This is a genomic window from Roseomonas sp. SRI_022, assembly GCF_057586215.1.
Genome location: NZ_JBYCZL010000031.1, coordinates 1 through 55,524 on the forward strand (window position 1 = coordinate 1; position 55,524 = coordinate 55,524).

Annotated in this window: 55 protein-coding genes (1 of these 55 only partly in view); 34 read left to right on the forward strand and 21 right to left on the reverse strand. The window is 70.3% G+C overall.

The window, feature by feature from the left end; all coding sequences use genetic code 11:
* Positions 1-728 (forward strand): hypothetical protein (locus AC2YHJ_RS23425; protein ID WP_487398598.1); only part of this gene is annotated, 728 nt, incomplete at its 5' end.
* Between the two features lie 133 nt (positions 729-861).
* On the opposite strand, the gene AC2YHJ_RS23430 is transcribed toward AC2YHJ_RS23425, so the two are convergent.
* Together AC2YHJ_RS23430 and aroB are read right to left on the reverse strand one after the other, a co-directional pair.
* Positions 862-1,428: a DUF2889 domain-containing protein gene (locus AC2YHJ_RS23430; RefSeq protein WP_487398599.1), complete on the reverse strand. Its 567-nt coding sequence runs from the start codon at positions 1,426-1,428 to the stop codon at positions 862-864.
* A 104-nt stretch (positions 1,429-1,532) separates the two neighbouring features.
* A complete protein-coding gene (gene aroB / locus AC2YHJ_RS23435) occupies positions 1,533-3,230 on the reverse strand; it encodes a 3-dehydroquinate synthase (RefSeq protein ID WP_487398600.1) in 1,698 nt (565 codons plus the stop codon).
* 141 nt (positions 3,231-3,371) lie between these two features.
* Between aroB and AC2YHJ_RS23440 the strand changes: the two genes are divergently transcribed.
* Positions 3,372-3,521, forward strand: coding sequence for a hypothetical protein (locus AC2YHJ_RS23440; RefSeq protein ID WP_487398601.1), 150 nt, complete (start codon positions 3,372-3,374; stop codon positions 3,519-3,521).
* On the forward strand, positions 3,518-4,420 hold the full coding sequence (locus AC2YHJ_RS23445; RefSeq protein WP_487398602.1) for a site-specific tyrosine recombinase XerD: 903 nt from the start codon (positions 3,518-3,520) through the stop codon (positions 4,418-4,420). Before AC2YHJ_RS23440 ends, AC2YHJ_RS23445 begins: the two co-directional genes overlap by 4 nt.
* 53 nt (positions 4,421-4,473) lie before the next feature.
* On the opposite strand, the gene AC2YHJ_RS23450 is transcribed toward AC2YHJ_RS23445, so the two are convergent.
* Complete coding sequence (locus AC2YHJ_RS23450) at positions 4,474-5,034, reverse strand: DUF3455 domain-containing protein (RefSeq protein WP_487398603.1); 561 nt, start codon at positions 5,032-5,034, stop codon at positions 4,474-4,476.
* A 444-nt stretch (positions 5,035-5,478) separates the two neighbouring features.
* Between AC2YHJ_RS23450 and AC2YHJ_RS23455 the strand changes: the two genes are divergently transcribed.
* From AC2YHJ_RS23455 to AC2YHJ_RS23475, 5 genes are all read left to right on the forward strand, one after another.
* Entirely contained in the window at positions 5,479-6,435 is a 957-nt protein-coding gene (locus AC2YHJ_RS23455; RefSeq protein WP_487398604.1) for an acetyl-CoA carboxylase carboxyltransferase subunit alpha, read from the forward strand.
* A 223-nt stretch (positions 6,436-6,658) separates the two neighbouring features.
* Positions 6,659-8,137, forward strand: a complete 1,479-nt coding sequence (locus AC2YHJ_RS23460; protein ID WP_487398605.1) for an MFS transporter — start codon at positions 6,659-6,661, stop codon at positions 8,135-8,137.
* Positions 8,138-8,169: 32 nt separating this feature from the next.
* Complete coding sequence (gene proC / locus AC2YHJ_RS23465) at positions 8,170-8,982, forward strand: pyrroline-5-carboxylate reductase (protein ID WP_487398606.1); 813 nt, start codon at positions 8,170-8,172, stop codon at positions 8,980-8,982.
* 25 nt (positions 8,983-9,007) lie between these two features.
* The gene (locus tag AC2YHJ_RS23470; RefSeq protein ID WP_487398607.1) at positions 9,008-9,616 is read left to right on the forward strand and encodes a TetR family transcriptional regulator; all 609 of its coding nucleotides are present in this window, start codon (positions 9,008-9,010) and stop codon (positions 9,614-9,616) included.
* Positions 9,617-9,707: 91 nt separating this feature from the next.
* Positions 9,708-10,136, forward strand: coding sequence for a phasin family protein (locus AC2YHJ_RS23475; protein ID WP_487398608.1), 429 nt, complete (start codon positions 9,708-9,710; stop codon positions 10,134-10,136).
* A gap of 8 nt (positions 10,137-10,144) precedes the next feature.
* On the opposite strand, the gene AC2YHJ_RS23480 is transcribed toward AC2YHJ_RS23475, so the two are convergent.
* Entirely contained in the window at positions 10,145-10,645 is a 501-nt protein-coding gene (locus AC2YHJ_RS23480; protein ID WP_487398609.1) for a hypothetical protein, read from the reverse strand.
* 86 nt (positions 10,646-10,731) lie between these two features.
* On the opposite strand from AC2YHJ_RS23480, the gene AC2YHJ_RS23485 reads away from it, so the two are divergent.
* From AC2YHJ_RS23485 to AC2YHJ_RS23510, 6 genes are all read left to right on the forward strand, one after another.
* Positions 10,732-11,664, forward strand: a complete 933-nt coding sequence (locus AC2YHJ_RS23485; protein ID WP_487398610.1) for a ribose-phosphate pyrophosphokinase — start codon at positions 10,732-10,734, stop codon at positions 11,662-11,664.
* 147 nt (positions 11,665-11,811) lie between these two features.
* Entirely contained in the window at positions 11,812-12,414 is a 603-nt protein-coding gene (locus AC2YHJ_RS23490; protein WP_487398611.1) for a class I SAM-dependent methyltransferase, read from the forward strand.
* 79 nt (positions 12,415-12,493) lie between these two features.
* Entirely contained in the window at positions 12,494-13,111 is a 618-nt protein-coding gene (locus AC2YHJ_RS23495; RefSeq protein WP_487398612.1) for a glutathione S-transferase family protein, read from the forward strand.
* Positions 13,108-13,503: a RidA family protein gene (locus AC2YHJ_RS23500; RefSeq protein WP_487398613.1), complete on the forward strand. Its 396-nt coding sequence runs from the start codon at positions 13,108-13,110 to the stop codon at positions 13,501-13,503. The genes AC2YHJ_RS23495 and AC2YHJ_RS23500 overlap by 4 nt, the downstream gene beginning before the upstream one ends.
* On the forward strand, positions 13,503-14,150 hold the full coding sequence (locus AC2YHJ_RS23505; protein WP_487398614.1) for a glutathione S-transferase family protein: 648 nt from the start codon (positions 13,503-13,505) through the stop codon (positions 14,148-14,150). Before AC2YHJ_RS23500 ends, AC2YHJ_RS23505 begins: the two co-directional genes overlap by 1 nt.
* Positions 14,147-14,728 (forward strand): histidine phosphatase family protein, encoded by a 582-nt coding sequence (locus tag AC2YHJ_RS23510; RefSeq protein WP_487398615.1) that lies wholly within the window; start codon positions 14,147-14,149, stop codon positions 14,726-14,728. The genes AC2YHJ_RS23505 and AC2YHJ_RS23510 overlap by 4 nt, the downstream gene beginning before the upstream one ends.
* On the opposite strand, the gene AC2YHJ_RS23515 is transcribed toward AC2YHJ_RS23510, so the two are convergent.
* Entirely contained in the window at positions 14,694-17,417 is a 2,724-nt protein-coding gene (locus tag AC2YHJ_RS23515; protein WP_487398616.1) for a DUF2339 domain-containing protein, read from the reverse strand. The two genes, AC2YHJ_RS23510 and AC2YHJ_RS23515, sit on opposite strands and share 35 nt — an antisense overlap.
* 174 nt (positions 17,418-17,591) lie before the next feature.
* On the opposite strand from AC2YHJ_RS23515, the gene AC2YHJ_RS23520 reads away from it, so the two are divergent.
* From AC2YHJ_RS23520 to AC2YHJ_RS23540, 5 genes are all read left to right on the forward strand, one after another.
* Positions 17,592-18,272, forward strand: coding sequence for a 50S ribosomal protein L25/general stress protein Ctc (locus AC2YHJ_RS23520; protein ID WP_487398617.1), 681 nt, complete (start codon positions 17,592-17,594; stop codon positions 18,270-18,272).
* A gap of 138 nt (positions 18,273-18,410) precedes the next feature.
* Positions 18,411-19,004: an aminoacyl-tRNA hydrolase gene (pth, locus tag AC2YHJ_RS23525; protein WP_487398618.1), complete on the forward strand. Its 594-nt coding sequence runs from the start codon at positions 18,411-18,413 to the stop codon at positions 19,002-19,004.
* The gene (locus tag AC2YHJ_RS23530; RefSeq protein ID WP_487398619.1) at positions 19,004-19,498 is read left to right on the forward strand and encodes a hypothetical protein; all 495 of its coding nucleotides are present in this window, start codon (positions 19,004-19,006) and stop codon (positions 19,496-19,498) included. Before pth ends, AC2YHJ_RS23530 begins: the two co-directional genes overlap by 1 nt.
* A gap of 1 nt (position 19,499) precedes the next feature.
* Positions 19,500-20,594, forward strand: coding sequence for a redox-regulated ATPase YchF (ychF, locus tag AC2YHJ_RS23535; protein WP_487398620.1), 1,095 nt, complete (start codon positions 19,500-19,502; stop codon positions 20,592-20,594).
* Positions 20,591-21,076 (forward strand): MgtC/SapB family protein, encoded by a 486-nt coding sequence (locus AC2YHJ_RS23540; protein WP_487398621.1) that lies wholly within the window; start codon positions 20,591-20,593, stop codon positions 21,074-21,076. Before ychF ends, AC2YHJ_RS23540 begins: the two co-directional genes overlap by 4 nt.
* Here the strand turns inward: AC2YHJ_RS23540 and AC2YHJ_RS23545 are convergent, their stop codons facing one another.
* Positions 21,077-21,253 carry a hypothetical protein gene (locus AC2YHJ_RS23545; protein ID WP_487398622.1) on the reverse strand — a complete coding sequence of 59 codons (177 nt, stop codon included), beginning with the start codon at positions 21,251-21,253 and terminating at the stop codon, positions 21,077-21,079.
* 67 nt (positions 21,254-21,320) lie between these two features.
* On the opposite strand from AC2YHJ_RS23545, the gene AC2YHJ_RS23550 reads away from it, so the two are divergent.
* Positions 21,321-22,199 (forward strand): S-methyl-5'-thioadenosine phosphorylase, encoded by an 879-nt coding sequence (locus tag AC2YHJ_RS23550; RefSeq protein ID WP_487398623.1) that lies wholly within the window; start codon positions 21,321-21,323, stop codon positions 22,197-22,199.
* A 100-nt stretch (positions 22,200-22,299) separates the two neighbouring features.
* Here AC2YHJ_RS23550 and AC2YHJ_RS23555 read toward each other — a convergent pair whose 3' ends face one another.
* The 3 genes from AC2YHJ_RS23555 to AC2YHJ_RS23565 are packed head-to-tail and all read right to left on the reverse strand — an operon-like array spanning position 22,300 to position 25,156.
* Positions 22,300-23,892, reverse strand: coding sequence for a GMC family oxidoreductase (locus AC2YHJ_RS23555; protein ID WP_487398624.1), 1,593 nt, complete (start codon positions 23,890-23,892; stop codon positions 22,300-22,302).
* Positions 23,893-23,924: 32 nt separating this feature from the next.
* Positions 23,925-24,395, reverse strand: a complete 471-nt coding sequence (locus AC2YHJ_RS23560; protein ID WP_487398625.1) for an acyl-CoA thioesterase — start codon at positions 24,393-24,395, stop codon at positions 23,925-23,927.
* Positions 24,396-24,397: 2 nt separating this feature from the next.
* Positions 24,398-25,156, reverse strand: coding sequence for an HpcH/HpaI aldolase family protein (locus AC2YHJ_RS23565; RefSeq protein WP_487398626.1), 759 nt, complete (start codon positions 25,154-25,156; stop codon positions 24,398-24,400).
* 113 nt (positions 25,157-25,269) lie between these two features.
* Between AC2YHJ_RS23565 and AC2YHJ_RS23570 the strand changes: the two genes are divergently transcribed.
* The 10 genes from AC2YHJ_RS23570 (at position 25,270) to AC2YHJ_RS23615 (ending at position 39,068) form a co-directional block, all read left to right on the forward strand.
* Entirely contained in the window at positions 25,270-26,118 is an 849-nt protein-coding gene (locus AC2YHJ_RS23570; RefSeq protein ID WP_487398627.1) for a dimethylarginine dimethylaminohydrolase family protein, read from the forward strand.
* 4 nt (positions 26,119-26,122) lie between these two features.
* A complete protein-coding gene (locus AC2YHJ_RS23575; protein ID WP_487398628.1) occupies positions 26,123-27,514 on the forward strand; it encodes an FAD-binding oxidoreductase in 1,392 nt (463 codons plus the stop codon).
* 58 nt (positions 27,515-27,572) lie between these two features.
* Entirely contained in the window at positions 27,573-28,754 is a 1,182-nt protein-coding gene (locus AC2YHJ_RS23580) for an MFS transporter (RefSeq protein WP_487398629.1), read from the forward strand.
* Positions 28,755-28,878: 124 nt separating this feature from the next.
* A complete protein-coding gene (phnD, locus tag AC2YHJ_RS23585) occupies positions 28,879-29,790 on the forward strand; it encodes a phosphate/phosphite/phosphonate ABC transporter substrate-binding protein (RefSeq protein WP_487398630.1) in 912 nt (303 codons plus the stop codon).
* Positions 29,791-29,792: 2 nt separating this feature from the next.
* Positions 29,793-30,650 carry a phosphonate ABC transporter, permease protein PhnE gene (gene phnE / locus AC2YHJ_RS23590; RefSeq protein WP_487398631.1) on the forward strand — a complete coding sequence of 286 codons (858 nt, stop codon included), beginning with the start codon at positions 29,793-29,795 and terminating at the stop codon, positions 30,648-30,650.
* Entirely contained in the window at positions 30,647-31,411 is a 765-nt protein-coding gene (gene phnE / locus AC2YHJ_RS23595) for a phosphonate ABC transporter, permease protein PhnE (RefSeq protein ID WP_487398632.1), read from the forward strand. Before phnE (AC2YHJ_RS23590) ends, phnE (AC2YHJ_RS23595) begins: the two co-directional genes overlap by 4 nt.
* Positions 31,412-31,462: 51 nt before the next feature.
* Complete coding sequence (locus AC2YHJ_RS23600) at positions 31,463-32,296, forward strand: universal stress protein (RefSeq protein WP_487398633.1); 834 nt, start codon at positions 31,463-31,465, stop codon at positions 32,294-32,296.
* 67 nt (positions 32,297-32,363) lie between these two features.
* Positions 32,364-33,533, forward strand: a complete 1,170-nt coding sequence (locus tag AC2YHJ_RS23605) for an efflux RND transporter periplasmic adaptor subunit (RefSeq protein WP_487398634.1) — start codon at positions 32,364-32,366, stop codon at positions 33,531-33,533.
* Between the two features lie 6 nt (positions 33,534-33,539).
* The gene (locus AC2YHJ_RS23610) at positions 33,540-36,689 is read left to right on the forward strand and encodes an efflux RND transporter permease subunit (RefSeq protein WP_487398635.1); all 3,150 of its coding nucleotides are present in this window, start codon (positions 33,540-33,542) and stop codon (positions 36,687-36,689) included.
* A gap of 63 nt (positions 36,690-36,752) precedes the next feature.
* Entirely contained in the window at positions 36,753-39,068 is a 2,316-nt protein-coding gene (locus tag AC2YHJ_RS23615) for a xanthine dehydrogenase family protein molybdopterin-binding subunit (RefSeq protein WP_487398636.1), read from the forward strand.
* 72 nt (positions 39,069-39,140) lie between these two features.
* Here the strand turns inward: AC2YHJ_RS23615 and AC2YHJ_RS23620 are convergent, their stop codons facing one another.
* From AC2YHJ_RS23620 to AC2YHJ_RS23655, 8 genes are all read right to left on the reverse strand, one after another.
* Entirely contained in the window at positions 39,141-39,815 is a 675-nt protein-coding gene (locus AC2YHJ_RS23620) for a hypothetical protein (protein ID WP_487398637.1), read from the reverse strand.
* Positions 39,816-39,921: 106 nt separating this feature from the next.
* Positions 39,922-40,527 (reverse strand): hypothetical protein, encoded by a 606-nt coding sequence (locus tag AC2YHJ_RS23625; protein ID WP_487398638.1) that lies wholly within the window; start codon positions 40,525-40,527, stop codon positions 39,922-39,924.
* The gene (locus AC2YHJ_RS23630) at positions 40,528-41,574 is read right to left on the reverse strand and encodes an MlaD family protein (RefSeq protein ID WP_487398639.1); all 1,047 of its coding nucleotides are present in this window, start codon (positions 41,572-41,574) and stop codon (positions 40,528-40,530) included.
* A complete protein-coding gene (locus tag AC2YHJ_RS23635; RefSeq protein ID WP_487398640.1) occupies positions 41,575-42,327 on the reverse strand; it encodes an ABC transporter ATP-binding protein in 753 nt (250 codons plus the stop codon). It abuts the gene before it with no gap.
* Positions 42,328-42,329: 2 nt separating this feature from the next.
* The gene (locus tag AC2YHJ_RS23640; protein WP_487398641.1) at positions 42,330-43,442 is read right to left on the reverse strand and encodes an ABC transporter permease; all 1,113 of its coding nucleotides are present in this window, start codon (positions 43,440-43,442) and stop codon (positions 42,330-42,332) included.
* A gap of 247 nt (positions 43,443-43,689) precedes the next feature.
* Positions 43,690-44,427 carry a TrmH family RNA methyltransferase gene (locus AC2YHJ_RS23645; protein ID WP_487398642.1) on the reverse strand — a complete coding sequence of 246 codons (738 nt, stop codon included), beginning with the start codon at positions 44,425-44,427 and terminating at the stop codon, positions 43,690-43,692.
* Positions 44,424-45,425, reverse strand: a complete 1,002-nt coding sequence (locus AC2YHJ_RS23650; RefSeq protein ID WP_487398643.1) for an Ldh family oxidoreductase — start codon at positions 45,423-45,425, stop codon at positions 44,424-44,426. The genes AC2YHJ_RS23645 and AC2YHJ_RS23650 overlap by 4 nt, the downstream gene beginning before the upstream one ends.
* Positions 45,425-46,399, reverse strand: coding sequence for a Bug family tripartite tricarboxylate transporter substrate binding protein (locus tag AC2YHJ_RS23655; RefSeq protein WP_487398644.1), 975 nt, complete (start codon positions 46,397-46,399; stop codon positions 45,425-45,427). Before AC2YHJ_RS23655 ends, AC2YHJ_RS23650 begins: the two co-directional genes overlap by 1 nt.
* A 101-nt stretch (positions 46,400-46,500) precedes the next feature.
* On the opposite strand from AC2YHJ_RS23655, the gene AC2YHJ_RS23660 reads away from it, so the two are divergent.
* A complete protein-coding gene (locus AC2YHJ_RS23660; RefSeq protein WP_487398645.1) occupies positions 46,501-47,679 on the forward strand; it encodes a M20 aminoacylase family protein in 1,179 nt (392 codons plus the stop codon).
* A gap of 30 nt (positions 47,680-47,709) precedes the next feature.
* Here the strand turns inward: AC2YHJ_RS23660 and AC2YHJ_RS23665 are convergent, their stop codons facing one another.
* The 4 genes from AC2YHJ_RS23665 to AC2YHJ_RS23680 all read right to left on the reverse strand — a co-directional run bounded on the left by AC2YHJ_RS23665 (position 47,710) and on the right by AC2YHJ_RS23680 (position 52,134).
* Positions 47,710-49,236: a calcium-binding protein gene (locus AC2YHJ_RS23665; protein ID WP_487398646.1), complete on the reverse strand. Its 1,527-nt coding sequence runs from the start codon at positions 49,234-49,236 to the stop codon at positions 47,710-47,712.
* 134 nt (positions 49,237-49,370) lie between these two features.
* Positions 49,371-50,546: a UxaA family hydrolase gene (locus AC2YHJ_RS23670; protein ID WP_487398655.1), complete on the reverse strand. Its 1,176-nt coding sequence runs from the start codon at positions 50,544-50,546 to the stop codon at positions 49,371-49,373.
* A gap of 5 nt (positions 50,547-50,551) precedes the next feature.
* Entirely contained in the window at positions 50,552-50,836 is a 285-nt protein-coding gene (locus AC2YHJ_RS23675) for a UxaA family hydrolase (RefSeq protein ID WP_487398647.1), read from the reverse strand.
* Positions 50,837-50,901: 65 nt separating this feature from the next.
* A complete protein-coding gene (locus tag AC2YHJ_RS23680; protein WP_487398648.1) occupies positions 50,902-52,134 on the reverse strand; it encodes a phenylacetate--CoA ligase family protein in 1,233 nt (410 codons plus the stop codon).
* Between the two features lie 78 nt (positions 52,135-52,212).
* On the opposite strand from AC2YHJ_RS23680, the gene AC2YHJ_RS23685 reads away from it, so the two are divergent.
* The 3 genes from AC2YHJ_RS23685 to AC2YHJ_RS23695 form a co-directional block, all read left to right on the forward strand.
* Complete coding sequence (locus tag AC2YHJ_RS23685; protein WP_487398649.1) at positions 52,213-53,067, forward strand: branched-chain amino acid aminotransferase; 855 nt, start codon at positions 52,213-52,215, stop codon at positions 53,065-53,067.
* A gap of 202 nt (positions 53,068-53,269) precedes the next feature.
* Positions 53,270-54,649 carry an LLM class flavin-dependent oxidoreductase gene (locus tag AC2YHJ_RS23690; protein WP_487398650.1) on the forward strand — a complete coding sequence of 460 codons (1,380 nt, stop codon included), beginning with the start codon at positions 53,270-53,272 and terminating at the stop codon, positions 54,647-54,649.
* Positions 54,646-55,524: the 5' portion of an ABC transporter substrate-binding protein gene (locus tag AC2YHJ_RS23695; RefSeq protein ID WP_487398651.1), read on the forward strand. It continues 693 nt past the right edge of the window; 879 of the gene's 1,572 nt are visible here — the first part of the coding sequence; the start codon lies at positions 54,646-54,648; the stop codon falls past the right edge of the window. The genes AC2YHJ_RS23690 and AC2YHJ_RS23695 overlap by 4 nt, the downstream gene beginning before the upstream one ends.

The window sequence follows — 55,524 nt, forward strand, 5'->3', positions numbered from 1 at the left end:
CCCGCGCCGCCTGGGCCGACCGGCTATGGGGCGAGGGCATGGCCCTGCCGGGTGGCGCGGAGGAAGTGCTGCGCCTGGCCGCCCTGCTGGCGCTGACGCCGGCCCATACGGTACTGCTGGCGGGGCTCGGCGCGCGGTCGGCCGCGGCGGTGATGGCTGGGGCCCGCGGCTGCTTCGTCGCCGCCCATGATCTCAACGCCGCCGCGGACCAGCGGCCGGCGCCAAAGCGCGTTACCACCGCCGCCTTCGTGCCAGACTCGCCTGCCTTCCGCCCCCGCTACCACCAGCATGCGCTGCTGCTCGAACCCTTCCGCCGGGGCGGCGCACCCGATGGGCTGCTGCGCGCCACCGCGACCGCGCTGCGCGATGGCGGGGAAGTCGTGCTGCTCGACCTGGTGGCGCGCGACCGGGATGCCGATGCGCGCTGGCTCGCCGCTGAGGGCCGCCGACCGCCCCCCGCCGAAGCGGCGATGCCCGAGGCCCTCGAACGGGCCGGCTTCCGCATCCATGTCGTCGAGGATACCGGGGCGCGGCACCAGCGGGCGGTGCTGCTCGGCTGGGTCACGGTGCTGGAGGCGCTGCGCACGGAAGCCGCCCGTCCCACGCCGCAGGCCGCCGCGGCCCTTGTCGCGGAGGCCGAGGCTTGGCTGCTGCGCCTTCGACTGTTGCGTGAGGGCAGGCTGCGGTTGCTGCGCTGGCACGCCAGCCTTGCGCGCCGGCCGGAATGATACCGCCGAGCGTTGCCGATGACCTGGCCATCGGTAACGCGAACGGTATCGCGCGCAGGGTTGGTGTGGCGGCTGCGCGCCAAATCAAGATTCGAATACCGAGTCAGCCGAAGGGCTGGCCGGTATGAGCCCCCTACTCGGCGGCGTCCTGCGCCAGCCAGGGCCAGCGCATCTTCACCACCGGGGAGGATGGTTCATAGGCGAGGCAGGTGCCGATGATGCGCGGCCTCTCCCGCACGCCGGTCGCCGCCTCCCGCGCCAGTTCCTTCTCCCGCCGCACGGGATAAAGCGTCTGGTAGGCGACGGTCGCCATCTGGGCCAGCATCTCCCGCAGATGGGTGCAGCCGAGCACGCCGCCGACGCGTTCCTGCACCGCGCGGTTGAAACCCGGCCCGATCCTGATGCCCGCGAGGCGCGCGAAGTTCGGCGCGGCCTGCGGGCAGACGCCATAGGGGGTATGGTCCTGCGCCGCCTCGCATTCGCGGATCATCAGGTCCTCATCGATGGTCAGGCGGATCCACATGCCGTGCAGCGGCGTGCCGGGCTCGAGCCAACCCTTCTCCTCATTGTCGAAACCATAGGATTTGGTGTCGAGCAGATGGCCTTCGATGTCGAACAGCCCGTCGGCGCGGCGATACCCCCGCATGTCGATCGTGCGGCGATGCATGGGCTCGCGGTCGGCAGGCGTGGAGAGCGGCATGGGGACGTTCCGGTCTTGCTGCGACGCATCATATTGTCGCAGCGCAAGATCAGGAAAGGCAGGAGGGACAGGACCGGCGCGGGTCTGTCATGCGCGCGCGGGATTCAGCCGGTCGCGCCCTCATCCCGCAGCAGCGCCCGCACCGCCTCGGCCGGGACGTCGGAACTGGTGAAGACATCGCCGGGGGCGCGCATCAGCACAAAGCGCATCGCCCCGTCGCGGTTCTTCTTGTCCTTGGCCATGCGGCCCATCAGCGCATCGATGCTGAAGCGACGCGGCAGGTCGGCGATCCGCGCGGGCAGCCCGCAGGCGGCCAGATGCGCGATGACGCGCGACGGCCATTCCTGGCTGCAATGGCCGAGCCGTGCGGAAATCGACGCCGCCAGGCCGAGCCCGATCGCCACCGCCTCCCCATGCAGCAGGGTGCCGTCGAAGCCGCATTCGGCTTCCAGCGCATGGCCGAAGGTGTGGCCAAGGTTGAGTAGCGCGCGGCCGCCCTCAGGGCTTTCCTCCCGCTCATCCGCCGCGACCACGGCGGATTTGAGCCGGCAGGATTCCAGCACCGCATGCGTCAGCGCAGCCGCATCGCCGGCGACCGCCGCGGCGCCATGGGCCTCGCACCAATCCCACAACGCGCCCTGCAGCAGGCCGTGCTTGGCGACCTCGGCATAGCCGGCGCGTAATTCGCGGACGGGAAGCGTCGCCAGTGCGCTGGTGTCAGCCAGCACGATGCGCGGCTGATGGAAGGCGCCCGCGAGGTTCTTCCCCGCCCGCAGGTTCACCCCGGTCTTGCCGCCGACCGAGGAATCCACCTGTGCGAGCAGCGTCGTCGGCACCTGCACGAAGGGCACGCCGCGCATCGCCACCGCGGCCGCGAAACCGGCCAAGTCGCCCACCACCCCGCCGCCGAGTGCCACCACCGTCGTCCGCCGGTCGAGCCCGGCCGATAGCATCCGCTCCAGCACATCCTGGAGGCGGGCGAAATCCTTGGAGGATTCGCCGGGCGGCACGGCGATCTCGGCCAGGATCTGGATGCCGGCCGCCTCCAGCCCGGCGCGCAGCGCCGGGAGGTGGATACCGGCGACCGCCGCATCGCTGACCACCACGACACGGCGCGCCGGCAGGACGGGCGCGATCAGCCCGCCGGCACGCGATAGCAGGCCAGGGCCGACCAGCACGTCATAGCCCCGGTCGCCGAGGCGAACCGGCAGGCGCTTCGGCGGCACCGCACCCTCGAGCGCGTCATGCACGCGGCGCGTCGTGACCTCGGGGCTTTCATCGGTACAGGTCACGGTCACATCCGCCTCGGCATAGAAGGGGTGGCGCGCCGTCATCAGGCGCTGCAGCACCTCGGCGGGATCGGCATTGAGGAACATCGGCCGGTGTTCCCGCCCCGCCACGCGGCGCAGCAGGGTCGGCAATTCGCATTTCAGCCAAATGGTGACGGCACCGGAGCTCTTGATCGCCTCCCGCGTCGCACGGTCGGCGAAGGCGCCGCCGCCGGTCGCGAGCACCAGGGGCGGGCCGGCCAGCAGGCGGGTGATGACGCGGCGCTCGCCGTCGCGGAAATGGGGTTCGCCGTAGCGGGAGAAGATCTCGGTGATCGGCATGCCGGCGGCCGATTCGATCTCGGTATCGGCGTCGCGGAAGGGCAGCCCGAGTCGCGCCGCGAGGCGCCGGCCGATCGCCGTCTTGCCGGCGCCGGGCATGCCGACGAGCACCACCGCGCGCGTCGGCGCGGCGGATGGGGCGGGGTTCGGGCGGTCTTCATCGGGAAGATCGAAGGCGGAGTTGCGCGACACGGGGCCGGAGGCTAGAGCAATATCGGTCCGGATGAAATCGTCCGAACCGATCTCGACTCTGGAAAGATCGAGATTCTAGAGCATCTTATCTCCGCTGCCCTGGCATACAGCCAGCGTTCCTGATGGGAGCCGCCGCGCCCGATGTCCCGCAGCCCCTTCACGCTCATCCTGCTGCTGGTCCTGGGCGTCGTCGCCGTTGGGCTGCTCGTGCTGGGTGCCTTCCCGCCCAGCGTGCCGTCCCGGTCGGTCGAGCGGGCCATCCCCAACGAACGGTTCCAGTCGAGCCGGTGAGCGGCGCATCCCGGCATGTCGAGGCCTTCCTCGAGATGCTGGTCGCCGAGCGCGGCGCGGCGCGGAACACGCTGGCAGCGTATCAATCCGATCTCGACGATTTCGCGGGCTTCGCTGCGGCGCGCGGCATCGCCGTGCATGCTGCCGATGCCGAGGCCCTGCGCGGCTGGGTCCGGCAATTGGCCGGGGCCGGTTATGCCGCCCGCACCCAGGCGCGGCGGCTGTCGGCGATTCGCCAGTTCCACCGCTTCCTCGCGCGCGAGGGCGTGCGGGCGGATGACCCGACCGAATTGCTGGAAAGCCCGCGCCTGCCCGCCAGCCTGCCCAAGGCGTTGTCGGAAGCCGAGGTCGAGGCGCTGATCGCCGCCGCCGCCGGATTGCCAGGCCGCAAGGGTGCCGCGGCCGCCGCAGCAGTGGAGTTGCTGTATTGTTCCGGCCTGCGCGCGAGCGAACTGGTCTCCCTGCCCGCCGGGGCGCTGCGCGCCGAGGAGGGGCTGGTCGCGGTGCGCGGCAAGGGCGGCAAGGAACGGCTGGTGCCGGTCTCGGCCCGCGCGCGGGACCTGGCTCTGGCCGCCCGGACCGAGGCCGCCGAGCGCGCCGGAGCGAAAGGGGCGCGCTGGCTGTTTCCCTCCCGCGCCGCCTCAGGGCATCTGACGCGGCAGTCGCTGGGGCTCCTGCTGAAGGACGTGGCGCTGGCGGCGGGAATCGACCCCGCCCGGGTCAGCCCGCATGTGCTGCGGCATTCCTTCGCCTCGCACCTGCTGGCGCGAGGGGCGGATCTGCGGAGCCTGCAGATCCTGCTGGGGCATGCGGATATCGCGACGACGCAGATCTACACGAAGGTGCTGGAAGGGCGGTTGAAGGCGTTGGTGGAGGCGCATCATCCGCTGGCGCGGTGAGCCGGGATCACTCCTGGCCGCGGCGCCGACCCGGCCCACCCGGGCAGTGCGCGTCAGGGCCTGGGCGCCAGGAACACGTAATCGGCGGCATAGGGCACGCTGCGGAACTCTCCCGCGCTGGGGCAGGCACCCTCGGCCATCCCGCCGACGGTGTTGATCCGCAGGATGACCGTCGCCGCCCCGAGGCGCCCCTCGCCGCTGCCGCCACGCCGTTGCGTGATGTCCAGCCTGAGCCAGGGGATCGCATCCGCAGCCGCGCCGGGCAGCCGTTCGGCGACGCGGCCCAGCATCGCGGCACTGCCATCGGACAACTCCCAGCTCGGCCCGGCATAGTGCCGGCCCGCGGTGCGGCCACCTTCGATCAAGGTCGCGACCGGTTCGCGAAACTGCCAGGCGAGGTTGCCCCCGGCGCCGCCGCGGCATTCGTAGATCTGGGCGCCCTGCGCGTGGAACGTCGCCACCACCGAAAAGCCAGGCGGGGCAGTGGGTGGCGCAGGATCCGCCGCCCAGGCGCCGGTCGGGGCGCCAGCCACCAGCATGGCCGTGAAGGTCAGCCGACGAAGCATGGTCGCGTGTCCGGAGGAGTTCGGACGGCCGTTCAGGGCTCTCGGCATGGGCCTGGTTTCCTTGGCTGACTGATCAAGGCCGCGACGCAGGTACCGCCGCAGGGTCAGCCTGTCACGAAGGTGGAATGAGAGCCGTGAGGCACATTACCTGCCAGTGCCCGGATGCCTCTGCTGTCGTGGGACGTGCCGCCAACACGGGCACGATTGCCCGGCCGCGGCGTCGTCCGTGGAGGAGAGGGGAGAGCGATTCGCGCGCCTGACGGGACAGGTCATACTGGTCCGGCCGTGTCGGCCTCCGGTCGCGGCGGCGTGGCGCACGGCCGACTTCCCATGCGCGCTCCTGGAATGGCGCGAGGCACCAACCCCCGGCATTCCAGGCCCTTGGCGGGGCAATGTCCGGATAGGCATGGCGCACCCTCGGGTCGCCCGCCGCCCATCAAGCGGTCTACGGGGGTCGCGCCCGGCCCGGAATTCCGCTAACCCCCCGCAGCCATGCGTCACTTCCTGGATTTCGAAAAGCCGATTGCCGAGCTCGAAGGCAAGATCGAGGAGCTGCGTCGGACCACCGACGCCGGCGGGATCGATGTTGCCGAGGAGGTCGGCCGCCTGCGCGACAAGGCGCAGTCGTTGCTGAAGCAAACCTACGCGAAGCTCAGCCCCTGGCAGAAGGCGCAGGTCGCCCGCCATCCCGACCGCCCGCATTGTTCCGACTTCATCGCGGCGCTGATCGAGGATTACACCCCGCTCGCCGGCGATCGCGCCTATGCCGATGACGCCGCGGTGATGGGCGGCATGGGCCGTTTTCGAGGCCGCGCGGTGATGGTGCTCGGTACCGAACGCGGCCACGACACCGAAAGTCGCGTGAAGCACAATTTCGGCATGGCGCGGCCCGAGGGCTATCGCAAGGCGCGACGGCTGATGGAACTCGCCGGCCGCTTCGGCCTGCCGATCCTGTCCTTCGTCGATACCGCCGGCGCCTTCCCCGGCATCGAGGCCGAGGCCCGCGGCCAGGCGGAAGCCATCGCCCGGTCGATCGAGGCGGGCCTCGACGCACCGGTCCCTTTCATCGCCACCATCATCGGTGAAGGCGGGTCAGGTGGGGCCATCGCGCTGGCCGCGGCGGACCGCATCATCATGCTGGAACACGCGATCTACTCGGTGATCAGCCCGGAGGGCTGCGCCTCGATCCTGTGGCGCGACGCCGCCCAGGCCTCGACGGCGGCCGAGGCGCTGAAGCTGACCGCCGACGATTTGCGCCGGCTGAACCTGGTGGATGCGATGGTTCCCGAACCGCTCGGCGGCGCGCATCGCGACCCCGAGGCGACGATCGCTGCGCTGGGCGACCGCATCGCGGAACTGCTGGCGCCGCTGGTCGAATTGGACGGCGCGACGCTGCGGGCGCGGCGGCGCGAGAAGTTCCTGGAAATGGGGCGGAGCGGAAGCCTCTGACGATGGCGTGGGCAGCGACGGAGGGGGCGCCGCCCCCTCCGGACCTCCCCTGCCAAAGGCCCAAGGGCCTTTGGAAACCTCCTTTCCGCCCTGTAGACGTGCACGGAGCACCTACCGCACGCCGGTCCGGCCGCAGCGCCCGGGGCCAACTTCTCGCGGTCCAGGGGCCCGCAGGCCCCTGGCGGGGTGGCCCGGAGGGGCAGCGCCCCTCCGGATTCCGCCCATGACCGCCGACGACCCCGCTCTCCGCGCCGCCTTCCTCCGCGCCTTCCCGGCCGTCTCGCTCGTCATATTCCTCGCCGCCGTCGACCAGACCATCGTCGCCACCGCCCTGCCGGCGATCGCCGCCGAGATGGGCGGCATCGAGCGCACCTCCTGGATCCTCGTCGCCTATCTGGTCTCCGCGACCTGCGCTGCGCCCATCTTCGGCCAGCTCGGCGACGTGTTCGGCCGTCGCCGCGCCACCTTCGCGGCACTCGCGATCTTCTTCACCGGCTGCCTCGGCTGCGTCCTGGCGCCGAGCCTGCCGGCGCTGGTCGGCGCGCGCGTCGTGCAAGGCTTCGGCGGCGGCGGGCTGCTCACCCTGGCCCAGGCGCTGATCGGGGAAGCGGTGCCGCCGCGCGAACGCGGCCGCTACCAGGCGCGGATCGCCGGATCCTACGCCTTCGCCTCGGCCTTCGGGCCGGTGGCAGGCGGATACCTGTCGCAGGCGCTCGGCTGGCGGTCGATCTTCGTGATGCTGCTGCCGCTGGCCGTGCTGTGCGGCGTGCTCGCCCGGCGCCTGCCTTATGTGGCGCCGGCGCGGCGCGGCGTGCGGCTGCGCTTCGACTGGCTGGGCCTCGTCCTCTTCGTCGCGATGGTGGCGGCGGCGCTGATCGGCCTCGACCGCGCGCGGCGGCTGGACCCGGCATTGCTGCCGCTCGCCGGCGGGCTCGGGTTGCTGGCGCTGGCCGCCGGCACGCTGCTGTTGCGCGTCGAACGCGCCGCGCGCGATCCGCTGTTGCCGCTCGGCCTCTTTGCCGATCCGTCGATCTGGCGGGCCTATGCCGTCTCGGCCTGCGTGGTGGGGGCGCAGGTGGGCATGATCTCCTTCCTGCCGGTGTGGCTGCAGACGGTGCGCGGCCTGGCACCGGGACCATCGGGGCTGATGCTGCTGGCAATGTCGGCCGGTGGCGTGACCGGCGCCTTCTTCGCCGGGAGGATGGCGGCGAAGACCGGCTACGCCATGCGCTGGCCGGCCACCTTCCTGCCGATCGGCAGCGCGATCTGGGCCGGGCTGGCCGTCTTCGCCCCGGACCTTCCCCTGGCGCTGCTGCCACCCCTGCTGGCGATGGTCGCCTTCTGCACCGGCACCTCCTTCCCCATGGTGCAGGTGACGGCGCAGTCGGCCGCGGGGCGCGAACGGCTGGGCTCGGCCTCGGCCGGGGTCGCCTTCTCCCGCAACATCGGGGCGGCGACCGGCACGGCGGTGGTGGCGGCGGTGGTCTTCGCGGCGCTGACCCTGACCGGCCCCGCCACCACCCCGGCCTTCCAGCGCCTGGTCGCGGAGGGCGCGGGCTTCGTCGCCACGCTGGCGCCCGAGGCGGCCGCCGCGCTGCGGGTCGACCTGATCGAGGCGTTCCGCATGCTCTTCGTCAGCGCCGCGGTGCTGATGGCCGCCGGCGCCTTCTTCGCCTGGCGGGTGCCGCTGCGGCGGGTGTAGCCGCGGCGGCCCCAGGCCCTTACCCTGCGGCCATGACCGAGACCCTTCCCGACCTCCTCCTCATCGGCTGCGGCAAGATGGGCGGCGCCATGCTGTCCGGCTGGCTGGAACGCGGCCTGTCGCGCGCCGTGGTGGTGGAACCCTACGCCCCGGCCGCCGAGGCCTTCGCCGGGCGGGCGACCATCGTCCCCGACGCCGCCTCGATCCCCGCCGATTTCCACCCGGCGGCAGTGATCCTGGCGATCAAGCCGCAGGAGGCGCCGGCGACATTGCCGGCCTTCGCCCGCTTCGCGGCGGGGGACACGCTGTTCGTGTCGATCATGGCGGGACGGTCGGTGGCTTCGATGCGCGCCGCGCTGGGGGATCAGGCGGCGGTAGTGCGCGCCATGCCGAACACCCCGGCGGCGGTGCGCCAGGGCTTCACCGTGGGCTACGCCGCGCCTGGCGTGACAGGCGCGCAGAAGGCGCTGGCCGATGCGCTGCTGCAGGCGGTGGGTGAGGTCGCCTGGGTCGAGGAGGAAGACCAGATCAACCCGGTCACCGCGGTGTCCGGCGGCGGCCCGGCCTATGTCTTCCTGCTCGCCGAGGTGATGGAGAAGGCGGCGATCGAACAAGGCCTGGCGCCGGCGCTGGCGCGGCAAATGGCGCGCGCGACGGTGGCGGGGTCGGGCGCTCTGCTCGCTGCCAGCACCCAGGATGCGGCCGATCTGCGCAAGGCGGTGACCAGCCCGAAGGGCACCACCGAGCGTGCGCTCGCCGTGCTGATGGAACCGCAGGCCTGGCCAGCGGCGATGTCGAAGGCGATCCAGGCCGCGACCGACCGCGCGCGCGAACTGGCAGGATGACGGCGCCGCGCCCTATGCTGCGGCCATGAGCGAGACCGACGACGAGGCCCTGATCGCCGCGCTGTGGCGCGTGGTCGCCGCGCATGGCTGGGGCGGACTGACCATGGGGCGCTTGGCCGCCGAGGCCGGCATTCCGCTCGCCGACCTGCGGGGGCGCTTCCCCAGCCGGCTCGACGTGCTGGTGCTGCATGGCCGCCTGATGGACCGCGCCGTGCTGGCCGGCACCATTCCGGGCCAGGGCGGCGCCGCGCGCGACCGGCTTTTTGATGTGCTGATGCGCCGGCTTGACGCGATGCAGCCGCATCGCGCGGGCATCCTTCGCTTCCTGCGGGAAATGCGGCGCGATCCGCCGCTCGCCGCGCTGCTCGCCCCGCATCTCGCGCTGTCGATGCGCTGGATGCTCGATGCGGCGGAGATCGAGGCCGATGCCGGGCTGAAGCGGCTGCTCGCGCTGGGGCTGATCGGCGTCTGGCTCGGCGCCGTGCGCGCCTGGGCCGAGGATGACAGCGAGGATCTCGGCCACACCATGGCCGCCCTCGACCGGTTGCTCGACCGCGCCGGGCAGATCGCGCGGACCTTCCGGCTGGTGCGGGAGGAAGCGGGCGCGCCCCAGGCAGAAACCACGGACGGCTGAACAAGCCGTGAGATGCCAGCCATGCGCTGTTCATGATGCAGTGCGGCGAAAATGAGGCTACGCTCCTCCGCGCAACGCTGGGGAGCAGGCGATGTCAGACCGTTTCGGGTTCAAGCCAGATTTCGACATGATGAAGGTGCTCGGCGAGTTCCGCATGCCGGCGATGCCCGACATGGATGCGCTGGCCGCCGCGCAGCGCCGCAATATCGAGGCGCTGTCCACCGCCAACCGCGTCGCACTGGAAGGCGCGCAGGCCGTCGCCCGCCGGCACATGGAGATCATGCAGAGCTCCGTCGCCGAAATGACCGAGGCGATGAAGGCCTTCTCCAGCGCCGAGGCCCCGCAGGACAAGGCCGCGAAGCAGGCGGCCCTCGCCAAGTCGACCTATGAGAAGGCGGCCGCCAACCTGCAGGAGATCGCCGACCTGATCCAGAAGTCGAACAATGAGGCGCTTGCCGTGCTCAACAAGCGCTTCGCCGAGGCGATGGATGAGGTGAAGGGCCTGGTCGGCAAGGGCTGACCCGGCGCCTACCGGTCGGGTGCCGGCCCGGTGCCGCGCCCGACCAGCCGCCCCTGCGCGTCATGGCGTCGCCAGCCATCGCCGCTGCGTTCGATGCGCCCCGTGTTGCAGCCCGACGCATCGTAGATCCGCGCCCGATCCCCGGACCATTCGGTCCGACCGACCGACCGGCCCGATGCATCGTAATGGCGCAGCGTATCGGCGCGTTGCTCGCTGCGCCCCTGCCGCCGGCCCGACGAATCGTATTGGCGCGTCGCGTCCCCGCGTGTCTCCGACCGCCCGGTCAGCCGGCCCGCGGCGTCGTATTGCCGTTGCGTCCCCGTCCCATCCGTCCCGCCGATGGAACGTCCTGTGGAATCGTATTGGCGGCCGGTCTGCGCGGCCGCGACACCCGGAGCGATCAGCAGGGCGACAAGGGCCAGGACCGGCGCGGATGCGCCCGGGCCAGCGGCATCGATGCTTCTTCTGATCGATACGGCCGCATCCGGCTGCGGCAGAGATATGGCCATCTGATTTACACAATCGCGTCACGTTGCTACCTAGCGCCCGCCCTTCTGCGAACCGTCGCCCCGTCGCGCCCGGAGCCCCCCCGGCCATGAAAATCGTCGCCTGCAACAGCAACCGGCCTCTCGCCGAGGCGGTCGCCGCCGCCTGCGGGATCCCGCTGACCAATGCCTCGGTCCGTCGCTTCGCGGACATGGAGGTGTTCGTCGAGATCCACGAGAACATCCGCGGCGAGGATGTCTTCGTGGTGCAGTCCACATCCTATCCTGCCAATGACAATTTGCTGGAACTGCTGATCACGCTCGATGCGCTGAAGCGGTCCTCCGCACGGCGCATCACCGCGGTGATCCCGTATTTCGGCTATGCGCGGCAGGATCGGAAATCCGGCCCCCGCACGCCGATCAGCGCGAAGCTGGTGGCCAACCTGATCGCCGCTGCCGGTGCCAACCGCGTGCTGACGATGGATCTGCATGCCGCACAGATCCAAGGCTTCTTCGACATCCCGGTGGACAACCTGTTCGCCGCGCCGCTGTTCTCGCGCGACATCCAGGAGCGCTACGCCGGGCGCGAGCTGATGATCGTCTCCCCCGACGTCGGCGGCGTGGTGCGCGCGCGGGCGATCGCCGCGCGGCTCGGCGTCGATCTCGCCATCATCGACAAGCGGCGCCCGCGCGCCGGTGTGTCGGAAGTGATGAACGTGATCGGCGAGGTCGAGGGCCGCCACTGCCTGCTGGTGGACGACATCGTCGATTCCGGCGGCACGCTGTGCAACGCCGCCGAGGCGTTGCTGAAGAACGGCGCGAAGTCGGCCGGCGTCTATGTGACGCACGGCGTCTTCTCGGGCGGCGCGGTCGCACGCATCGGCGCCGCGCCGATCGAGAACATGACCGTCACCGACAGCATCGCCGCGACCGAGGCGGTGCGCCTGTCGCGCAACATCCGCCAGCTGACCATCGCGCCGCTGCTCGCCGAGGCGATGAAGCGGATCAGCGAGGAAAGCTCGGTATCCTCGTTGTTTAATTGACCCTCAAACGGCGGGCGGGCCGCATCCGCGGCCCTTGCCTTCGCGCCCTGCGCTGGTGCGGCGGGGGCGGCTGACGGTCTGGGCGCGGTCGCGCTTTGCGCTCCGGGCCCGATGCCCCGCATCGTGCCGGTTTCGGGAAGGTGGGGTGTGCCAAATCCGGCAGATGCGATCATCGACCTGTATCGCCGCCACGGGCTGGCCTGGGCCGCGGATCGCGGCACTGCGCCGACCGAGGGCGACTGGATCGCGCGCTTCGCCGCGCTTCTGCCGCCGGGCGGCAGCGTGCTCGACATCGGCTGCGGCGGCGGGGCGCCGATCGCGGCGTCGCTGATCGCGCAGGGTTTCGCGGTGACGGGGATCGACAGTTCGGCACCGCTGCTCGGCCTGTGTCGCGAACGCTTCCCCGATGGCGACTGGGTGCTCGGCGACATGCGGCAGATGGATCTCGGCCGCAGCTTCGACGGGCTGGTCGCCTGGGACAGCTTCTTCCACCTCGACCACGACGCGCAGCGAGCGATGTTTCCGCGCTTCGCCGCTCATGCCGCGCCAGGTGCCGCGCTGGTCTTCACCTCCGGCCCCGCCCATGGCGTGGCGATGGGCGCCTATGCCGGCGAGCCATTGTTCCACGCCAGCCTCAACCCGGCGGAATATCGCGCCCTGCTCGCCGCGCAGGGCTTCGCCGTGCTGGACCACAGGGCCGAGGACCCATCCTGCGGCGGACACACCGTCTGGCTCGCCCGCCGCGGCTGACCGGCTTGCCAAGGCCCCCGGCCCGCCCGATCTTGCCGGCTTGCCGCCCTCGAGGCGGCGGGACGGAAGGACACGCGGCATGAAGCTCTACTACTCCCCGGGCGCCTGCTCGGTCGGCATCCATGTGCTGCTCGAGGAAATCGGCGCGCCCTACGAGGCCACGCTGGTCAACCTGCGCGAAGGTGCGCAGTTCAAGCCCGACTTCACCGGCGTGAACCCGAAGTCGAAGGTGCCGACGCTGGAACGCGACGATGGCTCCGTGCTGACCGAGTATCCCGCCATCGCCTTCTGGCTCGCCTCCCGCTTCCCGACCGCGGGGCTGATGCCGATGGGCATGGATGCGCAGGCGCGGGCGCTGGAACTCACCGACTACTGCGTCGCCACGCTGCACATGCAGGGCTTCTCCCGCATGTTCCGCCCGGTGAACTTCGCCCCCACCGAAGGCGACCACGAAGCGGTGAAGACGCGCGGCGCCGAGATCTTCTCGAAGGGCCTCGCGCTGCTGGACAAGGCGCTGGAGGGCAAGGACTGGCTCGTCGGCTCCTACTCCTTCGCCGATTCCGCGCTGTTCTATGTCTCCTTCTGGTGGAACGGGCGGATGGGCAAGGAACTGCCGGCCAATATCGCGGGTCATTACGCGCGGATGCGGGCCCGCCCGGCGGTGCAGCGCGTGCTCGCCGCCGAAGGCCTGGCGTGACCGAGGCACCCTTCGCGATCTTCGGCCATCCCGCGCCCGGCGAGGCTCGTCCCTTCAGCCGGGCGACGCGGGCCGGTGGCCTGGTTTTCGTGTCGGGGCATTCCGCCCCGCACGATCCGGCTGCCGGCATCCATCGCGGTGCGACGGCGGCCGAGCAGACCCGCAACGCGCTCGCCATGGTGGACCGCATCCTGTGTGAAGCCGGCAGCGACCTCACTCGCGCGGTGCAGGTGACGATGCTGATCACCGACCCGGCGGACTACGCCGAATGCAACGCGGAATACGTGAAGCACTTCCCGAACGGCCTGCCCGCGCGCCACACCGCGCGCTTCGGCGTGCCGACCGAGGCGAAGGTCGCCTTCGCCTGCATCGCCCTCGCAGGAGAACCATGATGGCCAAGCCGATCCTCTGGACCTCGACGCGCACCAGCGGGACCATCGTTCACCAGATGGCGGCGATGAGCGGGCTCGACCTCGACATCCGCTTCATCAGCCTGCGCAAGGGCGACCACAAGACACCCGAATACCTCGCGATCAATCCGAAAGGAGAGGTCGCGGCGATCCAGATCCCCGATGCCGGGGTGACGATCACCGAGATCCCGGCCATGGCGCTGTGGCTCGCCGAGGCCGCGCCGGAGTCCGGCCTACTGCCGCGCGAACCGACCGGGCGGGCGAAGGGCATGGAATGGCTCGCCTGGTGCCACTTCCGCCTGGCCAACACCTTCTACGTCGCCTTCCAGGCGAATGGCCTCCTTGCCGACGATGCGGCCGCCGCCGCGAAGCTGCGCGCTGCTGCCATAGCCCGCGGGGGGGAAGCGCTGGCCTTCGCCGACGCCGGGCTCGCCCGGCAGCCGAACGGCACGCTGCTGAACACGGCGCAGATCACCGCACCCGACATCTTCGTCGCCGCGCTGCTCGGCTTCGCCGGCTTCCTCGGCTTGCCGACGGATGGCCTCGTCCACCTCAAGGCCCTCGGCGCGAAGGTCGTCGCGGTGCCCGCCATCGCCGCCGCGCTCGCGCGGGAACAGGACATCGGATGACCCTCGCGCTGAATCCCATTCCCTTCTGGTTTCTTCGCCACGGGGAAACCGACTGGAACGCCGAGGGCCGCAGCCAAGGCCGCACCGACATCCCGCTGAACACCGTGGGCCTGACGCAGGCACGCCGCGCGGCGATGGCGATGGTCGATCGCGGCATCGTCACCATCGTCGCGTCGCCCCTGTCGCGCGCGCTGCGCACGGCGGAGATCGTGGCCGAGGCGCTCGACCTTCCCGTCGCCACCGATGCCGAGTTGCAGGAGGTCTGCTTCGGCACCGAGGAAGGCAAGCCGATGGGCGATTGGTACGACGACTGGGTCGCCGGCACCTACACGCCCGATGGCGCGGAGACCTTCCAGGGCCTGCATGATCGCGCGGTCGCCGCCATCAACCGTGCGACCACCCTGCCCGGCCCGGTACTGGTGGTGGCGCATGGCGCGCTGTTCCGTGCCCTGCGCCGCGCGCTCGGCCACGCGCCGAATGTGCGCACGCCAAACGCGCTGCCGACCTTTTGCGCGCCGCCCGCCAGCGGGCGCGTGTGGGAGATCAGTCCGGTGACGCTGCCGCACCTGCCGGCGTGACCGGCTTTGTCATGACGAAGCGCCGGTAGATCGCGCCCAGCGCGATTAGCGCCAAGCCCAACCCCAGGAAGGACAGCACGCGCCACAGCCCGACCAGCGCGTCCATGTCCACCAGGAACACCTTGAACGTCACCAGCGCGATGACGGCGAGCGCAGCGAGGCGGATCTCCTTCCGCCCGCTGCGGATGCCGATCGCGATCATGACGGCGCCGAGCAGCAGCCAGGCGCCGGAATAGGCGTACATCTCCGCCTCCTCCACATGCGCCACGCCGATCTTCTGGGGATGGAAGGCGCGGCGCACCTCCAGCGTCACCCAGGCAAAGCCCGACACGAGTGCATAGGCGGCGAGCATCTGCGCCGCGCCGGGCGGTTGGCGGGCCTCGGGTGCACGGGCCACCGCCCAGGCGGCCAGCAGCGCCGGCAGCAGATAGGCCGGCGCCAATGCGTTGAGCAGCGGCAGCGCGCCGACCTCGCGATTGGTGGTCCAGGGATTGGCGGCGAGCAGGATCAACCCGACGAGCAGCCCGACCAGCCCGGCCGCGCGCGCGGCCCAGAGCAAGGTGACGCGCCCGCTGCGCCGGTGCAGCACCAGCGCGACTGCAGCGCAGACGAACAGCGCGGTGCATTGCCAGGCGGCCTCGGCGAAGTCCCAGCGTTCCGCGGCGAGCGCACCGGGATGGAAGGCGTGGCGGATTTCCAGCAGCACCAGCAGCGTCGCGAACAGCGCCGCGCCGCATTCCAGCAGCCGCACCACGATGCCGTCCCGCCCCTGCAGGAAGATCCGCGCCGCCCACCAGAAGCACACGGCCGGTACGCCATAGGCGAGCAGCAGCCCGTTCAACAGCGGCATCTCGCCCCAGTCGTAGCCGAGCACGAAGCCGTTCAGGGTGAGCCGCACCAGCACCAGCGCCGAGACCACGGCGGCGACCCGGCGCAGCGCATCGAGCCCCGTGCGCGTGCAGATCATCGCGAGCGGCGGCAGGAACAGCGCGACGGCGAGCGTCAGCCACTGGTCGCGCAACACCATCGCCACACCCAGCGCGAGCGCGGCGGTCGCCGCCGCGGCATGGGCCCCGGCGCGCTGCGGGTCCGCCGCGCGCATCCCCCGCGCCGCCGCGCCGACATGCACCGCGGCGAGTGCGGCCGCGACCAGCGCCCAGGTCGGATCGGCGGCGAAGCCGCGCACGCGGCCATAGGCGACCAGCAGCGTGACCACCGGCACCGTGGCGGCGAGGCCAGCCCAGGCCAGGGCGCGTGCTTCCAGCGCCAGCCCGGCGAGCAGATGCATCAGCGCCAGGATCAGCGCGACGGTCAGGTAGCGCGTCAGCGCCTCCGGCACCCAGGCGCCGGGAATGAAGGCCTGCGTCACGCCTTCGACCGTCACCGCCTCCCCGGTCGGGGACCAGGACGGGACCAGCCAGACCAGCAACATCGCGAGGCCGAGCGAGGCGGCGATCCAGGGCAGCCGGACCAGCCGCTGGTCGCGCAGCCCGGCGAGGATGGCGACCGGAGACAGCAGCAGGATGCCGACCGCCGAGGCGAGGTCCGTCTCGAACACCGCGAGCGGCATCAGCGCGGCGCCGAGGAAGGCCGGCGGCAGATGCGCCAGGCGCCGGCCGAGCGTGCCGGCCAGCGCCTCCCGCGGCAGCATGAACAGGAAGCAGGCGGCCGCCGCGGGGACGAACAGGGCCGGCGCCCAGAGGTCGAGCCCCTTCCCGATCGCCGTGCCCACCACCACCCAAAGCGCGCCGGCCACCGTGGCACTCCAACCGAGCCAGCCCCAGGCGGTGGCGCGGACCACCATCATCGCGGCGGCGACCACCACCAGCAGGTAGGCGAACAGCCCAGGCAGCGAGGGGTCCTCGGTAGCGACCAGCGCCGGGGTGAGGAAGGCGCCGACCAGCCCGACCACGGCGACCAGCGGCCCGCGGCGGAGGGACAGCAGCATCCCCAGCGCACCGGCCGCCGCCATGCCGACGAAGCCGACCAGCGGCGGCAGCAGGCTGTACATGGAGGTCGCGGCATAGGTGGCGCCGAACAGCGCGGCGATGCCCCCGGCTGCGAGGGCGGAGGGCGCGTAGTCGGGCATGCCGCCGGCCGTTTCCATCGGGGCGGAACGCTTCGCCAGCCACTCCCCACCGATGATCAGCGCGATGCCGAGCAGCCCGGCGAGAACGCAGCGCACCCCAGGCCCGAGCCAGCCTTCCTCCACCGCGAAGCGGATCAGGAAGACGCCGGCCAGCAGAAGCGACCCGGCACCCAGCCAGACACCCCAGCGCTGGGTGATCAGTTCCTCGAGGTTGCGCTGCGGCCGCGGGCCGGTCCCGCGCGACCAGGGCGGCAGTGGCGCGTCGGCGGCGGGTTCCGTGACGCCGGGCGGGGGGGCGTCGTCCGCAGCCGGGGCCGGTTCCGGGATTTCAGCGGCGGGGAGTTCGGCCGGCGGGGCAAAGGCGGGCGGCGCCTCATATGCGGGATATGCGGGCGGCGGAACGGGGGCGGCCTCGGGCGGCCGGAAGCCGGCGGCGACCAGGGCGCCGGCCATGCCGCCGACCTCGGCGCGCAGGGAAGCGACTTCCGCGCGCAGGGCCTCGGCCTCGCGGCGGGCCCGGCCGGCGCGAGCGAAGCCCGCCACGCCAAAGCCCCAGCCACCGAAGAAGATAAGGACGAGGAGGACCGCGAGACCTTCCATGATATGTGACGCTCCCCCCCGCCGCCGCGTCGCGTCAAGCGTCCCGACGCTTGCCTCGGTGACCTGCATCGCCTAGAAGCGGCCCGCGCCGGCACCCCTGGAGGCCGGCGCTTGTCGTTGCGGCATGCCCATCGGGCCCGCAGCGGCGACCAAACCAATGCAAGGAGCACGACCATGGTCCAGACCATCCGGATCGAGGCCGAAGCGCGCGAGCAGGCAGGTAAGGGGGCAGCCCGCGCAACCCGGCGTCAGGGGCTCGTCCCCGCTGTCATCTACGGCGCGAAGGCGGAAGCGACGCTTGCCGCGCTCGACCCGCGCGACGTGATGAAGGAACTGCACAAGGGCGGCTGGCAGTCGCACCTGTATGAAGTCGCCGTGAAGGGTGGTGCGACCGAGCGCTGCCTGATGCGCGACGTGCAGTTCCACCCGGTCACCGACCGCCCCATTCATGTCGATTTCCAGCGCCTGGCGCCGGGTTCGCGCATCCGCGTGAAGGTCGCCGTTCAGTTCCTGAACGAAGAGACCTGCCCGGGCATCAAGGCCGGCGGCGTGCTGAACGTCGTGCGCCGCGAGATCGAGGTGATGGCCGACCCGGACAATGTGCCGGAAGCCTTCCAGATCGACCTGGGCGCCGCCAACATCGGCGACGGCCTGCGCTGGTCCGCGGTGAAGGACCAGTTCGGCGCGAAGCCGGTCATCGTCGGCCGCGACTTCATGGTCGCGTCCATCGCCGCGCCGACGGTGGTGGATGACACTGCCCCGGCCGCCGCGGCCGGCCCGGTCGAGGCGATCAAGCAGAAGGCGCCCGCCGCCGGTGCGGCCGCGCCGGCCAAGGACGCGAAGAAGAAGAAGTAAGGAAGACGGGGGAGGAACACCTCCCCCGAATCCCCCTCCGTCTTTTGGCATCTGGCGCCGCCCCCCACGGTCAGTCTCCAACAGACAGAAAAAGGAGGGGGATCGGGGGAGTTCTCTCCCCCGACCTTTCTTATCGCCATGCCCCCACAGGATGGACCGCTGCTCTGGGTCGGCCTCGGCAATCCGGGCAGCGAGCACGCGCGCCAGCGCCACAATATCGGCTTCATGGCGGTCGATGCGATCGCCCGGCGGCATCGCTTCTCCCCCTGGCGCAAGCGCTTCAAGGGTGAGGTTGCCGAGGGCACCATCGCGGGCCGTCGCGTCTGGGCGCTGAAGCCCATGACCTACATGAACGCCAGCGGCGACGCCGTGCAGCAGGCTGCGTCCTTCCTGAAGATCCCGCCGGATGGCATCACCGCCTTCCATGACGAGCTCGACCTCGCGCCGGCCAAGGTGCGGGTGAAGAAGGGCGGCGGCGTCGCTGGCCACAACGGCCTGCGCGACATGCGCCGCGCCTTCGCGAGCCCGGAATTCTGGCGCGTGCGGATGGGCATCGGGCATCCCGGGCACAAGGACGCGGTGACGGGCCATGTGCTCGGCAATTTCGCCAAGCAGGACCAGGCCTGGCTGGAGAAGCTGCTGGATGCGGTGGCGGATTGCGCGCCGATGCTCGCCGAGGGCAAGCCCGAGGACTTCATGACGCGCATCGCCCTGCTGACGCAGGAGGGGTGATGGAAGACGAATCGCACCCCGATTTCGACTTCGCCGGCCCCGGCCCGCAGGACATCGCGAACGGCACGGCGATCCTCGCCTCCGCGCTGGTGCGGGAGGCAGAATGCCTCGCGAGCGCCGCGGCGGGGATGCGCGCGACGCTCGACCTGTTCGCCGCGGAAGGCGCCGCGACCGAGGCGGAGGATCGCCGCGTGGTTTACGCCGGCACGCGCGACGCCGCGGTGCTGGCCGGCGCATTGGTGCTGGCGTCGCGGAACCTGCTGCGCTTCACCGCGGACCCGGTGCGCGCGGCGAGAGAGACTATCGGGAGGTTGCCGCGCGGCACGCTGTCGATCGGCGAGGTGCTGGGGCATCTGCGCGCGGCGGCGCTTGCCCCGGTGACGGATGACGGCGCGGCGCGCATCGCCGCCGCGACCATCGCCGAGACCTTCGCTTCTGCATTCGAGACCGCCTGGCAGGGCGCAGCACCCGCCATCGGCGGCAAAGGGGTTTGAGATGGGTTTCAACTGCGGAATCGTGGGGCTGCCGAATGTCGGCAAGTCCACCCTGTTCAATGCGCTGACGCAGACCGCGTCGGCCCAGGCGGCGAATTATCCTTTCTGCACCATCGAGCCGAATGTCGGGCGCGTCGCGGTGCCGGACCGGCGGCTCGATACGCTGACGAAGATCGGCAAGAGCCAGAAGGAAGTCCCGACGAGCCTGGAATTCGTCGACATCGCCGGCCTGGTGCGTGGCGCGTCGAAGGGCGAGGGCCTCGGCAACCAGTTCCTGGCGAACATCCGTGAGGTGGATGCGATCGTCCACGTCCTGCGCTGCTTCGAGGACACCGACGTCACCCATGTCGAGGGCAATGTCGATCCGATCCGCGATGCGGAAACGGTGGAGACGGAGCTGATGCTCGCCGACCTCGACAGCCTGGAGAAGCGGGCGCAGGGGCTGGTGAAGCGCGCGCGCGGCGGGGACAAGGAAGCGATCGCGCAGATGGCGCTGATCGACCCGATCAGGGCCGCGCTGGAAGCCGGCAAGCCGGCGCGCACCGCGGTGCCGAGGGGCGAGGAAGCGGCGGCGTCGCGGCTGCAGCTGATGACGACCAAGCCGGTGCTGTATGTGGCGAATGTCGAGGAAGCATCTGCCGCGACGGGCAATGCCTTCTCGGCGAAGGTGTTCGAGAAGGCGAAGGCCGAGGGCGCGCAGGCCGTGGTGGTCTCGGCGGCCATCGAGGCCGAGATCAGCCAGATGCCCGAGGATGACCGGGCGGAGTTCCTGTCGTCCCTGGGGCTGGAAGATTCCGGGCTCGATCGCATCATCCGCGCCGGCTACGCGCTGCTCGGCCTGATCACCTACTTCACGGTGGGACCGAAGGAAGCGCGGGCCTGGACCATCCTCAAGGGGATGAAGGCGCCGCAGGCGGCCGGGGTCATCCATGGCGACTTCGAGCGCGGCTTCATCGCCGCCGAGACGATCGGCTACGACGACTACGTGACGCTGAATGGCGAGCAGGGTGCCAAGGAAGCCGGCAAGATGCGCGTCGAAGGCAGGGAATACGTCGTGAAGGATGGCGACGTGATGCTGTTCCGGTTCAACGTGTGAATGCCGCACTCGATGCCTGGCTGACCGGGCTGGGGCCGGATCTCGGCACCGCCCTGGTGTTGTGCGCCGCCTTCGTGGTCGGCGTGGCCATCGGCATCGAACGCGGCATCAGCACGAGCGCGGTCGGAATCCGCACCTGCTCGCTGGTCGCACTCGCCAGCGCGGGCTTCGCCTGCATGGTGGTGTCGCGCGTGCCGGATATCGGCTGGGGCACGGCGTTCGGGGCAGTGGCGACGGGGGTCGGCTTCCTCGGCGCTGGGGCGATCATCAAGGCGGGGCGGTCGGTCACAGGGCTGGGCGATGCGGCGACGATCTGGTGCGTCGCGATGCTGGGCGTGCTGATCGGGGCGCGGGAATTCGCCGCGGCGATCGTGGTGACGGCGCTGGTGCTGACGGTGAATGTGCTGCTGCGGCCGGTGGCGGGGTGGATCGACCGGCACCGGGCGCGACGGAAGCCGGAGGATGATGTGCTGGACGGGTGATCAGCGCCCCGGCAACACCGTCCGCGGCGCCCCCGTCGCCGGGTCCGGCGGCGGCAGCGCCGTCCCCCGCGGCCCGATCGGCCCGCCGCGCGAATACTGGTCATCGCCGCAGGCGGCCAGCGCCAGCATCACCAGCAGCAGAGGGGCGAAGAGTCGGACAACCGCAGGTCGAGTCATGCCCCCCGCTTAGCATGCGCGGCCTGCCGCGCTAAACCGCCTTCGCGCAGCGCGGAGACACCGTTCCATGTCCGACCTCATCACCCCCATGATCGGCTTCATCGGCGGGTCCGGGGTCTATGACCTCGACGGGCTCGAGGACCGCAAATGGGTGAAAATCCACACCCCCTGGGGCGATCCGTCGGATGAGATCCTGACCGGCACCCTGGCCGGCGTGCGCGTCGCCTTCCTGCCCCGCCACGGGCGCGGGCACCCGACACCACCGTCCGCGCTCAACTACCGCGCCAATATCGACGCCATGAAGCGGATCGGCTGCACCGAGCTGATCTCGCTCTCCGCCGTGGGGTCGCTGAAGGCGGAGCTGCCGCCGGGCCATTTCGTCATCGTCGACCAGTTCATCGACCGCACCTTCGCGCGCGAGAAATCCTTCTTCGGCACCGGCTGCGTCGCGCATGTCTCGGTCGCGCATCCCGTCTGCCCGCGGCTCGGCGATGCGCTGGAAGCCGCCGCGACGCAGATCGGCCTGCCCTTCACCCGCGGCGGCACCTACCTGGTCATGGAAGGCCCGCAATTCTCCACCAAGGCGGAAAGCCTGCTGTACCGCCAGTGGGGCTGCGACGTCATCGGCATGACCAACATGCCCGAGGCGAAGCTCGCCCGCGAGGCGGAGCTTTGCTACGCGACCATGGCCATGGTGACCGACTTCGACTGCTGGCACCCCGACCATGACGCCGTCACCGTTGAGCAGGTGGTGAAGGTGCTGTTCTCCAACGCCGACAAGGCGCGGTCGCTGGTGAAGACGGTGGTGCCGATGCTGGGTGCGGCGCGCGGCCCCTGCCCGGCCGGATGCGACCGGGCGCTGGACCACGCGCTGGTCACGGCACCCGAGAAGCGCGATCCGGACATGCTGGCGAAGCTCGATGTCGTGGCGGGGCGGGTGCTGTAGCGCCGCGCCCGGCGCCAGGTAACGGTTTCCAAAGGCCTCGGGCCTTTGGCGGGGAGAGGTTCGGAGAGAGGGCGGCGCCCCTCTCCGCGAGCCGCAGTGGCTAAGCCGCAGCATCCTCGCGGATCATCGCCGCGCCCTTCTCCCCGATCATGATGGTCGGCGCATTGGTGTTGCCGGTGGTCAGCGTCGGCATGACCGAGGCATCGATCACCCGCAGCCCATCGAACCCGCGCAGGCGCAGCCGGCTGTCCACCACCGCATCGGGGCCTTCCCCCATGCGGCATGTGCCGACGGGGTGGTAGATCGTCGTGCCGTATTGCCGGTTGAAGGCGAGCATCTCGTCATCCGACGCGACGCCGGGCCCGGGCAGGATTTCCTCCACGCTGTGCTGCGCGATGGCCGGTTGGGCGAAGATGTCGCGCACCATGCGGATGCCGGCCGCCAGCAGCGCCTGGTCCGACCGCGCCGAGAGGTAGTTCGGCCGGATCGCCGGCTTCTCGAAGGGATCGGCGGAACGCGCCATCACCGTGCCGCGGCTGTCCGGCTTCACCGGGCAGACGGCGCAGGTCATGCCTGGTTCCGTCTCCAGCACGCCGAACTGGCCGAGCGCGTAGGAGGCCGGCGTGAACAGCAATTGCAGGTCGGGGCTTTCCAGCCCCTCGCGCGACCGCGCGAAGACCTGCGCGGTGGTGACGCCGAAGGTCAGCGCGCCATTGCCGCGCAGGAAGAAGCGCACGACCTCCCCCACCAGCCGCGCACCGCGCGCCAATTGGTTGGTGCTGAGACTGTCCTTCACGCGGTGCTGCACACGGGAGACGTAGTGGTCCTGCAGGTTGGCGCCGACCGCCGGCATGTCGGCCAGCACCTCGATGCCGAGGCTGCGCAGGTGCTCGGCTGGGCCGATGCCTGACATCTGCAGCACATGCGGGGAATTCACCGCACCGCCGGACAGGATCACCTCCCGCGTCACGGTGATGCGGCGCATCTGCCCACCCTGCCGAAATTCAGCGCCGATGCAGCGGCGGCCGTCGAACAGCAGGCGGCTGACCTGAGCTTCCGTCTCCACCCGCACACGGTCGCCGGCGGCGCGCAGATAAGTGCGCGCCGTCGATCCCCGCCAGCGTCCGATGCGCGTCATCTGCGAATAGCCGACGCCTTCCTGTTCCGTCCCGTTGAGATCCTTGCGGAACGGGTGGCCGGCTTGCTGCGCGGCCTCGATGAAGCGATGGGTCAGCGGCAGGATGGTGCGGTAATCCTCGACCTGCAGGGGCCCGCCTTGGCCGCGGAACTCCGGGTCGCCGCCATTGCGGTAGGTCTCGGATTGGCGAAAGAACGGCAGCACATCCGCATAGGACCAGCCGCGGCAGCCCATCTGCGCCCAGATGTCGAAATCCGCCGGATTGCCGCGGACATAGAGCATGCCGTTGATCGATGACGTGCCGCCGAGCGTGCGCCCGCGCGGCCAGCGGATCTCGCGGTTGTTCACCGCCGCGTCGGCCTCCGCGACATAGCCCCAGTTCACGAGGTTCTGGTTCTGCAGCAGCTTCAGCATCCCCGCGGGGATGTGGATCCAGGGATGGCGGTCCTTCGGGCCGGCTTCCAGCAGCGTGACGCGCGCACCGGTTTCCGACAGCCGCGCGGCGACAACGCAGCCGGCCGAACCGGCGCCGATGATCAGGTAGTCCGTTTCCATCCCACGCATTCCGCTGTGCTGGCGGCAGAGTCCTACGCCGGGGCGCTGAAATCCATCCCCTCGAAGGCGGACAGCATGCCGCGCAGCTTGTGGGGGATCGGCGTCGGGCGGCGCGTCGCCTGGTCGGTCAGCACCCAGACGATCTCGCCCGTCGCCAGCAAGGTGTCACCGCCGGCGGGGAAGACCGCGGGCTGGAAGGCGACGGAACTGCGGCCGATGCGCATGGCGCGAACGCCGATCTCGATCTCCGCCTTGCGGCCGATCGCGACCTTGTACTCGACCAACCCGCGGACGACGTGGAAATCCGCGCCGGAAGCCTTCACCTCATCCTGATAGGCCCAGCCGGCGGCGCGGATGTAGTCCGACACCGCCTCGTCATACCAGGTCAGGTAGTGGGCGTTGAAGACGATGCCCTGGGTGTCGAGTTCGACGTAGCGAACCCGGTGGGCGAGAAAGAACCGGAAGTCGGCGCGGTCCGGCAGATGCTTGACCGCGCCGTCCATCCTCAGCCCCGCGCCGTCTTCACCGCCGCGGTGGCGGCCTGGCACATCAGCCCGACCTCGTTCGCGATGGTGACGAGCTTGAAGCCCTTCTGGATCATCTTGTTGGCATAGGCGGGCGAGCCGTTGTGCAGCCCCGCCGCGATGCCGCGCTTCGACGTTTCCGCCAGCAGCATGTCGTAGATCGCGAGGATCTCCGGATCCTCGACGTCGAGCTTCGGCTCCTTGCCGTAGGAGAAGGACAGGTCCGACGGGCCGACATAGATGCCATCGATGCCCGGGACATCGAGGATGCCCTTGATGTTCTCGATCGCCTGCTTGGTCTCGATCATCGGGATGACGAGGATCTCGTCATTCGCCGTCTTCTGGTAGTTGCCCGAGGAACCATAGGCGCCGGCACGGATCGGCCCGTTGGACCGCGTGCCCCGCGGCGGATACTTGCTGTACTGCACCAGGGCGCGGGCTTCCTCGACGGTGTTCACCATCGGGCAGATCACGCCCATCGCGCCGGCATCGAGCACCTTGCCGACGATGCCGGGTTCATTCCACGGCACGCGCACCATCGGCGTCGCGCTGGACAGCTGGATGCCCTGGAAGCAGGCCACGCAGGACAGGTAGTCCTGGACGCCGTGCTGCATGTCCACGGTCACGCTGTCCCAGCCGCACTTGGAATACATCTCGGCGGAGAACGCGTTGGGGATGGCGAGCCATCCGTTCACCACGGCCTTGCCGGCCTTCCACGCTTCCTTGACCGCATTCGCCATGGCGCCGCTTCCTCTCTTGTGCTGGCTGCTATGGCAGGAACGCTAGGCTGCGTCCCCCGAGGCGTCAAACCCGGCCCTGGACTGGCAGGCATGCGCGGGGCAGGGTGCGCGCCATGTCGCAATGGGCCGTCAGTTCCGAGACCGGCGCGCTGACCGATGTGCTGGTCTGCCCGCCCGATCACTATCGCTGGATCCCCACGAATTCGATCGTGCGCCGCACGCTTGCCGGCGCGCAGCAGCCCTCTGCCATGGCGCTCGCGGCGCAGCATGGGGAGCTCGTCGCAGCACTGCGTCAGGGCGGGGCACGGGTGCATCTGCTGCCGCCGGAACCGCACCTGCCCTACATGGCCTATACGCGGGATTCGGCGGTGGTCACGCCCTGGGGCCCGGTGCTGACGCAGTTGGAACGCCCGCAGCGGCGCGGCGAATATGCTTCCGTCATCGATTTCCATGGCGGTGATTTCTGGCGGAAGTCTTCCGCGGGCACGCTGGAAGGCGGCGACATTCACATCATCCGGCCGGGGCTGGCCTGCGTTGGCGCCTCGGGCGGCCGCACCGACCTGGCCGGCGCCGAGCAATTCGCCACCTGGCTGCGCGCCGAGGGCTGGGAGGTGCGGGTCGAAATCTTCGACGAGCATTTCCTGCATCTCGACGTGCTGTTCTGCATGGCCGCACCTGGCCTCGCCGTCGCGTGCCTCGACGTGCTCGATCCCGACTTCGTCGCCTGGCTCGGCGCGCATGGCATTCGCTGCATCGATGTCGCCTATCGCGATGCGATGCAGCTCGGCTGCAACATCCTCGCCCTTGGCGGCGGGTGCGTCATCTCCGCGCGCGGCTCGGCGACGCTGAACGCGGCGCTGCGGGCGGAGGGCCTCACCGTGCTCGACCCCGACCTGTCCCTGTTCACCGCCGGCGGCGGCGGCCCCCATTGCCTGACCTGCCCGCTGGGGCGGGAGGAGTAAGCCCATGTCCCTCGCCACCTCCCCGGTCGAGACCGTCATCACCGCCGCGCGCGAACTGCTTGGCGACCGCCTGTCAACCAACCAGAGCATCCGCGAACAGCACAGCCGCGGCGAGGACACCACCACGCCGACCCTGCCCGACGCCGTCGCCTTCGTGGAGACGACCGAGGAGGTGTCCCGCCTGCTCGCGCTCTGCCACCAGCATGGCGTGCCGGTCACGCCCTTCGGCGCCGGCACCTCGCTCGAAGGCCATGTGAATCCGGTGCGCGCCGGCATCTCCCTCGATCTCTCCCGCATGACCACAGTGCTGGAGGTGAATGAGGAGGACATGGACTGCCTGATCGAACCGGGCGTGACGCGGCAGGACCTCAACGCCTTCCTGCGCGACAAGGGCATGTTCTTCCCCGTCGATCCCGGCAGCCACTGCACGATCGGCGGCATGTGCGCGACGCGTGCTTCGGGCACCAACGCCGTGCGCTACGGCACCATCCGCGAGAATGTGCTCGGGCTCGAGGTCGTGCTGGCCGACGGTCGCGTCATCCAGACCGGCGGGCGCGTGCGCAAGGCGTCGAACGGCTACGACCTGACCCGGCTGTTCATCGGATCGGAAGGCACGCTCGGCATCATCACCAAGGTCCGCCTGCGCCTGCACGGTATCCCCGAGGCCATGTCCGCCGCCGTCTGCCAGTTCCCGACGCTGGCCGCCGCGGTCGAGACCGTCATCGCCGTCATGCAGTCCGGCATCCCCGTCGCGCGCATCGAGTTGCTCGACGAGGACCAGATGGAGGCCTGCATCAAGTATTCGAAGCTGGAAGGCTTCGCGGCGAAGACGACGCTGTTCCTCGAATTCCACGGCACCGATGCAGGGGTGAAGGAGCAGGCGGAATCGGTCGAAGCGATCGCCAGTGACTTCGGCGCGTCCGGCTTCGCCTGGGCGACGGATGCGGAAAGCCGCAACAGGCTGTGGCAGGCGCGGCACGACGCCTATTGGGCGGCGGTCAACCTCAAGCCAGGCCATCGCGGCATCACCACCGATGTCTGCGTGCCGATTTCCCGTCTCGCGGAGGCTGTGCTGGGCGCCAAGGAGAAGTCGCGCCAGAGCGGCCTCACCTCCTGCATCGTCGGCCATGTCGGGGACGGCAATTTCCACTGCCTGATCCTGTTTCCCGAGAACGAGCCGGACGGGCTGGAACGCGCCTGGGCACTGGATCGCTCCATCGTCGCCGAAGGGCTCGCGCTTGGCGGCACCTGTTCGGGCGAACATGGCGTCGGCCTCGGCAAGCGCGAATTCCTCGAACAGGAACATGGGGCGGAAGCCCTCGCGGTGATGCGCAGCGTGAAGGTCGCGCTCGACCCGCGCGGCATCATGAATCCGGGCAAGATGTTCCGGAACTGACCGCCATGCGGATCGCCTCCCCTGCTTCATGGCGCGACATCGGGGCCGCGGCGGCGGCGTGAACGCCCTCAGCCTCGCCATCCTCGCGCTGACGCTCGGGCATGTCTTCTCCAATGCGGTGCGGACGCTGCCGGCCATGGCCGCGGATGTGCTGCAGCGCGACCTCGGCATCAGCACGGATGGCCTCGCCGCGCTGACCGGCGCCTTTCCGGCGGCCTTCGCGCTGACCATGCTGCCGGTGGGCGTGGCGCTGGACCGCTATGGCGTGAAGCCAACGGCGCTCGCGCTGCTTTCCATCGCCGCGGTGGGCTCGGCGCTGGGCGCGGCCGCAACCGGGCCATGGTCGATGCTGCTGGCGCAGGTCGTGCTCGGCATCGGCTGCTCGGGCATGCTGATGTGCCCGATGACCTATGCGGCGAAGAACCTGCCGCCGCAGAAATTCGGCCTGTGGGGCGGGCTGATCCAGGCCTTCGGCAATACCGGCATGCTGCTCTCGGCGAGCCCGCTGGCGCTGCTGGTCGATCACGCCGGCTGGCGCAGCGGGTATCTCGCCTGCGGCGCGCTGGCCATCGCTGCCGCCGTCGCCGTGGCGGCCATCGTGCGGGAAGTGCGCGCCGCACCGCAGGCCCGGCGCAGCGTCGCGGAGGATGCGCGCGACGTCATCGCGCTCGGCCTGTCGCGCGACATCCGCGGGCCGATGGTAATCACCTTCGCCTCCTTCGCCGCGGTGCTCGGCGTGCGGGGGCTGTGGGGCGGGCCGTGGCTGATGGAAATGAAGGGCCTGGCGCGCGTGCCGGCGGGGCATGTGCTGCTGGCCTGCACGCTCGCGCTGATCGCCGGGCCGGTGATCGCGGGGGTGCTGGAACGGCGGTTCCAGCGGCATCGGCGTGCCCTGCTGGCGGCAGGGCATCTCGGCGCTGCAGCGACGATCCTGCTGCTGGTGGCCGGCGGGCATCTCGGCTGGGGCGTGGCCAGCGATGTCGCGCTGCTCTTCGCCTTCGGCCTCCTGATATCGTCGCAGGTGATCTGCTTCGCCCTGGTGCGCGCCGCCGTGGCGCCCGAACGGGTCGGCCGGGCGCTTTCGGCGATGAACTTCTCCTTCTTCGGCGGTGCGGCGGTGCTGCAGGCCGCGTCGGGCGTGGCGGCCTCGGCGGGCGGGATCGGTGCGGCGCTGGTCGTCTTCGCCGCCGCGCTGGTCCTCTGCACCCTGGCCTTCCTGCGCCTGCCCGGCCCGCGCTGACCCGACAGCGGCGCGGCTTATCCGGTGCGGCCGCGCGTCGTCACGGCTTCTTCATCGTCGCGTCATCGAAGCATCGCGGGGGGCGTGGCACGCGGCGGCGTCCCGCTGGTCCAGGAGCCACCCGATGATCGCCCGCCGCACCGCCCTCGCCCTTCCCGCGCTCGCGCTGCTGCCACGCATCGCCGGCGCCCAGACCGGCTGGCGCGCCCAGGTGCCGGAACTGCGCTTCGGCATGATCTCGGTCGAGAACGAACGCGACGCCATTGCCCGCCTGCAGGGCTTCCAGGCCTACATGTCGCGCGAGCTCGGCGTGCCGGTCCGCGTCTTCCGCGGCAGCGACTACGCCGCGGTGGTCGAGGCGATGCGCTCGGGCCATGCCGAGCTCGCCTATGTCGGTCCCGCCGCCTATGGCCTGGCGCGCCGCGCGATGGGGGATCGGGTCGCGCCGGTGTTCCGCTACCTCGATAATGAGGGGATGGAAGGCTACCACAGCGTGATGGTCGTGCGCGCCGACAGCGCCTTCCAGCGCGTCGAGGACCTGCGCGGCCGTTCGCTCGGTTTCGCCGATCCGAACAGCACCTCCGGCTTCCAGGCGCCGAGCTGGTTCCTGCGCCGCCAGGGCATGGACCCCACCAGCTTCTTCTCCCGCACCGGCTTCGCCGGCAGCCATGAGCAGAACGTGATGGCGGTGATCAACGGGACCTTCGACGCCGCTGTCGTGGCCTACTCCAACGACCAGCGGAACACCTTCCAGCGCATGGCCGAGAAGGGAATGATCCCGGACGGCAGCGTGCGCGTGATCTGGCGTTCGCCACTGATCCCCAACGGGCCGATCGTGATGCGCATGGACCTGCCGGAGGGCTTCCGCCGCGACGCCGCCGCGGCCCTCGCCGCCCTGCCCGATCGCGACACGGCCGCCTTCCGCGACATGTCCTCCAATGCCCGCGGCCTGGTGCCGGCGAAGCACGAGGATTACCTCGACATCATCGCAATCCTCGAGGAGAACGCCGCGCGGCGTCGCGACCGGCGATCCTGAGCGTGTCCGCCGCCGCCATCCTCGCGGCCGAGGGGCGCTGGCGCGCCGCGCGCACCCGCCGCCGGCGCGACCTGGCGCTGGGCGGCGCGGCCTTCATCGCCGCCGTGCTGGCCGCCGCCTGGATCGGGGAGGTCAGCCTGCCCCGCCTCGCGCGCGGCCTGCCGCTGGCCTGGGACTATATCGGCCGCACCATGCCGGTGCTGCACCCCGCCACGCTGGGCGCCGACATCGCCGATTGGATGTGGGGCTTCGGTGACTGGGTGGCGCTGCTCGGCGACACCTTGCTGATGGCCTATGTCGGGACGCTGCTCGGCGCCGCCGTGGCGCTGCCGGCCTCATTCGCCGCCGCGGCGACGCTGGCGCCGGGCTGGGTCGTCTGGCTGTCGCGGCGGGCGCTGGAATTCGCCCGCACGGTGCCGACGCTCGTGCTCGCGCTGGTCTTCGTCTACGCCTTCGGCCTCGGCCCCTTCGCCGGCGTGCTGGCCATCGCCGTGCACACGGCCGGCGCGCTCGGCAAGCTGTTCGCCGAGGAACACGAGAACGCCGCCCTCGCGCCGGTCGAGGCGGTGCGCGCCGCGGGCGGGTCCTGGCCGGCGCAGATGCGCTTCGGCGTGCTGCCGCAATCGCTGCCCGGCGTGCTGAGCCTTGGCCTGCTGCGCTTCGAGATCAATGTGCGCGAGGCGAGCGTGCTCGGCATCGTCGGTGCCGGCGGCATCGGGGAGGAACTGTATCTCGCGGTACGGCAATTCGAGTACCAGGACATCTCGGCGATCCTGCTGCTGATCCTGGCGACGGTGGCGGCCATCGACCTGGTCTGCGGCGCGCTGCGCCGGCGCGTCATCGGCGGCCGCGCGGCATGAGGCGCATCCCCGCCTCGCCGCTGGTCTTCGGCCTCGGCGCCCTGCTGCTGGCCGGTCTGTGGCGCATCGACGCCTCGCCCGAGCGGATCTGGACCGGCCTGTCGCGCCTCGGCTGGCTGGTCACGTTGATGTGGCCGCCGAGCCCCGGCGGCGCGCTGCCGGACCTGCTGCGCGGGCTGGCGGAAAGCCTGGCGATGGCCTTCCTCGGCACGCTGCTGGCGGCGGTCGCGGCGCTGCCGCTCGCGCTGCTCGGCGCGGGCAATGTCGTCGGCTCGGCGCTGCTGCGTTTCTCGGCGCGGCGGCTCTATGACGGGTTGCGCGGCATCGACACGCTGGTCTGGGCGCTGGTCTTCGTCTCGGCAGTGGGGATGGGGCCCTTCGCCGGCATCCTCGCGCTGGCGGTGCCGGATACCGGCACGCTCGCCAAGCTGTTCTCCGAGGCGCTGGAAGGTGCCGACCGCCGCCAGGTGGAAGCGGTGCGCGCCGCCGGAGCGGGGCGGATGCTGGCGGTGCGGATCGGCCTGCTGCCGCAGGTCGCGCCGGTCATGCTGTCGCAGTTGCTCTACACGCTCGAATCCAATGCGCGATCCTCGACCATTCTCGGCGTGGTGGGTGCGGGCGGCATCGGGCTCGCGCTGGCCGATCGCATCCGCATCAACAATTGGGACGAGGCCGCCTTCATCGTGCTGATGATCCTCGCCATGGTGGCGCTGATCGATGCCGCCAGTCGCGCATTGCGGCTGCGCCTGATCCGCCCCTGATCTTCGCGCCTCGCGCGATCCGGTCTAGGCTCGGCAGCGGAGGTCTCCCGCATGATCCGCAGCATCCTGGTCGCACTCGACGACACTGACAGCGCCGCCGCTGCGCGGGACCTTGCGTTTGCGCTGTCGCGCAGCACCGGCGCGGCGCTATCCGCCGCCACGGTGCTCGACTGGCCGCATGCGCGTGGCGCCAATGAGGCCGTGCCGGCAGGCGGCGCCGCCTTCAAGGAACGCCGCGACGCCGCGCGCGTCCAGCGGCTGGAGGCCGAGGCCGAGCAGGCCTTCGCCGACTGCACCGCGGCGGCCGGGGACACCCCCTTCACGCGGCTGCGCCTGACCGATGCGCCTGAGCAGGCCCTGCTCGCGGCCGGCGCCACGCATGACCTGATCGTGATCGGCCGCGATTCGACCCTGGGCCTCGAGATGAATGACGACGGCCTGGCGCCGGTGATCGAGGCCCTGCTGCATGAGGGCGCGCGCCCCCTGCTGGTCGTGCCGCCCGGCGCGGCGCCGGCGGCCGGCGGCGTGCTGGTCGGCAATGATGGATCGGTTCCGGCGATGCGCGCGATGCAGCTTTTCGCGCTGCTCGGCCTCGGCGCCGGGCTGCCGGTGAAGGTGCTGTCGGTGGCGGCGACCCAGCCAGAGGCGCAGCGCATGGCCGAGGAAGGCGCGGCGTATCTGCGCGGCCACGGCCTTGCGGCCGAGGCCGTGGCCGTGGTCGGCACGCATCCGCTCGAGGCGCTGCTCGCCGAGGCGGCGGCGATGCCCGCGCGCCTGATGGTCATGGGCGCCTATGAGAATTCCGGCCTGCGCACCTTCTTCACCGGGTCGGTGACGGAAAAGCTGCTGATCGGATCGCCCTGCCCGATCTTCGTGGCGCATTGACGCGCCGACAACCTTGACGCAGCGCACAGCGACGCGCCATGTCGGGGGCTCGCCAATGGATGCCGCCATGAATCGAGTTTTCGCCGGCGCCGTCGCCATCTTCCTCGTCGGGGCCTTGCCCGCCGCCGCGCAATTCGGCCCGCAGGGACCGCCCGCTGTCGGGGTGGTAACGGCCGAACGCCGCCCGGTGACCGAGACGACCGAATTCGTCGGCCGTGTCGAGGCGACCGATCGCGTCAACATCCGCGCCCGCGTCACCGGCTTCCTGCAGGAGCGGCTGTTCCGCGAAGGCGGCGACGTGGCGGAAGGGGCGGTGCTGTTCCGCCTCGAGCGCGCACCTTTCGAGGCGCAGCTCGAACAGGCGCAGGCAAGCCTCGCCGGTGCGACGGCGACGCTTGAGAATGCGCGCGTCGCGCTCGCCCGTGCGCGCGACCTGCGGCAGACCGGCGCCGGCACCCAGGTCGCCTTCGACAATGCGCAGGCGGGCGAACGCACCGCCTCGGCCGCGGTGCTGTCGGCCCAGGCGGCGATCCGCGTGGCGCAGATCAACCTCGGCTACACCGAGATCACGGCGCCGATCGCCGGACAGATCGGGCGCACCATCCTCACGGTCGGCAACGTGGTGGGGCCCGATACCGGCACGCTCGCCACCATCGTCAGCCAGGACCCGATGCGCGTTGCCTTCACGGTCAGCCAGCGCACCGCGCTCGACCTGCGCAACCGCTTCGAGGGGCGCGGCGGGCCCGATGCGGTGCGCGTGCGGATCCGTACCACGGATGGCCGGATGTACGGCGAAGTTGGCCGCGTCGACTTCGTGGACAACCAGATCGACCGCAACACCGACACCATCCTGGTGCGGGCGTTGATCCCGAACCCGATCCGTCGACCGACCGACAGCAGCACGCCGGTGACGCCGCGCGAGCTGGTGGACGGCCAGTTCGTCGCGGTCTTCCTGGAAGGCTCGGAACCGGTGCTGACCATCACCCTGCCGCGCGCCGCCGTGCTGCAGGACCAGCAGGGCGCCTACGTCTTCGTGGTGGGCGAAGGGAATGTCGCGCAGCGGCGCAACATCACACTCGGACGTTCCTCCGGCCAGACGGCGGTGATCGAAGCCGGCCTGGAGGGCGGCGAGTCCGTGGTGGTGGACGGCGTGCAGCGCGTCCGCCCCGGCCAGCCCGTGAACCCCGGCCCCGCATCGGCACCGCCGGTGCGCCAGGCCACACCAGCCCGGGGCTGATCGCGCGTGTTCTCCGCCATATTCGTCGACCGTCCGCGCTTCGCGATGGTCATCGCGATCGTCACGGCGCTGGCCGGGGCGCTCGCGATGCTGCGCATCCCTGTTTCCCAGCTGCCGGACATCGTGCCGCCGCAGGTTTCCGTCACCACGCGCTTCCCCGGCGCCTCGGCGGCGGTGATCGAGCAGACCGTCGCGCAGGTGGTCGAGGCATCGGTCAACGGCGTGGACCGCATGATCTACATGCGGTCGAACAGCGCCAATGACGGGTCCTACAGCCTCAACGTCTCCTTCCAGCTCGGCACCAACCCCGACCTTGCCACCGTCAACGTGAACAATCGCGTGCAGGCGGCATTGGCTCGCTTGCCGCAGGAGGTGCAGCGCCAGGGCGTCACGGTGCGCAAGCAATCCTCGGCGGTGCTGCAGTTCATCTTCCTCTATGCCGAGAGCGGCGACCACACGCCGCTGTTCCTGTCGAACTACGCCACCATCAACATCATCGATCGGCTGGCACGCGTGCCGGGTGTCGGCCAGGTCAGCCTGTTCGGCGCCATGGATTACTCCATGCGCATCTGGTTCGAGGTGGACCGGCTGATCAGCCTGAACCTCACGCCATCGGACGTGGTGGCGGCGATCCAGGCGCAGAACGTGCAGGCGCCGGTCGGCAGGCTGGGCGGGCGGCCGATCCCGGACGACCAGCAATTCCAGATCAACCTCGAGACCCAGGGGCGCCTGTCCACGCCGGAGCAGTTCGGCGACATCTTGATCCGCGCCAATCCGGACGGGTCGGTGCTGCGCGTGCGCGACGTCGCCCGCGTCGAGCTCGGCGCCGCCAGCATGGACACGGAAAGCCGCTTCGACGGTAAGCCGGCCGTGACCTTCGGCGTCTATCTCCAGCCCGGGGCGAATGCCGTCTCGGCCGCCGAGAATGTCCGCCGCGCCATGGAGGAGATGCGGCGCAACTACCCCGCGGGCGTCAACCACCGGATCTTCTTCGACACCTCCGACTTCGTGAACGACACGATCCGGGAGGTGATCAAGACCCTGACCGAGGCCTTCATTCTGGTCGTCATCGTCGTCTTCCTGTTCCTGGGGAACATGCGGGCGACGATCATCCCCACCGTCGCGGTCCCGGTCAGCCTGGTCGGATCCTTCATCATCCTGCTCGCGCTGGGGTATTCGGCGAACACCATCTCGCTGCTCGCCATGGTGCTCGCCATCGGCATCGTGGTCGACGATGCCATCGTGGTGGTGGAGAACGTCGAGCGGGTGATGGAGGAGGAACCGCACCTCACCCCCGCCGAAGCGACCAAGAAGGCGATGGCGCAGATCACTGCGCCGATCATCGCCATCACGCTCGTCCTGCTGTCGGTCTTCGTGCCGATCGGCTTCATCCCCGGCCTGTCGGGCGAGTTGTTCCGCCAGTTCGCGGTGACCATCTCGGCCGCGATGGTGATCAGCGCCATCAATGCGCTGACGCTCTCGCCGGCGCTCTGTGCCGTGTTCCTGCGTCCCCACGCCCATGCCGGCGGGCATCGGCCGGGGTTGATGGGGCGCTGGCTGCGCAGCATCGATTGGGTGCGCGACCGCTATGCCGGTGTCGTTTCGCGCCTGGTGCGCGTGTCCATCCTGTCCATCCTGCTGACCGGCGGCTTCTTCTTCGGCATCTGGGAGATGTCGAAGATCACGCCATCAGGCTTCCTGCCGCAGGAGGACCAGGGCGCCTTCTTCGTGCAGGTGCAATTGCCGCAGGGCGCTTCGGTGTCCCGCACGCGCGAAGCGGTCGTGCAGGTCGAGGAAATCCTCAAGCAGATCCCCTCGGTGCAGGGCACGCTCGCCATTGTCGGCTTTTCGCTGATCGATGGCGGTGCGCAGTCGAATTCCGCCTTCCTCGTCGCGCGGCTGAAGCCCTTCGCCGACCGGACATCCGCGGCGATGTCGGTGCAGGCGGCGATCGGCCGGGTCTTCGGTGCCGGCCAGGCGGTGCGCACCGCCAATGTCTTCGCCTTCAACCTGCCGCCGATCATCGGCCTCGGCACCGGTGGCGGCTTCGAATACATCCTGCAGGATTATGAAGGCCGGCCGGCGGCGGACCTCGGCGCGGCCATGCTGGGGCTGATCGTCGCAGCCAACCAGGACCCGCGCCTGACCGCGGTGTTCTCCACCTTCAACGCAACCAACCCGACGCTCTACCTCGACCTCGACCGCGAGAAGGCGCAGGCGCTCGGACTGCGCATCTCGGACGTCTTCACCGCGCTGCAGGCGACGCTTGGCGGCTTCTATGTCAATGACTTCAACCTGTTCGGCCGCACCTGGCAGGTGAACCTCCAGGCCGAGGCCGCCGACCGGCGCGATGTCGACAACATCTGGCGCATCCATGTGCGCAACAACCGCGGGGAGATGGTGCCGTTGCGCGCGGTCGCCGATGTGCAGACGCGCATCGGGCCGCAGACCATCTTCCGCTACAACAACTACCGCGCCATCTCGATCAACGGCGCGCCGCGGCCGGGCGTGTCGTCGGGCGATGCGCTCGCGGCGATGGAATCGCTGTCCGCCCGCGTCCTGCCGCCCGGCTATGGCTTTGAATGGACGGGCACGGCGTATCAGGAAAAGCTCGCCGCGGGGCAGACGGTCTACATCCTCGCGCTCGCGGTGATGTTCGCCTACCTGTTCCTCGTCGCGCTGTACGAATCCTGGGTGATCCCGATCCCGGTGCTGCTGTCCGTCGCGGTGGGCGTGCTGTCGGCCTTCGGCGGGCTGTTCGTCGCCAACATGTCGCTCGATATCTATGCGCAGATCGGGCTCGTGGTGCTGATCGCGCTCGCCGCCAAGAACGGCATCCTGATCGTCGAATTCGCCAAGGAGAAGCGGGAGGAAGGCCTGCCGATCCGCGAGGCCGCCATCATGGGCGCACGGCTGCGCTTCCGCGCGGTGATGATGACCTCGATCGCCTTCATCCTGGGCCTGGTGCCGCTGGTCTTCGCCGAAGGGGCGGCGATGCTGTCGCGTCGCGCGGTCGGCACGGCGGTGTTCGGCGGCATGCTGGGGGCGGCGATCGTCGGCATTTTCATCATCCCAATGCTCTACGTGGTGTTCCAGTCCATGCGGGAAGCCACCAAGCGGCGCTTCGGGCGGAAGGAAGCGACCGACCACGCCTGATCCCCCTTTTCATCCTGGCCCGGCATCGCAGATGATGGGTCAGGAACCAAGGGAGACCCGGGCATGGCGAAGTTCGGCCTGAGCCAATCCATCCGTCGCGTCGAGGATCCGCGCCTGCTCAAGGGTGGCGGCCGCTACACGGATGACGTCGCCGTGCCGGGCCAGACGCAGGGCTATGTCCTGCGCAGCCCGCATGCGCATGCGAAGATCGTCTCGATTGACACGGCAGCGGCCAAGGCGATGCCGGGGGTGCTTGGCATCTGGACCGGGGCCGACCTGGCGGCGGCCGGCATCGGGCACCTGCCCTGCCTGGCGCCGGTGAAGTCGGTCGATGGCAGCCCGACCTCCGACACGCCGCGCCGCGCGCTGGCCGAAGGCTTCGTCCGCCATGTCGGCGACCCCGTCGCCTTCATCGTCGCCGAAACGCTCAAGCAGGCTCGCGACGCCGCTGAGGCGATCGAGATCGACTACGACACCCTGCCGGCCGCGACCGACCTCGCCACCGCGACCGATCCCGGCCAGCCGCAGGTCTGGGCCAGCGCGCCCAACAACACCTGCTTCGACTGGCATGTCGGCGACGCGGCCAAGGTCGATGCGCTGATCAAGGGCGCGGCGCATGTCGCGCGGCTGCGCGTGGTGAACAACCGCGTCGTGGTGGCGTCGATGGAAGCGCGCGCCTCGCTCGCCGAATACGACGCGGCGCGCAATCATTGGACCATCACGACCAACACCCAGGGGTCCTGGCTGGTCCGCAACGTGATGGCGAAGAACATCTTCAACGTCGCGACCGACAATTTCCGCGTCGTGACCCCCGATGTCGGCGGCGGCTTCGGGATGAAGATCTTCATCTACCCGGAACACGTGCTGACCGCCTTCGCGGCGCGCGAACTGAAGCGCGCGGTGAAGTGGGCATCCGAGCGCACCGAAGCCTTCCAATCCGACACCCATGGGCGCGACAACATCACCATCGGCGAACTGGCGCTCGACAAGGACGGCAAGTTCCTCGCGCTGCGCACCAAGAACTGGGCGGGGATGGGTGCCTATCTCAACACCTTCGCACCCTTCATCCCGACCGGGGCGGGCACCAAGGTGCTGGCCTCGGTCTACGGCTTCCAGGCGATCCACGCGCAGGTGCTCGGCGTGATGACGCACACCGTGCCGGTGGACGCCTATCGCGGCGCCGGGCGGCCGGAGAGCAACTACCTGGTCGAACGCCTGATCGACACCGCGGCGCGGGAGGTCGGCATCGACCGCATCGAGCTCCGCCGACGCAACATGGTGCCGTCCTCGGCCATGCCCTACACCTCGGCGATGGGGCAGCGCTACGATTCCGGCGAGTTCGCCCAGCTCATGTCCACCGCGCTGACCAAGATCGACTGGGCCGGCTTCCCGGCGCGCAAGGCGGAGGCCGCAAAGCGCGGCAAGAAGCGCGGCATCGGCCTGGCCTATTACCTGGAAGCGACGGGCGGTGGGCCGACCGAGAATGCCGCGGTGAAGTTCGCCGATGACGGCTTCGTCGATGTTTATGTCGGCACGCAATCCACCGGCCAGGGACATGAGACCGCCTATGCGATGATGACGAGCTTCGAGCTCGGCATCCCGATCGAGAAGATCCGCGTGAAGCAGGGCGATTCCGACACGCTGCCCGATGGCGGCGGCACCGGCGGTGCGCGCAGCCTCTACTCAGAAGGCCAGGCGATCCTGGTCACGACCGCGAGCGTCGTGGAAAAGGGCAAGATCGCCGCGTCGGAACACCTCGAAGCATCGGTCGCCGATATCGAATTCGCCCCGCGCGACGGCGGCTTCACTGTGGTCGGCACGGACCGCGCCATCGGCATCCTCGACCTCGCCGCCGTGCAGCGGAAGAAGGCCGCGGCGGGCATCGAGGCGACCATCCTCGACGCCGAGGAAACCGCCGAGATCAAGGCCCATACCTTCCCCAATGGCTGCCATGCGGCCGAGGTGGAGGTGGACCCCGAGACCGGCATCGTCGCCGTGCCGCGCTACATCGTGGTGGACGATGTCGGCCATGCGCTGAACCCGCTGATCGTGCGTGGCCAGGTGCATGGCGGCGTGACCCAGGGGATCGGCCAGGCGCTGATGGAACGCACCGCTTATGATGGCGACAGCGGCCAGCTCGTTTCGGCCTCCTTCATGGATTACGCGCTGCCGCGGGCGGACGACCTGCCCAACATCGACGTGGACCTGATCGAGGTGCCCTGCGAGACCAACCCGCTCGGCGTGAAGGGCGCGGGGGAAGCCGGCGCGGTCGGCTCGCCGCCGGCGGTGATCAATGCGCTGGTGGACGCGCTGGGCGTGGCGATCGACATGCCGGCGACGCCGGAAGCGGTGTGGAAGGCGCTGACCAAGGCGGCGTGAAAGCAGCACGCCCAACGAAGAAGGGCGGACCCGACCGGGCCCGCCCTTTTTCATGTTTGGCCGAAGCCGCGCTTACTGCAGCGGCAGCGTCACGTTGGTGACTTCGCAGAGGTTCACCCCGCGCCGTTCCTGCGACTGGCCGTTCTGGTAGACGAAGCGCATGTCGTACATGCAGTCGCCTTCCGGCAGGCGGATCGGATAGACAGCGCCGGGTGCCACGGTGTCGGCGCCGAGCCGGTCCGGGCCCCAGTTCTGGTCGGTGGTCAGCGAGGCGTAGACCTCCATCACCGGCTGCTGGCCCTGGTTCACCAGGTTGAAGGACGGGTTGCCGCGCGGGCCCTGGGTCGTGCCCTGGCGCGGCGCCTGCTGCTGCGGGGCCTGCTGTTGGCCGCCCTGCTGCTGCGGCCGTCCGTCGAAGACCAGCTCCGTCAGATTGCACAGGTTGAGATTGCGCCGTTCCTCGGCCGGGCCGCCCTGACGGTCATAGACGACGCGCACGTCGTAGATGCATTCGCCCTGCGGCAGGCGAATCACGAAGTTGCGCCCCGCCGGGATGATGTTCTGGCCGAGCCGGTCCTGGCCCCAGTTGCTGTCCGAGGACGGCGAGGCGTAGGCCTCGTAGATCACCCGGCTGCTGCGGTTCACCAGGTTGAAGGACGGATCGCCGGTCTGGGCCTGCGCTGAGGGGATCAGGCCGGCCATGCCGAGCACGGCTGCAGTGGCGATGGCGAGGCGTCTGAACATCATGCGGGCTCTCCTTCCCGTACGGGCATGACGCCCGTTCATTCCGCGACCACGCTAGCCGAGCGCGATGGCGGCGCCAACCGCGACACATCACAGTCTGCGAAGCAGTTCAGGCGTAACGCGCCAGCGCCTGTTCCAGCGACGCCAGCGCATTGCCGAGCGCGGCCGACATGGCCGACGCCGCCTGTTCGGCGGTCGGCGGTGCGGTGCCGCCGGGCAGTGGCGCGGTGCCGTCGGTCACCAATTGCCCCACCAGGCGGCTGCCATTGCGCTCGTCCACCAGCAGCAGCGTCAACTCGGCCCGTGCGAGGCCCTGGCCCTGGTTGGCGGCCAGCGCGGTGATCTCGCCTTCCATGATGAAGTCGGGGTTCACCCGGCTGCCGGGCGCGAGGATCGCAGCGAACAGACGCGAATCGATCAGCCAGCGGCGCAACGACTGTTCCGCCGCCTCGGCCGGCGGGGCCGCCCATTCGGCGTAGAAATCGAGGCTTTCCGTGCCATCGGGACGGATCACGCGAAGATTGCGCGTCTCCATCCCCGCGCCGGGGCGCAGCGTGCGCAGCAGCAGCGTCCGCCGTCCGCGCCCGGTGCGCGGCGCGCCGGTCCGTCGTGGTTCCAGCGGGAAGCGCTGCGTCTCGACATAGGGGCGATCGGGCAGCACCGAACAGGCCGCAAGGCCGAACGGCGCAAGGAGAAGGCTGCGGCGAAGGGTCATTCAGCGGCGATCCCGTGGGGGCGGTGGCGGCGGTTGGCCGAACAGGGATTGCGACGGGCTGCGCCGCAGCGCATCGGCGGTGTCGCGCAGGCTGGCTGCCGTGGCGCGCAGGTCGCGCAGTAGCGGCCCGAGATCGGCCTGTGCATCCGTGGTGGTCCCGCGCACGCTGCGCAACGCGAGTTCCAGCGACTGGATCACGGCCGGCAGTCGCGCGATGGATGTGCGCAGGTCGGCCGCCGCCTGGCTGATGCTGTTCACCGCATTGGCGACCGCGGGGCCTTCCAGCAGTTGCTCGGCGGCCTGCCCGGCGGCGCCGACCCGGTTCACCGCCTCGCGCACGTCGCGCACCGTGGCGGCGAGTTCGGCACCGTGGATCGCCTCGCGCAGCGCGGTCATGGTCGTCGCCGCCTCGCGCAGCGCCACGCCAAGGTCGCCCTGGCTGCCGACCTGGTTGCGCAGATCTTCGAGCAGATGCGTCGCGGTGCTGAACAGCGCCTCGAGATCCACGTTCGACAGGCGCGTCATCAGTTGCTCGGCGGCGGTGGTCACCTGGTTGAAGGTGGACGGAATCGAGGGGATATAGGGAAAGGCCGGCGTCCAGGGCACTTCGGTCGGCGGGAAGCGATCCGGATTGACGAAATCGGCCTCGAGGTAGGAGACGCCGGTGACGCCGGTGCTGGCGATGCGCATGCGCAGCCCCGCACGCACCGCCTCCTCGACCGGGGCGTCGCCGTAGCGGGAGGGGTCGAGCGCGAAGCGGATCAACACCAGGCGATTCGCCGTATCCTCGACGCCCCCCTCTGTGCGTCCATACACAACCGAGGTCAGGCCGAGTTCCGTCACCCGGCCGACAGCCACGCCGCGGAAGCGCACCGGGGCGCCGACCTCAAGCCCGGCGACGGATTCCCGGACATAGGTCTCCAGCACCAGTTGCCGCCTGCCAAAGCTGCCCGAGGTGAGGAACAGGATGAAGCCGATCGCCAGCACGGTGCCGGCCACCACCAGCATGCCAACGCGCAGGTAAAGCGAGCGTCCGGACCGGGCCATCTACGCGGCCTCCCGCCGGAAGAAGGCGCGCACGGTCGGCTGTGTGCTCTCCGCCTTCAGTTGCCGTGGATCGCCTTCGGCGATCATGCCCTGCGCGTCCTTGTCCAGCATGATGCAGCGGTCGCCGATGGCGAGGATCGACTGCAACTCATGCGTCACCACCACGAAGGTGGCGCCGGTGTCACGCGCGATGTCCTTGATCAGCTTGTCGAGCCCTGCGGAGGTGATCGGGTCGAGCCCCGCCGAGGGCTCGTCGAGGAACAGCAGCGGCGGGTCCAGCGCCATGGCGCGCGCGATGCCGGCGCGCTTGGCCATGCCGCCGGAGATCTCGGCCGGCAGCCGCGCGGCCGCGTCACCCAGGCCGACGAGGCCGAGCTTCGAGCGTGCCACTGCCTCCCTTGCCGGTCGGGGCAGGTCGGTATGTTCCTCGAGCGGCAGTTCGACGTTCTCCGCCAGGGTCATGCTCCCGAACAGTGCGCCGGACTGCCACATCACGCCGATGCGGCGCAACAGCGCGCGCCGCGCCGCGTCGTCCTCGGCCGCCAGTTCCTCCCCCAGCAGCCAGGCATGGCCGGCGGCGAGCGGCACCAGCCCGATCAACGCCTTGAGCAGCGTCGATTTGCCGCAGCCGGACCCGCCGAGGATCACGAAGATCTCGCCGCGCTTCACGTCGAAGGTAACGTCCTTGAAGATCGTCCGGTTGCCGAAGCGCACGGACAGGCCCTCGGCGCGGATGACGGGATCCTCCGCCACGGTCAGATGCCCAGCCGGAAGAACAGCACGGCGAAGACGCCATCCATCATCACGATGGCGACGATGCCGCCGACCACCGCGGCCGTGGCCGCATCGCCGACCGCGCGCGGGCCACGCCCGGCCGACAGCCCGGCGCGGCAACCGATGCCCGCGATCACCAGCCCGAAGCAGGCCGCCTTGAACAGCCCGCCCGCCAGGTCCTGCAGCGACAGCCATTGCTGCAGCTGGGACTGCACCGAGGCCCAGGGGTAGCCGAGCGTGCCCATGATCAGCGTCATGCCCGCGAGACCCGAGACGTTCATCAGCAGGGCGAGCACCGGCATGGCCAGCGTCGCCGCCGCCAGCCGCGGCAGCACCAGCATGGCGGTGGCGTCCACCCCCATGATCTTCAGCGCGTCCACTTCCTCATTCACCGTCATGGTGCCGAGCTCGGCGGCGAAGGCCGATCCGGTGCGCCCGGCCAGCACCACGCCCGCCAGCAGCGGCCCGAGTTCGCGCAGCAGGGAGATGCCGACGAGGTTCGGCACGAAGACCTCCGCGCCGAAGCGGCGCAGCGGGATCGATGACTGGTAGGCGAGGATCACGCCGATCAGGAAGCCGAGCAGCAGCGTCAGCGGGAAGGCGCGGGTGCCGACCTCATCGAGGTGGCGCAGCACCTCCGCCCAGCGCAGCAGCCGGGGCCGCGACAGGACGCGCAAGGTGGTGACCAGTGCCTCCCCCATGAAGGTGATGCCGGCGATGCCGTCGCGGGCCTTGCCGACCGTCGCCCGGCCGATGGCGGTGATGGGATGCCAGGGCGGCGGGGGGCCGGGCGGGGGCACGGTCTCCAACGCCTTGCGCGTGCGTTCCAGCACGGCGGCCACATGGTCCGGCGCGCCGCGGAGTGCGGCATCGGGGGCCGCGGTCAGCAGCAGCACGGCGCCGGCCGAATCGATCGCCTCCAGCCCGCCGAGATCAAGGGTCGTGATCGGTTCGCCCGCCGCTTCCTTCATGGCCAGTGGCCAAAGCCGTGCCGCTGCGGCGGCATCAAGGCGCCCGCTGGCGTGCAGCACGCGGCTGCCGCCATCCATGCGCGCCTCGATCCGCGCCGTCACATCGCCCGGGCTTGCGTCCATCAACCCGATTGGACCCATACCGCGGCGCGCCGCAAGTCCTTATGCCAACGGCCGCCCTTGCCGGCCGTTGGTGAGTCTTCATTTTGCCTCAGACGCCGGCGCACGCATCCGGGCGCTTGGCTTTTCGCGCCCTGCACTGTCGCCCTGGCGATGACGGGCGGTTTGGGCGCGGTCGCGCTGTGCGCTCCTGGCCCGACGCGAAACATCGGGCCTCAGGCGGCTTTCTGGCCGACGGAGCCTCCTTTGCTCAGCCGGCCGAAAGGGTGTGGATCAGCACTGCGGCCGCGACCGAGACGTTGAGGCTCTCGACCGGCCCCGCCGCGGGCAGCGTCACGCGCATCGCGCAGGCGGCGACTGTCGCCGGCGACAGGCCGTCCTCCTCATTGCCCAGCACCAGGGCGATGCCGCCGTCGCGCGGGATGGCCGCCGGCGGCACCCCGCCGCGCGCCACCGCCGCGACCGTCAGGATGCGGGGCGCGAGGCCGCGCAGCGCCAGGGGCAGGTCCGCCGCGCGGAACACCTCCAGCGCCTCCAGCCCGCCCTCGGAGGTGCGGAAGGCTGCATCCGACAGCCCGGCCTGGCGCGGATCCCCCGACAGCAGCAGCGAGCGGCAGCCGAAGAAGGCCGCCGAGCGCGCGATGGCCCCGAGATTGTGCGGATTGCCGACGCCATCCAGCACCGGCGTCACCCGCGCTGCGGCGATCACGGACGGCAGGTTGCGCGGATCGAAGGCAGGCACCGGCCGCGGCAGCGCCAGCGCCACCAGCCCGCCATGGTGCTGCGTGCCGGCGACCCGGGCGAGGTCGGCCGCCACCACCTCCCGATAAGGACGGCGCTGGCGGGCCATGACGGCGCAGAGGGGTCCGGCCTCCCGCCGGCGGTCCTGCGTGTGGAACAGCCGCATCACATCCTGCGGCCGCCGCGCGAACAGCGCGGCCACCGCGGCCGGGCCGCAATGCCGGTCGAGGTCGGGCCTGGCGGTCACGAAACGGCGAGGGCCTGCAGGCGCTGGTGCAGCGCGTCGGGGATCTCGACGCCATCGGCGGCGGCGCGGGCGGCCAGCGCATCACGCCGGCTGCCGGGCAGGCGCACGCCCTCCTCGGCGGCCATGGCGGCGACGAAGGCCTCGATGCGGGACGCGAAGGCGTTGCTGCCGGCCAACGCGCCAGGATCGACCACCAGCAGCGCCTGACCGAGGCGCGGGCGGTTGCCCTCATCCTCGAAGAAACTGTCGGCCTCGAAGCCGAAGGCCGCGCCGGTCAGCGCGCAACAGAGCAGTTCCACCACCATCGCCAGCAGCGCGCCCTTGGCCCCGCCCATCGCCAGCATCGCGCCGGACAACGCGGCTTTCGCGTCCGTCGTCGGGCGGCCCTGGGCATCCACCGCCCAGCCTTCGGGGATCGGCCGGCCTTCCTTCGCCGCGACCATGATCTTGCCGCGCGCGACTTCCGACAGCGCCATGTCGATCACCAGCGGCGGCGCGCCCCGGCGAGGGAAGGCGGCGGCGATCGGGTTGGTGCCCATCAGCGGCCGCGCGCCGCCCGGCACCGGCATCGCTGCCGGTGAATTGGTGAAGGCGAGCGCGACGAGCCCCTGCCGCGCCAGCCGCGCGACCGGCAGGCCCATCGCGCCGGAATGATGGGAATTCGTCACGCCGGCGAAGGCCACGCCATGCGCGCGCGCGCGCCAGGCCGCCTCCGCTTCCGCGAGCGCCAGCGCCGGATAGGCGAGGCCATGCCCCGCATCGACCAGCACCGCGCCGCCGCGTTCATTGACGATCCGCGGCACCGTCGCGCCGTCGGCGCGGCCGTTCTTCAGGAAGGCTGCGTATTGCGCCACGCGGGACAGGCCATGCCCGGCCTGGCCGGCCGCTTCCGCCGCCGCCAGGGCACGGGCGGTCGCCGCCGCCATGTCCGGCCGTGCGCCGGCCGCGGCCAATGCGGCGCGCGCCAGCGCCTCCGCCTCATCAAGGGTGATCCGCATCAATCCGCGCGCAGCCCTGCATCCTGGATCAACCGCGCCCAGCGCGCGGTCTCCTCCGCCACGAAAGCATTCGACCGTGTACGGTCCCAGGCCTCGACCGTGAAGCCACCTTCGCGTGCCCGGCGGGAGACATCGGCATCGCGGATGGCGGCGAGCGTGTCCGCCTCGAGCCGTGCGAGGATCGGCGCGGGCACACCGGCAGGCGCCATCATCGCGGTCCAGTTCGTCATCTCGAGGCCCGGCTGGCCGGCTTCCCGGACCGTGGGCACCTGGGGGATCAGCGGGTGCCGTTCGGCCGAGGTGACGGCCAGCGGCCGCAGCCGCCCACCCTGGATCTGCGCGATGCATTCCGGAAGATTCGAAACCATGAAGTCGAGATTGCCCGCGGCGAGGTCGGTCACCGACGGCGCGCCGCCGCGATAGGGGACATGCTGCACATTCTCCCCCGCCCGCGCCGCGATGCGCACCAGCTCGAGCCCCAGATGCGGCGGCGAGCCATTGCCCGAGGAACCCGCATTCATCCGCTGCGTGCGCGCCAGGGCAAGGAATTCCGCCAGCGTGCGCGCCGGGCTGCGTTCCGCGTTCACCACCACGACCAGCGGCAGCGAGCCAAGCACCAAGACCGTCGTCAGGTCCTGGCGGAAATTGTACGGCGCGTTGGGGAACAGCGAAGCGTTCACCGCATGCGTCATGGTGATGGCGAGCAGGGTGTGACCGTCCGGTACGCTTTTCGCGACCGCGTCGGCGCCGATCAGCGCGTTGCCCCCGGCGCGGTTCTCGATGACGACGGGCTTGCCCCAGGTTTCCGACAACTTCTGGCCGACCAGGCGCGCCATGATGTCGGTGAGGCCGCCGGGCGGGAACGGCACGATGTAGCGGACGGTGCGGTCGGGAAAGGCGGATTGCGCACGCGCCGCGACGGGCAGCAACGCTGCGGCGGGGATGCCGGCAAGCACGGAACGGCGATTGATCACGGGGCCTGGTCCTCCTGCTTTCGTGTCGTTGGACCAACGGTAGCCCAGGAGCGCGCGGCGCCCTATAGGGTCCGCTATCCCACGACGGTAAGGAGCGACGGGTGAGCGCAGTGGACCGGATCCGCGACTGGCAGGAAGAACTCACCGCCTGGCGGCGCGACTTCCATGCCCATCCCGAAATCGGCTTCGAGGAAGTGCGCACCAGCGCGCTGGTGGCCGAACGGCTGGCATCCTGGGGCATCGAGGTGCATCGCGGCGTCGGCAAGACCGGCGTGGTCGGCGTTCTGCGCAACGGCAACGGCCAGGGGCGGATCGGCCTGCGTGCGGACATGGACGCGCTGCCGATGCCCGAGGCCAACACCTTCGCCCACCGCTCCACCATCGAGGGCAAGATGCACGGCTGCGGCCATGACGGGCACACCACCATGCTGCTCGCCGCCGCGCGCTACCTCGCGGAGACGAAGAAGTTCGACGGCACTGTCCATTTCATCTTCCAGCCTGCCGAAGAAGGCCTTGGCGGTGCGCAGGCGATGCTCGCCGACGGGCTGTTCGAGCGCTTCCCCTGCGACGCGGTGTTCGGCATGCACAACCGCCCGGGGCTTCCGGTCGGGCAATACGCGATCCGCCCCGGACCGGTGATGGCCGGCGCGGTGTTCTTCGACATCGTGGTGCAGGGCCGCGGCGGGCACGGCGCGCGGCCGGAGCAGACGGTCGATCCGGTGATCATCGGCGCGCAGATCGTCTCGGCGCTGCAGACGGTGGTCTCGCGCAACCTCGGCGCGCTGGATTCCGCGGTCGTCAGCGTGACCGGCTTCACCGCGGGCGAAGCCTACAACGTCATCCCGGACCGCGTCGCGATGAAGGGCACCGTCCGCGCCTTCAAGGTCGAGACGCTGCGCCTGGTCGAGGAACGGATGCGCGCCGTCGCCCAGAGCATCGCCGCCGGCTTCGGCGCCACCGCCGAGGTGACCTGGCGCGAGATCGCCGCGCCGACGATCAACACGCCGGAGCAGGCCACCGCCATGGGCGATGCCGCCGCCGCGCTGGTCGGCGAGAAGCATGTCGAGCGCAACCGCTCCCCGGTCATGGGCAGCGAGGACTTCGCCTACATGCTGCTCGAGGTGCCGGGCGCCTATATCCATGTCGGCAACGGCACCGGCGAGGCCGGGGGCTGCGACGTGCACAACCCGCATTACGACTTCAACGACGCCGCCATCCCGTATGGCGGCGGGATGCTGGCGACGCTGGTCGAGCAGAAGCTGCCGCGCGTCGAAGGGTGAGCCCGGCAGGCGCGGCGGGCTGGCACGAGGTCAGAGGATGAAGTCGGCCGCGATCGGCGCGGTGGCGGTCGTCATGACCAGTGCGAATTCCGCCGTCGCGAGGTTCGCATCCGTGTTGCCCGTCACCAGGTAGCTGCCGCCGGACAGGACCGCGCGCACTTGCCCGGCGGCGGTGAAGGCAGCGCCGCCGACGAAGGCGAAGGCCTGATCGCCGGCCAGCGCCGCATCGGCATCGATCAGCGAGAGGTCCACGCGGTCGGCCTCGGCCCGCACGACGTCGAAGATGCGGTCGCGCTGGCCGGCGAGGTTCGGGCTGGACGTGGTGGTCGCCAGCCGGAAGACATCGGCCCCGATGCCGCCGCGCAGCACATCCGCCCCGAGCCCGCCATCCAGCGTGTCCTTGCCGATATCCCCGACCAGCAGGTCGTTGCCGCCGCCGCCGGTCAGCAGGTCATTGCCGCCACGGCCGTACAGGATGTTGGCGGCAGCATCGCCGGTCAGGATGTCGGAGCCGGCGCCGCCCGCGAGGTTCTCGAAGCCCGTGATGACGTCGCCCGTGGCATCGCCGCCCGAGGCCTCGCCCGTGCCGAGGTTGACGTTCACGGCGACCGACAGCGCGTAGTCCAGCAGGTCGCGCCCCAGGCCGCCATCGAGGAAATCCGCGCCCGCGCCACCGCGCAGCACATCGTTGCCATCCCCGCCGTCGAGATCGTCGATGCCGGCAAGGCCGAGCAGCATGTCGCGCCCCGCACCGCCCGTGATCGTGTCCAGGCCGTCACCACCCAGCAGGGAATCGTCGCCGCCACCGCCCGAGACGAAATCGTCGCCGAGCCCGCCCAGCATCGTGACGGCACCCGTGCCGCCGATGAGCGTGTCGGCACCATCGCCGCCATCCACCAGTCCGGCGATGCGGCCGAGGCTGCTGTCGAGCATGTCCCCCGCCGAACCGAGCAGCACCTTGCCGGCCAGCAGCCCGTCATTCACGACGGTCAGCACGGAGGTCGCGCCGATCGCGCTGATCGCCTCCTCGCCGGAGATCGTCCCGGCATTCGTCACCTGCGCGGTCGGGCCAAGGTCGCCGCCAAGCCTGATGCCCGCGGATACGCCCAGGATCTGCCCGGTGTTGAGGATCGGGCCGAGCGCCACGTCGAAGATGCTGACGCCGGTATTGCCGGTGATCGTGCCCTCGTTGCGGATGGACGCGAAGGCGACGCCGCCAGCCGGTTCAACGATGGCGATGCCGGCTCCGCCACCGTGGATCTCGCCCGTGTTGACGACCGAGAGCGAGAGCGCCTCATCCGTCCGGATGCCATCGATCTGACCGATGATGGTCCCTGAATTGCGCACGACGGCGCCGGCATTGGTGCCGTTGGCCAGGTAGATGGCGTGGCTCAGGCTGAAGATGAGGCCGAGATTGTCGATGGTGTTGCCGCCGCTGGCGACGGTGACTGCATCGCCATTCGCCCGCAGCACACCGGATTCGAGCACGAGGAGAAACTCGCTGCCGGCGAGGTTGGCGGGGCCGATCTCGTCGGTCGTGACGATCTTGCTGGTCATGGCGGCGGGCAGTCCGTTGTGGCTTCGACCCGAAGCTTAACAGCCGGCCCACGCGAAGGAACAGTTTCGTGATCAGACGATGCGCCCTGGCGGGCGATCGGGCCGGGAAGGTGCATCCCTCCCGGCCCGGCGTGTCACGCGCTCTCGTAGAGCCGCGTCAGGCTGTATTCGCGGTGGCCGAGGATCTCGGCCGCCGTGTGCTGCCCATCCGCGGTGCGGATGATGCAGTCGAGCAGCGCCTCGCCCGCCTCGTCCATGTTCATCTGCTTCTGCAGCAGCCCGGTCACGTCCACATCGACATGCTCGGACATGGTCCGCATGGTGCGCGGGTTCGCCGTCAGCTTGATGACCGGCAGGATCGGGTTGCCGATGACGTTGCCCTGCCCTGTGGGGAAGGTGTGCACCGCGAAGCCCGAGGCCGCGCAGAGCGTCACCATCTCCGCCGCCGCGGAGGACGAATCCATGAACCACAGACCGGAGTGGGTCGGTTCCTCGGCCTTGTCGAGCACGCCATCGACCGTGCACTTCTTGCCGATCTTCTGGATGTTGCCGAGTGCCTTCTCCTCGATGGTGGTCAGGCCACCTTCGATGTTGCCCTTGGTGGGCTGGCTGTCGGACAGGTCGGAGGTCTTGTTGGCCTCGACGATCGCCTGGTAGCGGTCGAACATCCGCATGAACTCGGCGCGGATCTCGGGCGTCTTGCAGCGCGCGGCGACCAGGTGCTCGCCGCCCGTCAGCTCCGTCGTCTCGCCGAAGACCAGCGTGTTGCCGTTCTCCCACAGCTTGTCGAAGGAGTTGCCGACGGTGGGGCAGGAGGCGAGGCCGGAGGTGGTGTCGGATTCACCGCATTTGGTGGACACCCACAGATCGACCATCGGCGCGCGCGTCTTCTTCAGCGCGGTCGCATACTTCACCATGCGATAGGCAGCGCGCGAGGCAGCGGCGATAGTGTTGATGTCGCCGTTCTGTTCGATGGCGAAATACTCCACCGGCTTGCCGGTCTTGGCGATGCCCTCGGCGACCTTGGATGCCCAGCCGAGTTCGATGCCGATCACGACCACGGCGGCCACGTTCGGGTTGGCGCCGGTGCCGATGATGGTGCGGAAATGCAGGTCGAGGTCCGCGCCGAACTGCAGCCGTCCATAGGCGTGCGGGATCGCCAGCGTGCCCTGGATGTTGCGAGCCACGCCCTCGGCCGCGGCGTTGGAGATGTCGTCGACCGGCAGGATCAGCACATGGTTGCGCACGCCCATGCGGCCATTGTCGCGGCGCCAGCCTTCGAATGTCGCGGATTTGAGGTTGATGCCCATGGCGCTCACCACCGCTTCGTCTTGACGTTGTGCACGTGCAGATGCTCGCCCGCGCCGATGTTGGCGACGGCCCGGCCGATATCGACGCCGTACTTGATGATGGTGTCGCCCTTGGCGATCGCCTTCACGGCGACCTTATGGCCGATCGGAATGTCGGACTTGGCCGGGAACTCGATCATCCGGTCCTGGTCCATGATCCAGCCATTCAGCGTCTGGCCGGACTTGATCCCCTCGACGACCACGACGCCGACGGAATCGCCTTCGTCATGGACGCAGAAATGCACGGTCATGGCGTGCCCTCCCCTATTACTCCATCGCGACGCTAGGCGGCGTGGTGGGGGCGGTCAAATGAGGCTCACCCGACCGGCCGCTCATCCGCAATCACCTTCCCATCATTCGGCAGGCTGCCCGGCGTGACGACCTCGACCGCCCCGCGCAGCCGCGTCACGGCCTGCAACGACGCCGCGAGCGCATCGGCCAGCCCTTCCGCCGCCGGTGCTTCCGCGCGCAGTGTCATCGCGTCCTGCTCACCATCGCGCGTCACCACCAGCCGCACCCGCCCGACACCCGGATGCCGCTTGGCGATCTCGGCGACCTGTTCGGGCCGCACGAACATGCCCTTCACCTTCGCGGTCTGGTCCGCACGGCCGCGCCAGCCGACGATGCGCATGTTCGTCCGCCCGCAGGGCGACGCGCCCGGCAGCACGGCCGACAGGTCGCCAAGCGCCAGACGCAGGATCGGATGCGCCGGGTTCGGCACGGTGACGACGACCTCGCCGATCTCGCCATCCGGCACCGGGTCGCCGGTGCCGGGGCGGACGATCTCGACGATGACCTGCTCGGCCACCACCAGTCCTTCGCGCGCCGGCGTCTCATACGCCACGCAGCCGAGATCGGCCGTGCCGTACATCTGGAAGGCATCGATGCCGCGTGCCTTTACCTCCGCCTGTAGGGAGGGCGGGAAGGCCGCGCCGGAGACCAGCGCGCGGCGGATGGACCGCGCATCCCGCCCGGCCTTCTCCGCGGCATCGAGCAGGATCTTCAGGAAATCCGGCGTGCCGGCGTAGCCGGAGGGTCGGAACGCCTCGATCAGGTCGAGTTGCGCATCGGTATTGCCCGGCCCGGCCGGGATCACCGCGCAGCCGATCGCCTGCAGGCCCAGATCCATCATCCAGCCGCCGGGCGTGAGATGGTAGGCGAAGGTGTTCAGCGCCACATCCCCGATGCGGAAGCCCGCGGCGAAGAAGGCGGAGGCCATGTGCCAGGGGTCGGAGGTCCGCGCCTCTCCCTCGAAGATCGGCCCGGGGGACAGGAATAGCCGCCCGAAGGACCCGGGTGCTGCGGCGACGAGCCCGCCGAAGGGTGGATCCGCCTTCTGCGCCGCCGGCAGGTCGGATTTCCGCAGCACGGGAATGCGCGCCAGCGCCTCGCGGTCCGTCACCGATGCCGGGTCGATCCCCGCCAGCCGCGCCGCCTGCGCCGGGGCGCGCGCCGCGGCCGCGATGACCGAGGGCAGGACCGAAGCCAGCCCAGCCGCGCGCGCATCGGCGCTGCGCGTCTCGCGCGGGTCAAAGTGTTCTCCGATCATGTTTCCTCCTGGCAGGGTCTTCTCCGGGTCCCGCCTTCGTGGCACATCCATCGCCCTCTGCGCGGGAGGACATACAGCATGGCCGGCGTCTTCTGGTATGATGGCACATGGACCACCGAGGAACCGAAGATCCTCGGCCCGATGGACCATGCCTTCTGGCTCGGTTCGGTGATCTTCGACGGGGCGCGGGCCATCAAGGGCTGGGCGCCGGACCTCGACCGCCACTGCGCGCGGGCCGTGGCCTCCGCGAAGGCGATGCTGATGAAGCCCACCAAGACCGCGAAGGAGATCGAGGCGCTGTGCCGCGAGGGCATCCGCCGCATGGGCCCGGACGCGGAGCTCTATGTCCGGCCGATGTTCTTCATCCGCAACGGCCTTGGCGCGGCGCGGCCGGACCCGGACAGCACCGACTTCATCCTGTCGATCTATGACAGCCCCATTCCGAAATGGGCCGGCTTCTCCGCCATCATGGCCCCGTTCCGGCGCCCGACGCCCGAAATGGCGCCGACCGACGCGAAGGCGGCGTGCCTCTACCCGAATGGCGCGCGCGCCTCGGCCTTCGCTGCCGCGCAGGGCGCCGACAACGCCGTGATGTGCGACGCGTTCGGCCATGTCGCGGAATTCGCCTCGGCCAATCTGTGGTTCGCCAAGGATGGCCGCGTCGTGACGCCCGCGGTGAACCACACCTTCCTCAACGGCATCACCCGCCAGCGCGTCATCGCGCTGTTCAAGGATGCGGGCGTGAGCGTCGAGGAACGCACGGTAAAGCCGGGCGAGCTCGACACGGCTGACGAGATCTTCTCGACCGGCAACTACGCCAAGGTGCAGCCCTGCACGCGCTACAACGGGCGCGACATGCAGATCGGGCGTTTCGCGACGCAGGCGCGCGAGATGTACTGGCGCTGGATGGAAGCGCAGCCGAAGCTGGTCTGACGCGCCGGCGCGCGCTGCCCAGCAATACCGCAACGGCTGCCGCCGCCGCGTTCAATCGCGTGCGGCGGCAATGCGTTTCTGCGCCGCGCGCGGATTGCCACGCCGCGAAGCCGGGTGTTTGCTTCCGATCCTGACGTGATCCACGGAGGCTGCCGTGTCGGGCGGCGGCAAGGCGATCACGCGGCACCGGAGGGCTCCTCCCATGGCTGCCCCGCGCAAGATCCGCCTCGGCGTCTCCATGATCGGCATGGGCTACCACCTGGCGGGGTGGCGGCATCCGGATGCCTCGGCCGGCGGAAACATGGAATTGCAGCACGCCGTCCGCGTGACCCAGACCGCCGAGCGCGGGCTGCTCGACATGGCTTTCCTGGCCGATGGCGTGGGCATCCGCTTCAACGACGTGCCGAAGGGCGCGCTGTCGCGCACCTGCAAGAACGTGCAGTTCGAACCGCTGACGCTGCTCTCGGCGCTGGCGATGGTCACGAAGCATGTCGGCCTCGCGGCGACGGCATCGACCACCTACAACGAGCCGTATCATATCGCGCGGAAATTTGCCTCGCTGGACCATATCAGCGGCGGGCGCGCCGCGTGGAACGTGGTGACCAGCGCCACCGACATGGAGGCGCAGAATTTCGGCCTGGTCGGCGCGCCGCCCAAGACCGGCCGCTACGACCGCGCCATCGAATTCGTCGATGTGGTGAAAGGCCTGTGGGAGTCGTGGGAGGACGATGCCTTCGTTCGCGACAAGGCGTCCGGGCTGAACTACGACCCCGACAAGGTCCATGTGCTGAATCATGAAGGCGCACATTTCCGCGTAAAGGGGCCGCTGAACGTCGCGCGCACGCCGCAGGGCCGGCCCATCATCATCCAGGCTGGCGCATCGGATCAGGGGCGTGAGCTCGCCGCGGCGACGGCGGACGTGATCTATGCCGCGGCACAGACGCTCGACGATGCGCGCGCCTACTACGGCGACGTGAAGGGCCGCATGGCGAAATACGGCCGCGATCCCGACCACCTGAAGATCATGCCCGGCATCATGGCAGTGCCCGGCCGCACACGGCAGGAGGCGCAGGACCGCTATCAGGTGCTGCAGGACCTTGTGCAGCCGGTGGTCGGGCTCGGCGCGCTGGCGAATTATCTCGGCGACCTGTCGGACTACGACCTCGACGGGCCGGTGCCCGAACCGGACCCCGCCGACCGGCGCGACCACAGCCGCGGCGCGATCTTCCTCGAGATGGCGCGGCGCGGGAACCTTTCGATCCGCCAGCTCTATCTGTCGATTGCCGGTGGCAACGGGCACCGCATGGTGGTCGGCACGCCGGCCGACATCGTCGATGCGATGGAGGAGTGGTTCCATGGCGGCGGCGCCGACGGCTTCAACCTGCTGCCCACCTGGCTGCCGGGGGGTCTCGAGGAGGTGGTGGAGATGGTGATCCCGGAGATGCAGCGGCGCGGGCTGTATCGCACAGCCTATGAGGGCAGGACGCTACGGGAAAACCTCGGCCTTGCCTGGCCGGAGCATCCGGCGGCGGCGGCACGACGTGCCGGCATGGCGCAGATCCTCGGGAGTGCCGCGCAATGAACCGGTTCATCCTCGCCGCGCTTGCCGTGCTGGCGGCGGCACCGGTGTCCGCGCAGACGCTGCGCATCGGCATGAAGGCCGCGGTGGACGGGTCCGACCCGCACCAATCCTACAGCCCGAACCGCAACGTGCAGATGCATGTCTATGAATCGCTGGTGAACCAGGACCAGTACCTGCAGCCCGTGCCCGGCCTCGCGGAATCCTGGCGCATCGTCGATGACAGCACCTGGGAATTCCGCTTGCGGGACGGCGTGCGCTTCCATGACGGCACGCCGCTGACCGCGGCCGATATCGCCTTCTCGCTCCGCCGCGCGGCGGATGCGCGGGGCCTGCGCACCTACAGCGCGCAGATGCGCGCGGTGGCGGGGGTGGAGGAAGTGGACACGCGCACCGTGCGCATCCGCACCAACGGTCCCTCGCCGCTGCTGCCGGTGAACCTGACGACGATCATGATCGTCTCCGCCGCCGCGGTCGGTGCGAATGCGACCGAGGAGGATTTCAACGGCGGCCGCGCGGCGGTCGGCACCGGCCCCTATCGCTGGGTGCGCTACACGCCGGCGCAGGACGTCACGCTCGAACGGGCCGCCAGTCATTGGGCGCCGCCCGAACCCTGGCAACGCGTGGTCTACCGCTTCATTCCCAACGACAGCGCGCGGGTCTCGGCGCTGCTGGCGGGCGATGTCGAGGTGGTGGATGCGGTGCCGCCCGCGCTCTACAACCGCGTGAGGAGCGACCAGCGGTCGCGGCTGCACACCGCGACCTCGGCCTTCAACCTCTACATGTATATCGACAGCGGGCGCGACCGCTCGCCCTTCGTCACCGGCGTGGACGGCCAGCCGCTGGACCGCAACCCGCTGCAGGATCGCCGCGTGCGC

What these genes read in the sequence shown, in the direction of transcription:
- AC2YHJ_RS23430 (WP_487398599.1), bottom strand. Translation starts at nt 1,428, where the DNA reads ATGCCGCTCTCCACGCCTGCCGACCGCGAGCCCATGCATCGCCGCACG.
- AC2YHJ_RS23440 (WP_487398601.1), top strand. Translation starts at nt 3,372, where the DNA reads ATGTCCCGCAGCCCCTTCACGCTCATCCTGCTGCTGGTCCTGGGCGTC.
- AC2YHJ_RS23450 (WP_487398603.1), bottom strand. Translation starts at nt 5,034, where the DNA reads ATGCCGAGAGCCCTGAACGGCCGTCCGAACTCCTCCGGACACGCGACC.
- AC2YHJ_RS23455 (WP_487398604.1), top strand. Translation starts at nt 5,479, where the DNA reads ATGCGTCACTTCCTGGATTTCGAAAAGCCGATTGCCGAGCTCGAAGGC.
- AC2YHJ_RS23460 (WP_487398605.1), top strand. Translation starts at nt 6,659, where the DNA reads ATGACCGCCGACGACCCCGCTCTCCGCGCCGCCTTCCTCCGCGCCTTC.
- proC (WP_487398606.1), top strand. Translation starts at nt 8,170, where the DNA reads ATGACCGAGACCCTTCCCGACCTCCTCCTCATCGGCTGCGGCAAGATG.
- AC2YHJ_RS23470 (WP_487398607.1), top strand. Translation starts at nt 9,008, where the DNA reads ATGAGCGAGACCGACGACGAGGCCCTGATCGCCGCGCTGTGGCGCGTG.
- AC2YHJ_RS23475 (WP_487398608.1), top strand. Translation starts at nt 9,708, where the DNA reads ATGTCAGACCGTTTCGGGTTCAAGCCAGATTTCGACATGATGAAGGTG.
- AC2YHJ_RS23480 (WP_487398609.1), bottom strand. Translation starts at nt 10,645, where the DNA reads ATGGCCATATCTCTGCCGCAGCCGGATGCGGCCGTATCGATCAGAAGA.
- AC2YHJ_RS23485 (WP_487398610.1), top strand. Translation starts at nt 10,732, where the DNA reads ATGAAAATCGTCGCCTGCAACAGCAACCGGCCTCTCGCCGAGGCGGTC.
- AC2YHJ_RS23495 (WP_487398612.1), top strand. Translation starts at nt 12,494, where the DNA reads ATGAAGCTCTACTACTCCCCGGGCGCCTGCTCGGTCGGCATCCATGTG.
- AC2YHJ_RS23505 (WP_487398614.1), top strand. Translation starts at nt 13,503, where the DNA reads ATGGCCAAGCCGATCCTCTGGACCTCGACGCGCACCAGCGGGACCATC.
- AC2YHJ_RS23510 (WP_487398615.1), top strand. Translation starts at nt 14,147, where the DNA reads ATGACCCTCGCGCTGAATCCCATTCCCTTCTGGTTTCTTCGCCACGGG.
- AC2YHJ_RS23515 (WP_487398616.1), bottom strand. Translation starts at nt 17,417, where the DNA reads ATGGAAGGTCTCGCGGTCCTCCTCGTCCTTATCTTCTTCGGTGGCTGG.
- AC2YHJ_RS23520 (WP_487398617.1), top strand. Translation starts at nt 17,592, where the DNA reads ATGGTCCAGACCATCCGGATCGAGGCCGAAGCGCGCGAGCAGGCAGGT.
- pth (WP_487398618.1), top strand. Translation starts at nt 18,411, where the DNA reads ATGCCCCCACAGGATGGACCGCTGCTCTGGGTCGGCCTCGGCAATCCG.
- AC2YHJ_RS23530 (WP_487398619.1), top strand. Translation starts at nt 19,004, where the DNA reads ATGGAAGACGAATCGCACCCCGATTTCGACTTCGCCGGCCCCGGCCCG.
- ychF (WP_487398620.1), top strand. Translation starts at nt 19,500, where the DNA reads ATGGGTTTCAACTGCGGAATCGTGGGGCTGCCGAATGTCGGCAAGTCC.
- AC2YHJ_RS23545 (WP_487398622.1), bottom strand. Translation starts at nt 21,253, where the DNA reads ATGACTCGACCTGCGGTTGTCCGACTCTTCGCCCCTCTGCTGCTGGTG.
- AC2YHJ_RS23550 (WP_487398623.1), top strand. Translation starts at nt 21,321, where the DNA reads ATGTCCGACCTCATCACCCCCATGATCGGCTTCATCGGCGGGTCCGGG.
- AC2YHJ_RS23555 (WP_487398624.1), bottom strand. Translation starts at nt 23,892, where the DNA reads ATGGAAACGGACTACCTGATCATCGGCGCCGGTTCGGCCGGCTGCGTT.
- AC2YHJ_RS23560 (WP_487398625.1), bottom strand. Translation starts at nt 24,395, where the DNA reads ATGGACGGCGCGGTCAAGCATCTGCCGGACCGCGCCGACTTCCGGTTC.
- AC2YHJ_RS23565 (WP_487398626.1), bottom strand. Translation starts at nt 25,156, where the DNA reads ATGGCGAATGCGGTCAAGGAAGCGTGGAAGGCCGGCAAGGCCGTGGTG.
- AC2YHJ_RS23570 (WP_487398627.1), top strand. Translation starts at nt 25,270, where the DNA reads ATGTCGCAATGGGCCGTCAGTTCCGAGACCGGCGCGCTGACCGATGTG.
- AC2YHJ_RS23575 (WP_487398628.1), top strand. Translation starts at nt 26,123, where the DNA reads ATGTCCCTCGCCACCTCCCCGGTCGAGACCGTCATCACCGCCGCGCGC.
- phnD (WP_487398630.1), top strand. Translation starts at nt 28,879, where the DNA reads ATGATCGCCCGCCGCACCGCCCTCGCCCTTCCCGCGCTCGCGCTGCTG.
- phnE (WP_487398632.1), top strand. Translation starts at nt 30,647, where the DNA reads ATGAGGCGCATCCCCGCCTCGCCGCTGGTCTTCGGCCTCGGCGCCCTG.
- AC2YHJ_RS23600 (WP_487398633.1), top strand. Translation starts at nt 31,463, where the DNA reads ATGATCCGCAGCATCCTGGTCGCACTCGACGACACTGACAGCGCCGCC.
- AC2YHJ_RS23605 (WP_487398634.1), top strand. Translation starts at nt 32,364, where the DNA reads ATGAATCGAGTTTTCGCCGGCGCCGTCGCCATCTTCCTCGTCGGGGCC.
- AC2YHJ_RS23615 (WP_487398636.1), top strand. Translation starts at nt 36,753, where the DNA reads ATGGCGAAGTTCGGCCTGAGCCAATCCATCCGTCGCGTCGAGGATCCG.
- AC2YHJ_RS23620 (WP_487398637.1), bottom strand. Translation starts at nt 39,815, where the DNA reads ATGATGTTCAGACGCCTCGCCATCGCCACTGCAGCCGTGCTCGGCATG.
- AC2YHJ_RS23625 (WP_487398638.1), bottom strand. Translation starts at nt 40,527, where the DNA reads ATGACCCTTCGCCGCAGCCTTCTCCTTGCGCCGTTCGGCCTTGCGGCC.
- AC2YHJ_RS23630 (WP_487398639.1), bottom strand. Translation starts at nt 41,574, where the DNA reads ATGGCCCGGTCCGGACGCTCGCTTTACCTGCGCGTTGGCATGCTGGTG.
- AC2YHJ_RS23640 (WP_487398641.1), bottom strand. Translation starts at nt 43,442, where the DNA reads ATGGACGCAAGCCCGGGCGATGTGACGGCGCGGATCGAGGCGCGCATG.
- AC2YHJ_RS23650 (WP_487398643.1), bottom strand. Translation starts at nt 45,425, where the DNA reads ATGCGGATCACCCTTGATGAGGCGGAGGCGCTGGCGCGCGCCGCATTG.
- AC2YHJ_RS23665 (WP_487398646.1), bottom strand. Translation starts at nt 49,236, where the DNA reads ATGACCAGCAAGATCGTCACGACCGACGAGATCGGCCCCGCCAACCTC.
- AC2YHJ_RS23670 (WP_487398655.1), bottom strand. Translation starts at nt 50,546, where the DNA reads ATGGGCATCAACCTCAAATCCGCGACATTCGAAGGCTGGCGCCGCGAC.
- AC2YHJ_RS23675 (WP_487398647.1), bottom strand. Translation starts at nt 50,836, where the DNA reads ATGACCGTGCATTTCTGCGTCCATGACGAAGGCGATTCCGTCGGCGTC.
- AC2YHJ_RS23680 (WP_487398648.1), bottom strand. Translation starts at nt 52,134, where the DNA reads ATGATCGGAGAACACTTTGACCCGCGCGAGACGCGCAGCGCCGATGCG.
- AC2YHJ_RS23685 (WP_487398649.1), top strand. Translation starts at nt 52,213, where the DNA reads ATGGCCGGCGTCTTCTGGTATGATGGCACATGGACCACCGAGGAACCG.
- AC2YHJ_RS23690 (WP_487398650.1), top strand. Translation starts at nt 53,270, where the DNA reads ATGGCTGCCCCGCGCAAGATCCGCCTCGGCGTCTCCATGATCGGCATG.